55 protein-coding genes (2 of these 55 cut by a window edge) are annotated in these 54,781 nt (G+C 68.3%); 35 read left to right on the forward strand and 20 right to left on the reverse strand.

Translation table 11 applies throughout. The features are described from left to right. From rpsP to rplS, 4 genes are all read left to right on the forward strand, one after another. On the forward strand, positions 1-110 hold the 3' end of the coding sequence (rpsP, locus tag U742_RS0112775) for a 30S ribosomal protein S16 (RefSeq protein WP_029353577.1). The gene continues 250 nt to the left of window position 1, outside the view; only the last 110 of its 360 coding nucleotides appear in the window; its start codon lies off the left edge, out of view; it ends in the stop codon at positions 108-110. A gap of 216 nt (positions 111-326) precedes the next feature. Continuing rightward, entirely contained in the window at positions 327-869 is a 543-nt protein-coding gene (gene rimM, locus U742_RS0112780) for a ribosome maturation factor RimM (RefSeq protein ID WP_029353578.1), read from the forward strand. Positions 870-874: 5 nt separating this feature from the next. After that, positions 875-1,594 (forward strand): tRNA (guanosine(37)-N1)-methyltransferase TrmD, encoded by a 720-nt coding sequence (trmD, locus tag U742_RS0112785; RefSeq protein WP_029353580.1) that lies wholly within the window; start codon positions 875-877, stop codon positions 1,592-1,594. A 102-nt stretch (positions 1,595-1,696) separates the two neighbouring features. Further along, positions 1,697-2,092 carry a 50S ribosomal protein L19 gene (gene rplS, locus U742_RS0112790; RefSeq protein ID WP_029353582.1) on the forward strand — a complete coding sequence of 132 codons (396 nt, stop codon included), beginning with the start codon at positions 1,697-1,699 and terminating at the stop codon, positions 2,090-2,092. 118 nt (positions 2,093-2,210) lie between these two features. On the opposite strand, the gene U742_RS0112795 is transcribed toward rplS, so the two are convergent. After that, the gene (locus U742_RS0112795; RefSeq protein ID WP_248310350.1) at positions 2,211-2,459 is read right to left on the reverse strand and encodes a hypothetical protein; all 249 of its coding nucleotides are present in this window, start codon (positions 2,457-2,459) and stop codon (positions 2,211-2,213) included. Between the two features lie 269 nt (positions 2,460-2,728). Between U742_RS0112795 and U742_RS23715 the strand changes: the two genes are divergently transcribed. Both U742_RS23715 and leuC read left to right on the forward strand, forming a co-directional pair. Further along, positions 2,729-2,860, forward strand: coding sequence for a hypothetical protein (locus U742_RS23715; protein ID WP_282568322.1), 132 nt, complete (start codon positions 2,729-2,731; stop codon positions 2,858-2,860). 78 nt (positions 2,861-2,938) lie between these two features. Beyond that, positions 2,939-4,360: a 3-isopropylmalate dehydratase large subunit gene (gene leuC / locus U742_RS0112805; protein ID WP_029353586.1), complete on the forward strand. Its 1,422-nt coding sequence runs from the start codon at positions 2,939-2,941 to the stop codon at positions 4,358-4,360. A gap of 64 nt (positions 4,361-4,424) precedes the next feature. Here the strand turns inward: leuC and U742_RS0112810 are convergent, their stop codons facing one another. Both U742_RS0112810 and U742_RS22050 read right to left on the reverse strand, forming a co-directional pair. Continuing rightward, positions 4,425-4,670, reverse strand: coding sequence for a hypothetical protein (locus U742_RS0112810; RefSeq protein WP_029353591.1), 246 nt, complete (start codon positions 4,668-4,670; stop codon positions 4,425-4,427). A 219-nt stretch (positions 4,671-4,889) separates the two neighbouring features. Continuing rightward, positions 4,890-5,309 carry a hypothetical protein gene (locus U742_RS22050; RefSeq protein WP_051661131.1) on the reverse strand — a complete coding sequence of 140 codons (420 nt, stop codon included), beginning with the start codon at positions 5,307-5,309 and terminating at the stop codon, positions 4,890-4,892. Between the two features lie 258 nt (positions 5,310-5,567). Between U742_RS22050 and U742_RS23720 the strand changes: the two genes are divergently transcribed. From U742_RS23720 to leuB, 10 genes are all read left to right on the forward strand, one after another. After that, positions 5,568-5,702 carry a hypothetical protein gene (locus U742_RS23720; protein ID WP_282568323.1) on the forward strand — a complete coding sequence of 45 codons (135 nt, stop codon included), beginning with the start codon at positions 5,568-5,570 and terminating at the stop codon, positions 5,700-5,702. Between the two features lie 98 nt (positions 5,703-5,800). Continuing rightward, positions 5,801-6,154 (forward strand): metallopeptidase family protein, encoded by a 354-nt coding sequence (locus U742_RS0112830; protein WP_081852991.1) that lies wholly within the window; start codon positions 5,801-5,803, stop codon positions 6,152-6,154. Between the two features lie 65 nt (positions 6,155-6,219). After that, entirely contained in the window at positions 6,220-6,756 is a 537-nt protein-coding gene (locus U742_RS0112835; protein WP_051661135.1) for a cytochrome b, read from the forward strand. A gap of 140 nt (positions 6,757-6,896) precedes the next feature. After that, a complete protein-coding gene (leuD, locus tag U742_RS0112840; protein WP_029353597.1) occupies positions 6,897-7,502 on the forward strand; it encodes a 3-isopropylmalate dehydratase small subunit in 606 nt (201 codons plus the stop codon). A 14-nt stretch (positions 7,503-7,516) separates the two neighbouring features. Next, entirely contained in the window at positions 7,517-7,906 is a 390-nt protein-coding gene (locus U742_RS0112845; protein ID WP_029353599.1) for a RidA family protein, read from the forward strand. 81 nt (positions 7,907-7,987) lie between these two features. Next, the gene (locus U742_RS0112850) at positions 7,988-8,323 is read left to right on the forward strand and encodes a ribbon-helix-helix domain-containing protein (RefSeq protein ID WP_029353600.1); all 336 of its coding nucleotides are present in this window, start codon (positions 7,988-7,990) and stop codon (positions 8,321-8,323) included. Positions 8,324-8,442: 119 nt separating this feature from the next. Continuing rightward, on the forward strand, positions 8,443-8,838 hold the full coding sequence (locus tag U742_RS0112855) for a VOC family protein (protein ID WP_029353602.1): 396 nt from the start codon (positions 8,443-8,445) through the stop codon (positions 8,836-8,838). Positions 8,839-8,876: 38 nt separating this feature from the next. Continuing rightward, entirely contained in the window at positions 8,877-9,413 is a 537-nt protein-coding gene (locus tag U742_RS0112860) for a gluconate 2-dehydrogenase subunit 3 family protein (protein WP_029353603.1), read from the forward strand. Between the two features lie 14 nt (positions 9,414-9,427). Beyond that, positions 9,428-10,999 (forward strand): GMC family oxidoreductase, encoded by a 1,572-nt coding sequence (locus tag U742_RS0112865; protein ID WP_029353606.1) that lies wholly within the window; start codon positions 9,428-9,430, stop codon positions 10,997-10,999. A gap of 255 nt (positions 11,000-11,254) precedes the next feature. Then, on the forward strand, positions 11,255-12,364 hold the full coding sequence (gene leuB, locus U742_RS0112870) for a 3-isopropylmalate dehydrogenase (protein ID WP_029353608.1): 1,110 nt from the start codon (positions 11,255-11,257) through the stop codon (positions 12,362-12,364). A gap of 108 nt (positions 12,365-12,472) precedes the next feature. Here leuB and U742_RS0112875 read toward each other — a convergent pair whose 3' ends face one another. Then, positions 12,473-12,745: a hypothetical protein gene (locus U742_RS0112875; protein WP_029353611.1), complete on the reverse strand. Its 273-nt coding sequence runs from the start codon at positions 12,743-12,745 to the stop codon at positions 12,473-12,475. 92 nt (positions 12,746-12,837) lie between these two features. Then, on the reverse strand, positions 12,838-13,761 hold the full coding sequence (locus U742_RS0112880) for a farnesyl diphosphate synthase (protein WP_029353612.1): 924 nt from the start codon (positions 13,759-13,761) through the stop codon (positions 12,838-12,840). 132 nt (positions 13,762-13,893) lie between these two features. Between U742_RS0112880 and U742_RS0112885 the strand changes: the two genes are divergently transcribed. The 4 genes from U742_RS0112885 (at position 13,894) to U742_RS0112900 (ending at position 17,324) form a co-directional block, all read left to right on the forward strand. Next, positions 13,894-14,565, forward strand: a complete 672-nt coding sequence (locus U742_RS0112885; RefSeq protein WP_029353614.1) for a biosynthetic peptidoglycan transglycosylase — start codon at positions 13,894-13,896, stop codon at positions 14,563-14,565. 149 nt (positions 14,566-14,714) lie between these two features. Beyond that, entirely contained in the window at positions 14,715-14,900 is a 186-nt protein-coding gene (rpmF, locus tag U742_RS0112890) for a 50S ribosomal protein L32 (protein WP_029353616.1), read from the forward strand. 98 nt (positions 14,901-14,998) lie between these two features. Beyond that, the gene (locus U742_RS0112895) at positions 14,999-15,403 is read left to right on the forward strand and encodes a hypothetical protein (RefSeq protein WP_029353618.1); all 405 of its coding nucleotides are present in this window, start codon (positions 14,999-15,001) and stop codon (positions 15,401-15,403) included. A 178-nt stretch (positions 15,404-15,581) separates the two neighbouring features. Further along, the gene (locus tag U742_RS0112900; protein WP_051661137.1) at positions 15,582-17,324 is read left to right on the forward strand and encodes a bifunctional diguanylate cyclase/phosphodiesterase; all 1,743 of its coding nucleotides are present in this window, start codon (positions 15,582-15,584) and stop codon (positions 17,322-17,324) included. A gap of 88 nt (positions 17,325-17,412) precedes the next feature. Here the strand turns inward: U742_RS0112900 and phaR are convergent, their stop codons facing one another. Beyond that, positions 17,413-17,997 (reverse strand): polyhydroxyalkanoate synthesis repressor PhaR, encoded by a 585-nt coding sequence (gene phaR, locus U742_RS0112905; RefSeq protein WP_029353622.1) that lies wholly within the window; start codon positions 17,995-17,997, stop codon positions 17,413-17,415. A gap of 244 nt (positions 17,998-18,241) precedes the next feature. Here phaR and U742_RS0112910 point away from each other — a divergent pair, with 244 nt between their 5' ends. The 3 genes from U742_RS0112910 to U742_RS0112920 all read left to right on the forward strand — a co-directional run bounded on the left by U742_RS0112910 (position 18,242) and on the right by U742_RS0112920 (position 21,328). After that, complete coding sequence (locus U742_RS0112910; protein ID WP_029353624.1) at positions 18,242-19,420, forward strand: acetyl-CoA C-acetyltransferase; 1,179 nt, start codon at positions 18,242-18,244, stop codon at positions 19,418-19,420. A 140-nt stretch (positions 19,421-19,560) separates the two neighbouring features. After that, entirely contained in the window at positions 19,561-20,286 is a 726-nt protein-coding gene (locus tag U742_RS0112915) for a beta-ketoacyl-ACP reductase (RefSeq protein ID WP_029353626.1), read from the forward strand. 130 nt (positions 20,287-20,416) lie between these two features. Continuing rightward, a complete protein-coding gene (locus tag U742_RS0112920) occupies positions 20,417-21,328 on the forward strand; it encodes an aromatic amino acid exporter YddG (RefSeq protein ID WP_029353628.1) in 912 nt (303 codons plus the stop codon). Positions 21,329-21,341: 13 nt separating this feature from the next. On the opposite strand, the gene U742_RS0112925 is transcribed toward U742_RS0112920, so the two are convergent. The 3 genes from U742_RS0112925 to U742_RS0112935 are packed head-to-tail and all read right to left on the reverse strand — an operon-like array spanning position 21,342 to position 23,131. Then, complete coding sequence (locus tag U742_RS0112925; RefSeq protein WP_029353630.1) at positions 21,342-21,779, reverse strand: cupin domain-containing protein; 438 nt, start codon at positions 21,777-21,779, stop codon at positions 21,342-21,344. A gap of 5 nt (positions 21,780-21,784) precedes the next feature. After that, positions 21,785-22,558 carry a hydroxyacylglutathione hydrolase gene (gene gloB / locus U742_RS0112930; protein WP_029353632.1) on the reverse strand — a complete coding sequence of 258 codons (774 nt, stop codon included), beginning with the start codon at positions 22,556-22,558 and terminating at the stop codon, positions 21,785-21,787. Positions 22,559-22,612: 54 nt separating this feature from the next. Next, entirely contained in the window at positions 22,613-23,131 is a 519-nt protein-coding gene (locus U742_RS0112935) for an invasion associated locus B family protein (RefSeq protein WP_029353634.1), read from the reverse strand. 214 nt (positions 23,132-23,345) lie between these two features. Between U742_RS0112935 and U742_RS0112940 the strand changes: the two genes are divergently transcribed. Next, positions 23,346-24,341: an NADPH:quinone oxidoreductase family protein gene (locus U742_RS0112940; RefSeq protein ID WP_029353636.1), complete on the forward strand. Its 996-nt coding sequence runs from the start codon at positions 23,346-23,348 to the stop codon at positions 24,339-24,341. Here the strand turns inward: U742_RS0112940 and U742_RS0112945 are convergent. Further along, positions 24,328-24,699: a YkvA family protein gene (locus tag U742_RS0112945; RefSeq protein ID WP_051661153.1), complete on the reverse strand. Its 372-nt coding sequence runs from the start codon at positions 24,697-24,699 to the stop codon at positions 24,328-24,330. The two genes, U742_RS0112940 and U742_RS0112945, sit on opposite strands and share 14 nt — an antisense overlap. 76 nt (positions 24,700-24,775) lie before the next feature. Then, positions 24,776-25,309, reverse strand: a complete 534-nt coding sequence (thpR, locus tag U742_RS0112950) for an RNA 2',3'-cyclic phosphodiesterase (protein ID WP_029353641.1) — start codon at positions 25,307-25,309, stop codon at positions 24,776-24,778. Between the two features lie 133 nt (positions 25,310-25,442). On the opposite strand from thpR, the gene U742_RS0112955 reads away from it, so the two are divergent. Continuing rightward, on the forward strand, positions 25,443-26,273 hold the full coding sequence (locus U742_RS0112955) for an MOSC domain-containing protein (RefSeq protein WP_051661154.1): 831 nt from the start codon (positions 25,443-25,445) through the stop codon (positions 26,271-26,273). Positions 26,274-26,366: 93 nt separating this feature from the next. On the opposite strand, the gene U742_RS0112960 is transcribed toward U742_RS0112955, so the two are convergent. The 5 genes from U742_RS0112960 to U742_RS0112980 form a co-directional block, all read right to left on the reverse strand. After that, on the reverse strand, positions 26,367-27,332 hold the full coding sequence (locus U742_RS0112960) for a DUF4167 domain-containing protein (protein WP_029353644.1): 966 nt from the start codon (positions 27,330-27,332) through the stop codon (positions 26,367-26,369). A gap of 562 nt (positions 27,333-27,894) precedes the next feature. Beyond that, the gene (prmC, locus tag U742_RS0112965) at positions 27,895-28,785 is read right to left on the reverse strand and encodes a peptide chain release factor N(5)-glutamine methyltransferase (protein WP_029353647.1); all 891 of its coding nucleotides are present in this window, start codon (positions 28,783-28,785) and stop codon (positions 27,895-27,897) included. After that, a complete protein-coding gene (gene prfA / locus U742_RS0112970) occupies positions 28,782-29,873 on the reverse strand; it encodes a peptide chain release factor 1 (RefSeq protein WP_029353649.1) in 1,092 nt (363 codons plus the stop codon). Before prfA ends, prmC begins: the two co-directional genes overlap by 4 nt. Positions 29,874-29,877: 4 nt before the next feature. Beyond that, a complete protein-coding gene (gene ptsP / locus U742_RS0112975; protein ID WP_029353651.1) occupies positions 29,878-32,145 on the reverse strand; it encodes a phosphoenolpyruvate--protein phosphotransferase in 2,268 nt (755 codons plus the stop codon). Positions 32,146-32,230: 85 nt separating this feature from the next. After that, positions 32,231-33,484, reverse strand: coding sequence for an aspartate kinase (locus U742_RS0112980; protein ID WP_029353653.1), 1,254 nt, complete (start codon positions 33,482-33,484; stop codon positions 32,231-32,233). A gap of 162 nt (positions 33,485-33,646) precedes the next feature. Here U742_RS0112980 and ubiG point away from each other — a divergent pair, with 162 nt between their 5' ends. The 5 genes from ubiG to U742_RS0113005 all read left to right on the forward strand — a co-directional run bounded on the left by ubiG (position 33,647) and on the right by U742_RS0113005 (position 40,393). Continuing rightward, positions 33,647-34,411, forward strand: coding sequence for a bifunctional 2-polyprenyl-6-hydroxyphenol methylase/3-demethylubiquinol 3-O-methyltransferase UbiG (gene ubiG / locus U742_RS0112985; protein ID WP_029353655.1), 765 nt, complete (start codon positions 33,647-33,649; stop codon positions 34,409-34,411). Positions 34,412-34,599: 188 nt separating this feature from the next. Further along, complete coding sequence (clpB, locus tag U742_RS0112990; RefSeq protein WP_029353657.1) at positions 34,600-37,215, forward strand: ATP-dependent chaperone ClpB; 2,616 nt, start codon at positions 34,600-34,602, stop codon at positions 37,213-37,215. 153 nt (positions 37,216-37,368) lie between these two features. Further along, positions 37,369-38,337, forward strand: coding sequence for an SPFH domain-containing protein (locus tag U742_RS0112995; protein ID WP_029353659.1), 969 nt, complete (start codon positions 37,369-37,371; stop codon positions 38,335-38,337). Between the two features lie 11 nt (positions 38,338-38,348). Continuing rightward, positions 38,349-38,789 carry an NfeD family protein gene (locus U742_RS0113000; RefSeq protein ID WP_029353661.1) on the forward strand — a complete coding sequence of 147 codons (441 nt, stop codon included), beginning with the start codon at positions 38,349-38,351 and terminating at the stop codon, positions 38,787-38,789. 98 nt (positions 38,790-38,887) lie between these two features. Beyond that, positions 38,888-40,393, forward strand: a complete 1,506-nt coding sequence (locus U742_RS0113005; protein WP_051661139.1) for an outer membrane beta-barrel protein — start codon at positions 38,888-38,890, stop codon at positions 40,391-40,393. Between the two features lie 119 nt (positions 40,394-40,512). Here U742_RS0113005 and galU read toward each other — a convergent pair whose 3' ends face one another. Continuing rightward, entirely contained in the window at positions 40,513-41,403 is an 891-nt protein-coding gene (galU, locus tag U742_RS0113010; RefSeq protein ID WP_029353665.1) for a UTP--glucose-1-phosphate uridylyltransferase GalU, read from the reverse strand. Positions 41,404-41,608: 205 nt separating this feature from the next. On the opposite strand from galU, the gene galE reads away from it, so the two are divergent. From galE to U742_RS0113025, 3 genes are all read left to right on the forward strand, one after another. Continuing rightward, positions 41,609-42,598, forward strand: a complete 990-nt coding sequence (gene galE, locus U742_RS0113015) for a UDP-glucose 4-epimerase GalE (RefSeq protein WP_029353666.1) — start codon at positions 41,609-41,611, stop codon at positions 42,596-42,598. A gap of 87 nt (positions 42,599-42,685) precedes the next feature. Further along, positions 42,686-44,086, forward strand: a complete 1,401-nt coding sequence (locus U742_RS0113020; RefSeq protein ID WP_029353668.1) for a lytic murein transglycosylase — start codon at positions 42,686-42,688, stop codon at positions 44,084-44,086. Positions 44,087-44,178: 92 nt separating this feature from the next. Beyond that, complete coding sequence (locus U742_RS0113025) at positions 44,179-45,588, forward strand: DUF459 domain-containing protein (RefSeq protein WP_029353670.1); 1,410 nt, start codon at positions 44,179-44,181, stop codon at positions 45,586-45,588. Between the two features lie 63 nt (positions 45,589-45,651). On the opposite strand, the gene U742_RS0113030 is transcribed toward U742_RS0113025, so the two are convergent. Together U742_RS0113030 and gltB are read right to left on the reverse strand one after the other, a co-directional pair. Further along, on the reverse strand, positions 45,652-47,076 hold the full coding sequence (locus U742_RS0113030; protein WP_029353672.1) for a glutamate synthase subunit beta: 1,425 nt from the start codon (positions 47,074-47,076) through the stop codon (positions 45,652-45,654). Positions 47,077-47,261: 185 nt separating this feature from the next. Continuing rightward, complete coding sequence (gltB, locus tag U742_RS0113035) at positions 47,262-52,004, reverse strand: glutamate synthase large subunit (protein ID WP_029353675.1); 4,743 nt, start codon at positions 52,002-52,004, stop codon at positions 47,262-47,264. Positions 52,005-52,463: 459 nt separating this feature from the next. Between gltB and U742_RS22520 the strand changes: the two genes are divergently transcribed. Continuing rightward, on the forward strand, positions 52,464-53,609 hold the full coding sequence (locus tag U742_RS22520; RefSeq protein ID WP_051661141.1) for a hypothetical protein: 1,146 nt from the start codon (positions 52,464-52,466) through the stop codon (positions 53,607-53,609). A gap of 125 nt (positions 53,610-53,734) precedes the next feature. On the opposite strand, the gene U742_RS0113045 is transcribed toward U742_RS22520, so the two are convergent. Next, a complete protein-coding gene (locus U742_RS0113045; RefSeq protein WP_029353678.1) occupies positions 53,735-54,196 on the reverse strand; it encodes an Hsp20 family protein in 462 nt (153 codons plus the stop codon). A gap of 572 nt (positions 54,197-54,768) precedes the next feature. Here U742_RS0113045 and U742_RS0113050 point away from each other — a divergent pair. Continuing rightward, a protein-coding gene (locus tag U742_RS0113050; protein WP_051661142.1) for a hypothetical protein crosses the window boundary here: on the forward strand, positions 54,769-54,781 show its 5' end (the start). Its footprint extends 365 nt past the window's final position; the window shows 13 of its 378 coding nt (coding positions 1-13); the start codon lies at positions 54,769-54,771; its stop codon lies off the right edge, out of view.

Raw genomic sequence — 54,781 nt, forward strand, 5'->3', positions numbered from 1 at the left:
AGCGCGCCCCGCGCAACAACCCCGAGAAGGCCGTGCCCGGCAAGAAGGCGCAGGAGCGCGCCGCCGCTGCCGCCAAGGCCGCCGAAGCCGCCGCCGCTCCGACCGAGTGAGAGCTGGGCGCATCCCGCTGAACTCTCGACCTCTCCCTTACCAAGGGAGGGGCGAGTTGGACGGGCTGCCTGACGTACCCGCATCCTTCGAGGCTCGCTTCGCTCGCACCTCAGGAGGACGTGGCTCTGGGAGGAACGTCATCCTGAGGCGCTCGGGCATAGCCCGAGCCTCGAAGGATGGGCCTCGATAACGTTCGCCCACATCCGGAGCGACGCATGCCGACCGACCGCATCCTCATCGCCCGCATCGGCGCGCCGCATGGTGTGCGGGGCGAGGTGCGGCTGTTCGTGTTCGCCGGTGATCCGTCAGCTCTCGTCGCGTACGGGCCGCTGACCGACGAGACCGGCAAGCGCCGCTTCGAGCTGACCGCGCTGCGGCCGGCCAAGGAGCATTTCGTCGCCCGGCTCAAGGGCGTCGACACGCGCGAGGCGGCCGAGGCACTGACCAATGTCGGCCTCCACGTCGCGCGCGACCTGCTGCCGCCACCGGAGGACGAGGACGAGTTCTACCAGGCCGACCTGATCGGCCTCGCCGCGCAGACGGCCGAAGGCGAGGCCTTCGGCACGGTCGTCGCGGTGCATGATTTCGGCGCCGGCGACATCCTCGAGATCGCGCCGGCGGGCGGCGGCAAGACATTGATGCTGCCCTTCACCAAGGCGGTGGTGCCGGTGGTGGACATGAAGGGCGGGCGCCTCGTCGTCGATCCCGGCGAATGGGCGCGCGATGAGACGGCGCCGCCCGAGGCGGACAAGGGCTGACCGCCATGTGGCGCGCTTCCGTCGTCACCATCTTCCCCGAGATGTTTCCCGGCCCGCTCGGCGTGTCGCTCGCCGGGCGCGCGCTCGGCGCCGGCCAATGGGGCATCGAGACGGTCGATCCGCGCGATCACGCCACCGACCGCCACCGTTCGGTCGACGACACGCCGGCCGGCGGCGGGCCGGGCATGGTGATGCGGGTCGACGTGCTGGCCCGTGCCGTGGACGCGGCGGCGCCCCCTGGCGATTCCCGCCCGCGCCTCCTCATGACGCCGCGCGGGCGCCCGCTGACCCAGGCCCTGGTGCGCGAGCTCGCGGCCGGCGAGGGGGTGGTGGTGGTGTGCGGGCGCTTCGAGGGCGTCGACGAGCGTCTCGTTGCAGCGCGCGGCCTCACGGAAGTCTCGGTCGCCGATGTCGTGCTCTCGGGCGGGGAGATCGGCGCGCTGGTGCTGATCGACGCCTGCGTGCGGCTGCTGCCCGGCGTGATGGGGCATCCCGAATCCGGCACCGAGGAGAGCTTCTCGGCCGGGCTTCTGGAATATCCGCAATATACGCGCCCGCAGCATTTCGAAGGGCTCGGCATACCCGACGTGCTGACCTCCGGCGACCACGCCAGGGTCGCCGCGTGGCGGCATGCGCAGGCGGAAGTCGCAACGCGCGAGCGCCGGCCGGACCTCTGGGCGGCCTATCGCGCCGCGCATGACAGTTCCGCGACGGAAAAGGAATGACAAGCGGGGCGAGTTGGCGTATAGGGCGCGCCATCACTGTTCCAACTGAAAACAGCAAGATGCGGACGGCCGCATGCGGTGGCGTTCGCCAGAGGTGATCACATGGTCGATATCATTGCGCAGCTCGACTCCGAGCAGATCGAGAAACTCTCCGCCGCCAAGGCGATCCCGGATTTCCAGCCGGGCGACACCGTCATCGTCAATGTGAAGGTGAAGGAAGGCGAGCGCACCCGCGTTCAGGCCTATGAAGGCGTCGTGATCGCCCGCTCCGGCGGCGGTATCAACGAGAACTTCACCGTCCGCAAGATCTCCTACGGCGAGGGCGTCGAGCGCGTGTTCCCGCTCTACTCGCCGAACATCGACAGCCTGAAGGTCGTGCGCCGCGGCAAGGTGCGCCGCGCTAAGCTCTATTACCTGCGCGACCGTCGCGGTAAGTCGGCCCGTATCGCCGAGCGCCAGGAAAAGACCACCCCGAAGGCGCCCGTCGCCGCCGAGTGAGGCGTCGCCGACAGGCAGCACCGCCGCAGGGCGAAACATATGGCCGGGGTCTTTCCCGGCCATTTTCGTTTTCGAGAGGTTGGCCGGGGCTCTCCCCGGCCATTTCCTTTTCGAGGGGTCAGCAGTCCTTGATGTGCCGCACCCTGGTGCGGGTCTGCTGCTCGACCAGCAGCGTGCCGTCGCCGACGAAGGCGGCCTGCATCACGGTGGCGAATTCCGGCTTGCGCAGCGGGCAGGTGATCAGCGTCGATGTTTCGGTCTCGACGGCCGGCTCCGCGTGAATGTCGACGCGGTTGCGCTCCTCGATCGCCATGACCAGCGCCCCGGCGGCGGCGATGATGAGAGCAAGATCGGCTAGGCGCATCATGGCTTCTCCGGCTGGATGCCGGATCAACTCTAGCGAAGCGGTTTGTGCTTCGCCATATGTTATTTCTGCTACGTTATTCCGGGTGTGATATGCTGGAATACTTTATTACAACTGCGTCGTCCGCCGGTTCGCGCGGGCCGATGCTCGCAGCACCCGCCGCTCCGGCGCGCGGCGCGGTGCGGCAGATTGTTTCGCCGGCCGGGACTTGCTAGAAGCATTCCATGATCAGGCACTCCACACGGCATATTCCGTTCAGCGGAAGCCCGGGCGTGACGGCGCGGCCGGAAGCGCGCCGTCGCCTGCCGACGACCATCGGCTTTGCCGCCGTGCCGGACCATGTGCGCCTGCCGGCGCGGTTCTTCGGCCGTTTCACCGCCTGCGCGGTCGCGGGCCTTAGCTGAGCGCCGCCCGGGGCCGTTCGCCTCCCGGCTGCGCTACTGCTTCACCTTTTCCGCATTTTTCCTGGTGAGACGCCTGACATGAGCACGTCCGCTCCCCGCACCCTGTACGACAAGATTTTCGACGACCACGTCGTCGAGCGCCAGCCCGACGGCACCTGCCTGCTCTATATCGACCGCCACCTCGTCCATGAGGTTACCTCGCCGCAGGCCTTCGAGGGGCTGCGCGTCGCCGGCCGCAAGGTGCATGCGCCGACCAAGACGCTGGCCGTGGTCGATCACAACGTGCCGACCTCCGACCGGCGCTTCGGCATCGACGATCCCGAGAGCCGCACCCAGGTCGAGACGCTGGCCGAGAACGCCCGCGACTTCGGCATCGAATATTTCAACGAGCTCGACAAGCGTCAGGGCATCGTCCACGTGATCGGCCCGGAGCAGGGCTTCACCCTGCCGGGTACCACCATCGTGTGCGGCGACAGCCACACCTCGACGCATGGCGCCTTCGGCGCGCTCGCCCATGGCATCGGCACCTCGGAGGTCGAGCATGTGCTCGCCACCCAGACGCTGATCCAGAAGAAGAGCAAGAACATGCGCGTCACTGTCGACGGGAAGCTGCCCGAAGGCGTGACCGCGAAGGACGTGACACTCGCCATCATCGGCACCACCGGCACCGCCGGCGGCACCGGCTACGTCATCGAATATGCCGGCGAGGTGTTCCGCAACCTGACGATGGAAGGCCGCATGACGGTCTGCAACATGTCCATCGAGGGCGGCGCGCGCGCCGGCATGGTCGCGCCCGACGCGACCACCTACGCCTATGTGAAGGACCGTCCGCGCGCGCCGAAAGGCGCCGCCTGGGATGCGGCGCTGCGCTACTGGGACACGCTGCACACCGACGAGGGCGCCTTCTTCGACAAGGAAATCCGGCTCGATGGCGCCTCCCTGCCGCCGATCGTCTCCTGGGGCACCAGCCCGGAGGACGTCATCTCCGTCGAGGGGATGGTGCCCGATCCGGAGCTGATCGCGGACGAGGCCAAGCGCGAGGCGAAGAAGCGCGCGCTCGCCTATATGGGCCTGACCGCCGGCACGAAGATCACCGACATCGCCATCGACAAGGTGTTCATCGGCTCCTGCACCAATGCCCGCATCGAGGATCTGCGGGCGGCGGCGAAGATCATTGCCGGCCACAAGGTGCGCGAGGGCGTCTCCGGCATGGTCGTGCCGGGCTCGGGGCTGGTGAAGCTTCAGGCGGAAGCTGAGGGGCTGGACGCGATCTTCAAGGCCGCCGGCTTCGACTGGCGCGAGCCGGGCTGTTCCATGTGCCTCGCCATGAATGCCGATAAGCTCGGCCCGGAGGAGCGCTGCGCCTCCACCTCGAACCGCAATTTCGAGGGCCGGCAGGGCTATAAGGGCCGCACCCACCTCGTCTCGCCGGCGATGGCGGCGGCTGCGGCGATTGCCGGCCGCTTCGTCGACATCCGCCAGTGGCCGCGCGCGAGCTGAGCCGAGGCAACCCGACAACGAACAAGGCCGGCATCGCGAGGATGCCGGCCTTTTTCAATGCCTGTCACGAACACACGCTGCGCGTGACGTAGTGATAATGGCCGGGCGTTCCCTCACGAACCACCTGCTGCGTGCAGGAGGTGGGGTAGGGGTTGTCGAAGCCGCCATGACCGCCGGAGCGGCCTCCGCCGCTGCCGCCGCTCGGGCCCGCCGAGGCGGCGCCGACCGAGGCGGCGACAAGGGCAAGAGCCAGGGTTCCGGCCTTCAGGGGCGTGGCCAGGCGGGAAAAGCTGCCGTTCGGGATGAGCATGTCTGCCTCCTAGCATCTGGACATTCCGATGCATCGGAGGTGGTGCCGGCCGGCGGGCGCGGCATTCATACGGATGTATGGCTGCCGTTGAGACGCCTCGCGCGATCCGCTGCCGGGGAGCGGGCGCTCTAATCATACGGATGTATGGCGGCCTGCCACGACGTGGGGCGAAGCGTCCGGCGCGGGGCCGGGCGCTTCGCCCGTTCGCCTGCCGGCAGATCACCAGCAGCGATAGCGCTGCACCCAGACGCGATGGCCGTTCACCCAGCGCCGGACCGACACATAGCCGCAATTGCCGGCGTAGTAGGGGCCGGGCGCGTAGTAATAGGGCCTGGCAGCGAGAGCGCCGACGGTCGCGCCGGCCACGAACCCGGCGCCGGCCCATCCCGGACCGTACCAGCCGCGATAGCGCGGGCCCCAGTAGCCGTAGCGATAGCGCGGGCCCCAATAGCCGCCGCGATAGCCGTAGTAGCCCCAGCGTCCGCGCCAATAGACGTTGTCGACCTGACTACCGCCTGCGGCTGCGACCGCGGGCTGCATCATCATAGGGCCTGCGGGGGCGGCCTGCGCCGTCACCGGGACCACCGCGCTCACCGCCAGCAGGGCGGCGGCCGCACCAAGGCTGAGAAGAGACTTCATGGTCACGCACTCCTGAACGAGCCGCCCCCCGGCAGTTTCACCGAAGCAAGGCACGCAGCCGGAACAACGTCGTTGATCCATGTCGTGTTCCGGATCGGCGCGGCTGCCCGATCCCGCAACGGCGTCGGAGCTGACGCCGGCAAAAAGGCAGACGCCGAGTAATGTTAGGCCGTTTCGGCTGAACGCGGCTTGACGCCGCCGTTCACCCGGCGTTCACAGCGCGGGCTAGGGCCGCTAGAGTGCCCGCGAGGACGCACTATGCCGCTGGCGCCGAACGAGTTTCCACCTGACGACGACCCGATCGAGGTCTGGGGCCGGCGCATCGGCCGCGCGCTTGCCGTGGTTGCCTGCCTCGTGCTCGCCTACCATCTGTTCACCACCTATCTGCGTTGAGGCGGAGCGCGAGCGACGTGGCTTCCGATGGTCCGATCGGCGACGACATCCGCGCGCTGCGGCGGCTGAAGGCGCCATCGCTCGCCGCCTTCGAGGTGATGGCGGAGATCGCCTATGCGCGTCTCCCGCAGCGCTTCCGCGCGCTGTGCGGCAATCTCGTCATCCGCGTCGAGGACTTCCCGACCGACGAGGTGATGGACGAGATGGAGGCGGAGACGGCGTTCGACCTTCTCGGCCTGTTCCAGGGCGTCGGGCTGGCACAGCATTATGAGAGCGCGCCCTTCGCCATGCCCAACATGATCCACCTCTACCGGCGTCCGATCCTCGACTACTGGGCCGAGCACGACGAGACGCTGGGACGCATCGTCACCCATGTGCTGATCCACGAGATCGGGCACCATTTCGGGCTTTCCGACGACGACATGGAACGGCTGGAGGCGGAGGCCGGGTAGGTATCCGCCCCGATAGGCGGTATTGGCGCGCAAACATTAGACTTCTTCCAAAATGGAGGTTTGCGATGCCGTCGATCCGCTACAGTGCCACGCAGAAGTTCCTGCACTGGTTCATCTTTCTGCTCGTCGTGCTGGTGTATGGGCTGACCTATGCCGAGGGTCTTTTCGAGCGCGGGGATCCGGGACGCGACACGGTCTGGTGGCTGCATATGTCGTTCGGGCTGCTGCTCCTCGCCCTGGTCTTCGTCCGCGTCGCGGTGCGCGTCGGATCGGGGGCGCCCGAGGATGTCGCGGGAACCTCGTCCCTCGGGCACTGGGCCGCGCACGCCACCCACTTCGCGCTCTATGTCCTGCTCATCGCCATTCCGCTGAGCGGGATCGCACTCGCCGCGCTGCGCGACATGCCGCTCAGCTTCTTCGGCCTGTTCACCCTGCCGGCACCGCTCGCGCCCAATCGCGCGGCGGTGCCGTCGGTGCAGGAGGTGCATGAGCTTCTGGCCAACCTCATCCTCGTGGTCGCCGGCCTACATGCGCTGGCCGCGCTGTGGCACCATTATGTGCGTCACGACGAGGTGTTGCGGCGTATGATGCCGGAGCGTTGAACGGCGGCGCGTGTTTGCCTACATCGCAGGCGGGCCTGGTCTGCGCGGCGGTCTTTATGCGCCGCCCGCTTCCGGCTAAAAGGCATCCGAGACCGGGCCGGCGGGGAACCTCGGCCGCCGCCGCTGCGAAGGAGATCATGATGGACAAGTTCACGACCTTGACCGGCGTCGCCGCGCCGCTGCATCTCGTCAATGTCGATACCGACATGATCATCCCGAAGCAGTATCTCAAGACGATCAAGCGCACCGGGCTCGGCAAGGGCCTGTTCTCGGAGCTGCGCTACCGCGAGGACGGCTCGGACAATCCGGATTTCGTCCTCAACAAGCCGTCCTACAAAGGCGCCAACATCCTCGTCGCCGGCGACAATTTCGGCTGCGGGTCGAGCCGGGAGCATGCGCCCTGGGCGCTGCTCGACTTCGGCATACGCTGCGTGATCTCCACGTCCTTCGCCGACATTTTCTACAATAACTGCTTCAAGAACGGCATCCTGCCGATCAAGGTGACGCCCGAGCAGCTCGCCGCGCTGTTCGACGACGCCGAGCGCGGCGCCAATGCGCGCCTCACGGTGGACCTCGAAAGCCAGACCATCACCGGCCCGGACGGCGGCTCGATCACCTTCGAGATCGATCCGTTCCGCAAGCACTGCCTGCTGAACGGGCTCGACGACATCGGCCTCACCCAGGTGAAGGCGGAGAAGATCGACGCCTTCGAGGACATGCTCGCCGCCGAGCGGCCCTGGGCCTGAGAGGTTCGCCCGACATGTCCGGTGCACGGCGGCTCATTTCCTCCGGCTCGCCCTTCGAGACGGTGGCCGGCTATTCGCGCGCGGTGGTGGACGGGGACTTCATCTTTGTCTCCGGCACCACCGGCTATGACTATGCCGCCATGACGATGCCTTCGAGCGTCGAGGAGCAGGCGCATGGCTGCTTCCGCAACATCTCGGCGGTGCTCGCCGAGGCGGGCGCCTCGCTCGCCGACGTGGTGCGGGTGAACTACATCATCACCGATGCCGAGTACGCCGACGCCGTGTTCCCGATTTTCGGCTCCTATTTCCATGCGGTGCGGCCGGCGGCGACGCTGATCGTCGCCGGGCTGCTCAAGCCGGAGATGAAGATCGAGATCGAGGTGACCGCGCGCCGGCGCCTGTGATCTCTTTTTCCGGCTTTACATGTGGCGTCCGCCGGAGTGGAATCGTTCGAAATAATAATTCGGACGTTCCGGGAGACGCCCATGTGCCACATCTTTGCGGGTCAAGCACCCGAGACCTATGAAAGCCAGACGCGCTCCGTGCGCATCGGCGGCCATTCCACCTCGATTCGGCTGGAGGCGGCGTTCTGGACCATCCTCGAGGAGGTCGCGGCGCATCAGGGCATGAGTCTCGGCAAGTTCATCACCAAGCTGCATGACGAGGTGCTGGACCTGCATGGCGAGGTCGGCAATTTCGCCTCGCTGCTGCGCTGCTCCTGCCTGATCTATCTCGGCGAGGTGCGCGGGAAGACCGAGCCGCGGATCGCCGCGCGCCGGGCCTGCGCGGAGCATGTGCTGCACATGCAGGCGGCCGAATAGGGCGAGGCTTCGTCCGGGCGGCATCCGGCTTCCATGTGCTAGCGGTCTACCACCAACCGGCCCCGCATCGGCCTAGCATCCTCGCATGACGGCGAAGGGTTCGCCGAAGGAGGTGCCGGTTGGCCAAGGCCATTCATTCCATGATCCGCGTGCTCGACGAGGCGCGGTCCGTCGAGTTCTACGACAAGGCGTTCGGGCTGAAGATCGCCGACCGCTTCGGATTCGACGGTTTCACACTGGTCTATCTGCGCAACGACGAGGCCGATTTCGAGGTCGAGCTGACCATCAATCACGGCCGCACGGAGCCTTATGCGCTCGGCGACGGCTACGGCCACATCGCCTTCGCCGTGGATGATCTCGATGCCGAGCATGCGCGCTTCACGTCACTTGGCCTCAATCCCAACCCCGTGAAGGAGTTCTTCCGCGAAGGTGCGCTACTCGCGAAGTTCTTCTTCGTCACCGATCCCGACGGATACAAGATCGAGGTGCTGCAGAAGCACGGCCGCTACAAGTAATCACCTAAACAATACATAATAATACCTAGGAGGAAACGATGACCACCCTGATCGACGCGCGCGGCCCGTCCCGCCGCGCGCTGCTCGCCGGCATAGGCTCGGCCGGAGCGCTGATGATCGCCGGCGCGGCGGTTCTGAACCCGCGCGAGGCCTGGGGCCTCGAAGCCACCAATCTCAGCCCCGAGACCATGCGCACGCTGATCGTGCTGGCACGCGACATCTATCCGCACGACCGCATCCCCGATCGCAACTACGCCATCGCGATGAAGGTCTACGAGGTCGGCGCCGGCAAGGATCCCGCGATCAAGGCGCTGGTCACCGACGGCGTCGCCACCCTCGATACCATGGCCAAGGGCAAATACGGCGTCGCCTATGCCGATGTCGGCTGGGAGGAGCAGCGCGTCGCCCTGCTGCGCCAGATCGAGGACAGCGCCTTCTTCCAGAAGGTGCGCGGCGGGCTGGTGGTGAGCCTCTACAACCAGGAGGAGGTGTGGCCGATCTTCGGCTATGAGGGCGCCTCCGCCGACAAGGGCGGCTACATCGACCGCGGCTTCAACGACATCAGTTGGCTCTGAGGGAGGACGCGGACATGGCTGCACCCTTCGATCTGAACGACGATTCGCTGGTGGTCATCATCGGCTCGGGCGCCGGCGGCGGCACGCTCGGCACCGAGCTCGCGCTCAAGGGCGTCAAGGTGGTCATCCTCGAGGCCGGCAAGCGCCACAACATGGAGGACTTCGTCAACAACGAGTGGGACAGCTTCGCCCAGCTCGCCTGGACGGACATGCGCACCACCTCCGGTTCCTGGCGCGTGCATAAGAATTTCCCGAACCTGCCGGCCTGGATCGTCAAATCGGTCGGCGGATCGAGCGTGCACTGGGCGGGCGCCTCGCTGCGCTTCCAGGAGCACGAGTTCAAGATCAAGTCGGCCTATGGCGATATCCCCGGCGCCAACCTGCTCGACTGGCCGATCAGCCTCGCGGAGATGGAGCCCTGGTACGCAAAGGCCGAGGACCGCATGGGCGTGACCCGCACCAACGGCATTCCCGGCCTGCCGGGCAACAACAACTTCAAGGTGTTCGAGGCCGGTGCGAAGAAGGTCGGCTACAAGGAGGTCTCGACCGGCCGCATGGCGATCAACAGCGAGCCGCGCCACGATCGCGGCTCCTGCCAGCAGATCGGCTTCTGCTTCCAGGGCTGCAAGTCGGGCGCCAAATGGTCGACGCTGATCGCCGAGATCCCGCGCGGCGAGGCGACCGGCAATCTGGAAGTGCGCCCCGAATGCATGGTGGTGCGCATCGAGCACGACGCCGCGGGCAAGGTGAACGGCGTCGTCTATGTCGACAAGGACGGCAAGACGCAGCGCCAGAAGGCGCGCATCGTGGCGGTGGCCGGCAACTCGATCGAGAGCCCGCGCCTGTTGCTGAACTCGGCGTCGAGCATGTTCCCGGACGGCCTCGCCAACTCCTCCGGCCAGGTCGGGCGCAACTACATGCGCCACATGACGGGATCGGTGTACGGCATCTTCGAGAAGCCGGTGCACATGTATCGCGGCACCACCATGGCCGGCATCGTGCGCGACGAGGCGATCAACGATCCCAAGCGCGGCTTCGTCGGAGGCTACGAGTTCGAGACGCTCTCGCTGGGCATCCCCTTCATGGCCGCCTTCCTCGATCCCGGCGGCTGGGGGCGTTCCTTCACCTCCGCCATGGACGGCTATGTGAACACCGCCGGCATGTGGATCGTCGGCGAGGACATGCCGCAGGAGACCAACCGCGTCACGCTGAACAGCGACGTGAAGGACAAGTTCGGCCTGCCGGTCGCCAACGTGCATTTCGACGACCATCCGAACGACATCGCGATGCGCAACCATGCCTACAAGCAGGGCGCGGCGATCTACGACGCGGTGGGCGCGACGCGCACCCTACCGACGCCGCCCTATCCCTCGACGCATAATCTCGGCACCAACCGGATGAGCGAGAAGCCGCGGGACGGCGTGGTGAACAAGCACGGGCAGACGCACGACATCCCGAACCTGTTCATCGCCGACGGCAGCCAGTTCACCACCGGCGGCGCCGAGAACCCGACCCTGACCATCGTCGCCCTGGCGCTGCGTCAGGCCGACTACATCGCCGGCGAGATGTCGCGCAAGACGATCTGACGACGCAAAGCGATCCCGGCGCAGCCGGGATCGCGGCCGATCTCCAGCCTCCCTCCCGCCGCCGGCCCGATCCGGGCCGGCGGTCTTTCTTTGCGGCAGCGCGGCTTCGGCCCGATCCGAGCCGGCGGCCTTTCTTTGCGGCGGCGCGGCTTCATTGCGATCCGCTATCGAGCGCCCCGCTTGCCAGCCGCGACGCCAGCGATTAGCACTCGCGCGCCCAATAATTCAGCCGACAGGCGTATCAGCGAGGTTCCCATGGCCGTCCACAAGCTCCTGCTTCTTCCCGGTGACGGCATCGGCGTCGAGGTCATGGCGCAGGTCAAGCGCGTGGTGAAATGGCTCGACACGCAGGGGCTCGCCTCCTTCGCCATTGAGGAGGACCTCGTCGGCGGCGCGGCCTACGACGATTGCGGCGCGCCGATCTCCGAGGAGGCGATGACGCGCGCCGCCGAGGCGGACGCGATCCTGCTCGGCGCGGTGGGTGGTCCGAAGTGGGACGGCGTTCCCTATGCGCTGCGCCCGGAGGCCGGGCTGCTGCGGCTGCGCAAGGACCTGCACCTCTTCGCCAATCTGCGCCCGGCCATCTGCTATCCGGCGCTGGCCGACGCTTCCAGCCTCAAGCGCGAGCTGGTCGAGGGCCTCGACGTGCTGATCGTGCGCGAGCTGACCGGCGGCGTCTATTTCGGCGAGCCCAAGACGATCACCAATCTCAGCGACGGGCAGAAGCGGGCGGTCGACACGCAGGTCTACGAATCCTACGAGATCGAGCGCATCGCCCGGGTCGCCTTCGATCTCGCCCGCACCCGCCGCAACTCGGTAGTCTCCTCCGAGAAGCACAATGTGATGATGTCGGGGGTGCTTTGGAAGGAAGTGGTGAGCTCGGTGCACGGCGCCGACTATCCGGACGTGCAACTGCGCCACCAACTCGCCGATTCCTGCGCCATGCAACTGGTGCGCGCGCCCAAGCAGTTCGACGTCATCGTCACCGACAACCTGTTCGGCGACATCCTCTCCGACGTCGCCGCGATGCTGACCGGTTCGCTCGGCATGCTGCCCTCCGCTTCGCTCGGCCCGATGGAGGAGGTGAGCGGCAAGCGCAGCGCGCTCTACGAGCCGGTGCACGGCGCCGCGCCGGACATCGCCGGCAAGGAGCTCGCCAACCCGATCGCCATGATCGGCTCGCTCGGCATGGCGCTGCGCTATTCCTTCGGCCTCGGCGAGATCGCCGACCGCATCGACGCGGCGGTGGCCGGCGCGCTGGCCAAGGGCTACCGCACCGGCGACATCAATGCCGAGGGCATGACGCTGGTCGGCACGCAGGGAATGGGCGACGCTATCCTGGCGGAGCTCGAGCGGGTCAACTGACCGCCGCTCCATCCGCACCGATAAAAGAAAACCCCGCTCGCCGGACGGCGCAGCGGGGTTTCTCATATCCGGCGGGCCGCCATCGGAGCGGCCACGGCTTCGGGCGGGTCAGCGGCCCGGCAGGTAATACTGGTCGGGCAGCGGATAGCGCCCGCCATTGGCGATGTTGCTGGCCGGGCCGTAGCTTGGATAGTTCATCTGCGCGGCGCCGACATAATTGGTGTAGCGCCCGGTGCCCGGCTTCATGACCGTGCCGGGATCGAGATAGGACTTCGGCGCCGGCTTCTGGATGATGATGCGGGCCGGCGAGTCCTGCGCCTGGGCGGGGACGATTGCGGCCGACGCGATGAACGCGGCGAGGGCGAGCGGAACGTGACGCATGATGACCTCCAGCGACGCTACCGCCGCACCGCGACGCTTACGTCACCTCCAAGATGGAGACAAGTCATCGTCGCGTCGAGAGGGGAACATCACTAATTCCGGCGTTCGGCGATGAAACGCGCCGCTTCGGCGAGGAGTGTTGCACGCGTGCCGAAGGGCCGAAGCGCCGATTCGGCCGCCCCGATCAGGCGGGCGAGCTCGGCGCGGGCGCCGGCGATGCCGAGGAGGCCGACGAAGGTGGCCTTGCCGGCGGCCGCGTCCTTGCCGACCGCCTTGCCGACCGCTTCCGCCTCGCCTTCGACGTCGAGCAGGTCGTCGGCGATCTGGAAGGCGCGGCCGATCGCCGAAGCATAGGCGTCGAGCGCCGCGCGTTCGGCGGCGCTTGCACCACCGAGCCGGGCGCCGCCCTCGCAGGCGAAGCGCAGCAGCGCGCCGGTCTTCAGCGCCTGCAGCTCGGCGATGGCGGCGGCGTCCCGCTCCGTCCGCCCCTCGGCGTCGAAGCGGCCCTCGGCGGCGAGGTCGAGCATCTGTCCGCCGACCATGCCGGATGCGCCGGAAGCGCGGGCGAGGCCGGCGACGAGCGCCACCCGGACCGCCGGGTCGGGATGCGCCTCGGGGCGGGCGAGGAGATCGAAGGCGAGGGTGAGCAGCGCGTCGCCGGCGAGGATGGCGGTCGCCTCGTCGAAGGCGCGATGCACCGTCGGCTGGCCACGGCGCAGATCGTCGTCGTCCATCGCCGGCAGGTCGTCATGCACCAGCGAATAGCAGTGCACGCATTCGAGCGCCGCCGCCGCCGGCAGCGCCTCCTCCATCGCGACGCCGAACAGCGCCGCGCTCTCCACCAGCAGGAAGGGGCGCAGCCTTTTGCCGCCTCCGAGCGTGGCATGGCGCATCGCCGCCGCGAGCCGGGCGCTGGGCAGCCGGCTCTCCTCGATCGCCCGGTCCATATAGGCGGCGACCGCATCGGCGGTGCGCGCCAGCGCGGCGAGGAGGGCGGTTTCGGAACTCTGCTGCATGATCGGCCCGTGAAAGCCGGTTCCGTGCCCGAGCCGGGGCGCGCGGTCAAGCGGATGTGAGCGCCGGTGCTTGGCCGCGAGGGCGTTCTGCCGTTAGGTAGGGGCCGGTCGGCAACGGGGCGAGGGGACAGGGTGATACGGCGCATCGCGACGGCGCTTCTTATCCTCGCGCTGCTGCCGCTGGTGCTGGGCGTCATCTACAATTTCGTCCCACCGGTCTCGACGCTGATGCTGGCGCGCTGGGCCACGCTGCGGCCGGTCGAGCGCGACTGGGTGCCGCTCGATCGCATATCGCCGGCGCTGGTGCGCAGCGTGCTCGCTTCCGAGGATGCGCGCTTCTGCCAGCATTTCGGCGTCGATCTCGTCGAGCTGAACAACGTGATCGACGATTCCGACGGGCTCGACGCGCCGCGCGGGGCGTCGACCATCACCATGCAGCTCGCCAAGAACCTGTTCCTGTGGAACGGGCGCAGCATCATCCGCAAGGGCCTCGAATTCCCGCTGGCGCTCTATCTCGACCGCGTGCTCACCAAGAGGCGGCAGATCGAGATCTATCTCAACATCGCGGAATGGGGCCCGGGCGGGCAGTTCGGCGCCGAGGCGGCCGCGCGCCGCGCCTTCGGCAAGAGCGCGGCCGCGCTCGGGCCCCGCGAGGCGGCGCTGCTGGCGGTGATGCTGCCCAACCCGTATCGCCGGGACGCGGCACGCCCCGGAGCGGGGATGTCACGCCTCGCCGCGAGGCTGCTCGCGCGCCTGCCGAGGGAGGGGGGCGAGCTCACCGCCTGCCTCGGTCCGCTCGGCTGAGCCGCCGGGGCAAAACGGCGTGCAAAAGCTTGCGCCGCGCCTCTTTCGTTCCGTGACGCGAGCCTGTATAAGCCCGCATTCCGAACATTGGGATATCCGGCAGCGGTCCGCCTTTCGGGCGGTGAACCCGGCCGGCAGGAGTTGATACCATGGCCGTTCCGAAGAAGAAGACCAGCCCGTCGCGCCGCGGCATGCGCCGTTCCGCCGACGCCCTGAAGCAGCCGACCTATATCGAGGACAAGGATTCGGGCGAGCTGCGCCGTCCGCACCACCTCGACCTCAAGACCGGCATGTATCGCGGCCGTCAGGTCCTGAAGGTGAAGGCCGAGGCCTGATCCCGTCCAGCGAAGACCATCCCGGGTGAGGCGATGCGCCCATCCGGGAGACCAGTTGCGGACCTTTCCTCGTTGCCGGACAGCCTTTCGGGGGACCGATGATCGCGACCGTTCCGCTGCTGATCATTCCGCTGGTCATCTACAACATGCTCGCCTTCCTCACACCCGGACTCGGGTGGGAGGCGGTGCTGATCAGCATACCGATGGTCTCCAGCGCGCGGCTGGACGTGACCATTGGCGACGTCTTCGTGCTGATGTCGCTGGTCTTCCTGTTCCTCGAGATCGTCAAGGCGACGAGCGCGTCCACGCGCTCGATCATCGATCACATGCTCTCCACGCTGGTGTTCGTGGCGGCGCTGGTCGAGTTCATCCTGGTGGACGTCGCCGCCACCTCGACCTTCCTCATCCTGATCGCGCTGATGCTGCTCGACATCGTCGCCGGCTATTCCGTGTCGATCCGGGTGGCGCGGCGGGACTTCGCCATCGAGCCCCGCGCCGACTGAACCTGCCGGGCGGGCTCGGACGCATGGCTGCCGAGGCATCGACACGCTTGTGCAGAACTTAACAACAAATTAATCTCATTTTATTACCAATTCAGTGCCGCCGCCGGACTGCGTTGCGCAGGTGGCGGCGTTTTTCGATTCTCTCTCTCTCCTTTTCATTCTCGCTCGCGGTATCCGCATGACCGTCACGCGCCTTCCCGATTCGACTCCAGCCGAGGGTGCGCAGCTTTCCGCCGCCAGGCTGGCGCGCATCGTCGCCGGCATTGGCGGCACCGCCTATGAGTGGACGATCGAGGATGACGGCCTCGTCTGGGACGCTGAAGCGGGAGCCGTGCTCGGCCTGTCCGACGTGAGCGGCATCGCCACCGGCAAGGGCTATGCGGCGCTGGTCGACGGCGCCTCGGGAAAATCGCGCTACGACGCCATCATGGATGGCGGGCGGCAGGAGGACGAGCGGCAGGACGACGGGCGGGGCGTGATCTTCGAGACCGTCTACCGGCTGCGCCGCGACGAGGATCCCTCCACCGCGATCTGGATCGAGGACCGGGGCGTGTGGTTCGCCGACGAGACCGGCAAGCCCAGCCGTGCCTGCGGCATCGTCCGCGTGCTGAGCGAGCAGGAGGCCATGCGCCGGGAGGCCGAGCGCACGGGCAAGGTCGATCCGCTGATGCGCCCGATCAACCGCCAGCATCTCGCCCAGGCGATCGAGGAGCGGCTCGCCGACGCGGTGCGCTACCGCAGCCAGTTCGGCTTCCTGCTCATCAACATCGATCATCTCGGCCGGCTGAACGACGCCTATGGGTTCGAGGTCACCGACGAGGTGATCGAGATGGTGCTTCAGCGGCTGCGGGCGCGCATGCGCGGGCATGACGAGATCGGCCGCTTCTCCGGCAACAAGTTCGGCATCGTGCTGCGTGACTGCTCGCCCGACGACATGGCGGTGGCGGCGCAGCGCTTCATCAGCGCCATCGAGGGCGACGCGCTGCAGACGCGCGGCGGCTCGCTCGCTGTCGCGGTCACGGCCGGCGGCGTCATCGCGCCGCGCCATGCCCGCACCGTGCCGGAGATTTTCGCGCGGGCGCAGGACGCGCTGGAGCGCGCCAAGGTGCATGCCCGGGGCGGCTATCTGCCCTACCAGCCGAGCCCGGAGCGCGAGATTTCCCGGCGCAACAATCTGCGGCTCACCGACGAGATCGTCTCGGCGCTGTCGGAGCAGCGGGTCACACTGGCGTTCCAGCCGATCGCCGATGCGGCGACGCGCAAGGTGCGTCTGTACGAGTGCCTCGTGCGCATCTACGCCACCGACGGCACCGTCATGGACGGCGGCGCGATCGTGCCGATCGCCGAGAAGTTCGGCCTGATGCGCCTGCTCGACTGCCGCGTACTGGAACTCGCGCTCGATGCCCTGGAGGCGGATCCCGATATCCGGCTGTCGGTCAACGTATCCCCGAGCACGGTGAACGACCGTTCCTGGCTGGCGGCGCTGGAGCGGCGCGGACGTCGCGGGCTCGCCTCGCGCCTGCTGGTGGAGATCACCGAGACGGCGGCGATCAACGACGTCGAGGTCACGCGCCGCTTCGTGCACCGGCTGCACGACGTCGGCTGCAAGGTGGCGATGGACGATTTCGGCGCCGGCTACACGTCGTTCCGCAACCTGCGCCGGCTCGGCGTCGACATGCTGAAGCTCGACGGCAGCTTCATCAGCCCGCTGATGGAATCGGAGGACGATCGCTTCTTCGTGCGCACGCTATTGTCGCTCGCCCGCTTCATGGGCCTTGCGACCGTGGCCGAATGGGTGCCGGACGAGAAGACCGCGGCGTTGCTGGTGGAGTGGGGCTGCGACTATCTGCAGGGCGAGGCGATCGGCCTCGCGCGCGATACGCCCACCGTCGCCAGGATGCCATCCTCCGAGAAGGTCTGACCGGCGCCGCTGCGCCTGCGCGCGGCGGCCATGCCAAGGCGGCAGGGACGGCGCCGATCGCTCGCGCCGCCCGCATCCGCGCGGAAGATCAGCTCTTCTTCTCGTCCTTCTCGCCGAGGCGGTCGAGCCGCTTCTGCATCTCGGCGACCTGACGCTTGAGATCGTCGAGATCGTCGGGCCGCTCCGGCACGGTGGGCGGCGCGTCGGCGCGCCCGTTCGGCAGGAACATTTTGAAGGTGCGGTCGAAAATCTCCATGTTCCGCCGCACCTGCTCCTCCATCGCGCCGAAGCCGCCGACGCCGAAACCGCCGACCCCGAAGGTCTTGGCGATCTGGTCGCGGAACTTCTCCTGATCGCGGGAGAAGTTCTCGATGGAGATATCGAGGTAACGAGGAACCAGCATTTGCATGCTGTCCCCGTAGAAGCGGATGATCTGGCGCAGGAAGTTGATCGGCAGGAGACTCTGCCCTTTTCCTTCCTGCTCGAAGATGATCTGCGTCAATACGGAATGGGTGATGTCTTCACCGCTCTTTGCGTCGTAGACGACAAAGTCTTCGCCGCTTTTCACCATCAATGCGAGGTCTTCGAGCGTTACATAAGTGCTCGTGCCGGTGTTGTAGAGCCGCCGGTTCGCATATTTCTTGATGGTGACGGGTTCCGTGGATTTTGCCATGTGATCCGGTCGCCTTGGTCGTTTCCCCTTGGAAACTGTAGAGCGTTTCCAGCCCGCCTGCTACTGGATTGTGCATTGCGGCGCCCAGGATTGCTGCACCCCTTTTGCGCGAAAGAAATGCCGACCCTAAACGTCGGTCGCATTGACATGTGTCACTTGCGCCCAACACCATTGCGGCACAATTACAAGCCGGACGGCGCGCTGCAGTGCGCCAGCACGGTTCGGAACCGGGAGGATGAGACCTATGAAAGACGGCATCGTTATCGTCAGCGCCGTGCGCACGCCCGTCGGCGCCTTCAACGGGGCGCTCTCGTCCCTGCCGGCGCACGAGCTCGGCAAGGCGGCGATCAAGGCGGCGCTTGAGCGCGCGGGCGTGGCGCCCGACGAGGTGTCCGAGACCATCATGGGCCAGGTCCTCACCGCCGGCGCCGGGCAGAATCCGGCGCGGCAGGCCTCGGTGGCGGCCGGCATTCCGGTGGAGAGCCCCGCCTGGGTCGTGAACCAGCTCTGCGGCTCCGGCCTGCGCGCGGTGGCGCTCGGCTATCAGGCGATCCTCAACGGCGACAGCGACATTGTGGTCGCCGGCGGCCAGGAATCGATGAGCCAGGCGCCGCACTGCGCGCATCTGCGCAACGGCACCAAGATGGGCAGCCTCGAGATGGTCGACACCATGATCAAGGACGGCCTCTGGGACGCCTTCAATGGCTACCACATGGGCACCACCGCCGAGAACGTCGCCCGCCAGTGGCAGATCACCCGCGAGCAGCAGGACGAGTTCGCCGTCGGCTCGCAGAACAAGGCCGAGGCGGCGCAGAAGGCCGGCCGCTTCAAGGAGGAGATCGTCCCCATCACCATCACGACCCGCAAGGGGGACGTGGTGGTCGCCGACGACGAGTATCCGCGCCACGGCGCCACGCTCGACTCCATGGCCAAGCTGCGCCCGGCCTTCTCCAAGGACGGCACGGTGACGGCGGGCAACGCCTCGGGTATCAATGACGGCGCCGCCGCCGTGGTGCTGATGAGCGCGTCCAAGGCCGCGAGCGCCGGCAAGACGCCGATCGCGCGCATCGTCTCCTGGGCGCAGGCGGGCGTCGATCCGGCGATCATGGGCTCCGGCCCCATCCCGGCCTCGCGCCGCGCGCTGGAGAAGGCTGGCTGGACGGTCGCCGATCTCGACCTCGTCGAAGCCAACGAGGCCTTCGCCGCCCAGGCCTGCGCGGTGAACAAGGATCTCGGCTGGGATCCCGCCAAGGTGAACGTGAACGGCGGCGCCATCGCCCTCGGTCACCCGATCGGCGCGTCCGGCGCGCGCGTGCTCACCACGCTGCTCTACGAGATGCAGAAGCGGGACGCCAAGAAGGCCCTCGCCACGCTCTGCATCGGCGGCGGCATGGGCATCGCCATGTGCGTCGAGCGCGACTGATCTCATCGCCTATTTGCTGACTTCCACAGCTTGACCTAACGCAACATACGACCGGCGAGACGTCGCTACGTCTCGTCGTTCGTGTCGGCGTAACAAAGGCTGGCATTTTGCCGGCGATAAACGTTCAGGAGGGAATGGAAATGCCCCGCGTCGCATTGGTCACGGGCGGCACCCGTGGAATAGGTGCCGCCGTCTGCAAGGCGCTCAAGCAGGCCGGCTATTCGGTCGCCGCCAATTATGCCGGCAATGCCGAGGCTGCGGCCAAGTTCACCGAGGAGACCGGCATCCCGGCCTTCAAGTGGGACGTCTCGGACTTCGCCGCCTGCAAGGCGGGCGTCGCCGAGGTCGAGGCGGCGCTGGGGCCGGTCGACGTGCTGGTGAACAATGCCGGCATCACCCGCGACGGCATGCTACACAAGATGACGCCCGAGCAGTGGTACGCGGTCATCAACACCAACCTGAACTCGGTGTTCAACATGTGCCGGCAGGTGATCGAGGGCATGCGCGATCGCAATTTCGGGCGCATCGTCACCATCTCCTCGATCAACGGCCAGAAGGGCCAGATGGGGCAGACTAACTATTCCGCGGCCAAGGCCGGCGAGATCGGCTTCACCAAGGCGCTGGCGCAGGAGAACGCGCGCAAGGGCATCACCGTGAACGCCATCTGCCCGGGCTATATCGGCACCGAGATGGTCCGCGCCGTGCCTCAGGAAGTGCTGGACAAGCAGATCCTTCCGAACATCCCGGTCGGCCGCCTCGGCGAGCCGGAGGAGATCGCGCGTTGCGTCGCCTTCCTGGTGGCGGACGACGCTGGCTTCATCACCGGCGCCACGCTCACCGCCAATGGCGGCCAGTACATGGCGTAAGCCGCCGGCGGCCAATATCGGCGCGCATCGGATTCGGCATGAGCGCGGCGGGGAAAATCTCCGCCGCGCTTGGCTTTTGGGCCGTGCCGGGGCGATAAGGGCGCAGCTTCCTTCAACCCCTGCTCGGTTCATGTCGCGCATCACCGCTACCCTCGTCGGCTGCACGGCGATTCTCCTGTGGTCGACGCTCGCCCTCGCCACCTCGGCGACGGGGGCTGTGCCGCCGTTCCTGCTCACCGCGCTGACCTTCTCGATCGGCGGCGCCGTGGGCCTTGCCGCCGCGGTGCTGCGCGGCGTGCCGCTCGGTGTGCTGCGCCAGCCCTGGCCGGTCTGGCTGCACGGGGTCGGCGGGCTGTTCGGCTACCACTTCTTCTATTTCTCCGCGCTCAAGCTGGCGCCGCCGGCCGAGGCGGGGCTGATCGCCTATCTCTGGCCGCTGCTCATCGTGCTGATGTCGTCGCTGCTGCCCGGCGAAAAGCTGAAATCCGTCCATGTGATCGGCGCGCTGATGGGCCTTGCCGGAACGGTGGTGCTGCTCGGCGGGCGCGCCGGCGGGCTCGGCTTCTCGCCGGCCTATCTGCCCGGCTATGGCGCGGCTCTGCTCTGCGCCTTCATCTGGTCGGGCTATTCGGTGCTGTCGCGCCGTTTCCAGTCGGTGCCGACCGACGTGGTGGCCGGCTTCTGCCTCGCCACCGCGGCGCTTTCGGCGCTGTGCCACCTCGCCTTCGAGCCGCATATATGGCCGTCGGGCACCGGCGAGTGGCTGGCGGTGGCGGCGCTCGGCGCCGGACCGGTCGGGCTCGCCTTCTACACCTGGGACATCGGCATGAAGCGCGGCGACATAAAGCTGCTCGGCATTGCCTCCTATGCCGCGCCGGTGCTCTCCACCCTGCTGCTGGTCGCGGCCGGCTATGCCGCGGCCTCGTGGAGCCTTGCCGTCGCCTGCGGGCTCATCGTCGGCGGAGCGCTGGTGGCGACGGTGCTGGCGCGGAAGCAGCCAGCGGAATCGCGCAGGTCTCTGTCGCAAAGCTCTTCAACTTAGAACCTGCGCCGTTTTAGCCCGGCGACCAGCCGGGCGCGGCGAGCTCGAAGCCGGCGAACTCGAAGCCCGGCGCCACCGTGCAGCCAACCAGCGTCCAGTCGCCGAGGCTCTCGGCAGATTGCCACCAGCCGCGCGGCACCGCGATCTGCGGCGCGGCGCCGGAATCGAAATCGGGACCGAGGACGCGGCGCTCGACCGGGCCGCGGTCGCCGGGCGCCAGCAGCAGGGCAAGCGGCGCCCCCGCGTGCCAGTGCCAAACCTCGGCGGCATCCACGCGGTGCCAGTGCGAGCGCTCGCCGGCGGCCAGCAGGAAATAGATCGCGGTCGACGCCGCGCGCCCGTCCGATGTGCGGTGGGGATCGCGGAAGGTCTCGCGGAAGTGACCGCCCTCCGGATGCGGGGTCAGTCCCAGCCGGGCAATGACCTCAGCAGCGGTGAGCGCGGTCGCCATGCCGGTCAGCCCCGGAAGCTGTTCTTCAGCGACCTGAGCTCGGTGAAGACCGCCCCCGGCGTCGCGCCGCCAAGGCCGAGCCGCTCGGCGAGGGCAGGATCGTCCGCCCGCAGGAAGGGGTTGGTCTCCTTCTCGGCGCCGATGGTGGTCGGCAGCGTCGGGCGATTTGCGGCGCGCACCGCCTCCACCTCCGCCAGCCGAGCGACGAGCCCTTCATTGTCGGGGTCGACGCTGAGCGCGAAGCGCGCATTGGAGAGCGTATACTCGTGGCCGCAATAGACGAGGATGTCGTCGGGGAGGGCGCGCAGCCTGAGCAGCGATTCCCACAGCACCGGAGGATCGCATTCGAAGGGGCGCCCGCATCCCATTACGAACAGCGTGTCGCCGCTGAACAGAAGACGCTCGTCCTCGAACAGGAAGACGATGTGCCCCTTGGTGTGGCCCGGCGTCTCCAGCACCCGGCCGACCAGCGAGCCGACCGCCACCGGATCGCCGTCCACCACGGCGAAGTCGAGGCCGGGTATGGTCTCGCGCTCGGCCTTGGGGCCGATCACCGTGGCGCCGAAGCGCTCCTTCAGCGCCAGCACGCCGGCGATGTGGTCGGTGTGGTGGTGGGTGACGAGGATGTGGGTGAGATTCCACCCCTCCCGGTCCAGCGCCGCGAGAATGGGCGCCACCTCGGGAGCGTCGACCACCGCCGTCGCCTCGGTCGCCGGATCGTGCAGCAGCACCGCGTAATTATCGGCGAGGCAAGGTATCAGGCGGAGCTCGGCCGGCATCGGCACCTCGTTTCAGGAGGGATTCGTCAGCGGCATCGTCCTCAGCGGCACGTCCTAGCGGCATTCCTGCGCGGCCCGGTCGATCGCGGAGGATACGCCGTTCAGCGAGTAGGTGTCGGTCGTGACGTTGCCACGGCGCGAGGTGCCCTTGACCACGACGTCCTTGCCCTTGCGCAGCGCGTCGACGAGGCGGGCCTCCTCCGCGACGTTGCGGACCCAGGCGCCGCTCTCGCGCGTGTAGAGCGCGAAATTGTTGGTACCGATGGTCAGCGTCGCGTCCGAGCCCTCCTTCAGCGGGAAGCCCATGATCACGCTGATCTCGTTCTTCACGTTCTCGGCCGTGCGGGTGCTGATGAAGAAATAGGCCGGATCGCGGTTCAGCCCCTCGGGCACCCGCGTCTTCGGCTGGGACAGGGCGTAACAAGTCTTGCCCGAGCCGCTCTGGTCCATATACACGCCCCAGTCGCCCGACTGGGCGACCAGCTTCGGCGCACCCTGCGCATGGCTTGCGGTTGCGCCGAGCACCATGATGGCGAGGCCGGCGAGTGCCGCATGCCCGAAGTGGCGTGCCATTCTGGATCTCCCCCGAATACCCTCCGGCATGGCGCCGGTTCCCACGATTCTCATTAGCCCCAAAGGGATAACCGGCAGCATCGTCGCTGTGAACCCTTGTGAAGATTTTGCCGTTCAAATGCCCCTGTTCTAGGGCTATTCAGCGAGCACGCCAAAAAAATGGCGTGGAAAAACAGCTTCGAACGGCCCGGGTGGCGCTGGAGGAAACAATCGCGTGAAAGCCGTGCTGAGCATGGAGAAAGGGCCGGCGGACAGCCTGGTCGTCGCCGATCTGCCCGAACCGGTTGCCGGGCCTGGCGAGGTCGTGGTGGACGTCGCCGCCGTGGGCCTGAATTTCTTCGACACACTGATCATTGAGGACCGCTACCAGCATAAGCCGCCGCGTCCGTTCTCGCCGGGCGGCGAGTTTGCCGGCGCCGTGCGCGCGCTCGGCGAGGGGGTATCGGATTTTTCGGTCGCAGACCGGGTCTGCGGCAATGTGCGCAGCGGCGCGGCGCGCGAGCGCCTCGTCGTCCCGGTCGGCCGGCTCGCCAGGGTGCCGGACGGCGTGCCGCTCACCAAGGCGGCGGCGGTGCTGATCAGCTACGGCACGACGCTGCATGCCCTGCGCGACCGCGGCGAGCTGAAGAGCGGCGAGACGCTCGTCGTGCTCGGCGCCTCCGGCGGGGTCGGGCTCGCGGCGGTGGAAATCGGCAAGGCGATGGGGGCGAGGGTGATCGCCTGCGCTTCCTCGGCCGAAAAGCTCGCGCTGGCGGCGCGGCACGGCGCGGACGAGCTGGTCGACTACGCGACGGAGGATTTGCGCGGGCGATTGCGTCAGCTCACCGGCGGCAAGGGGGTCGACGTGGTCTATGATCCCGTCGGCGGCGACTTCGCCGAGCCCGTCGTCCGCTCGCTGGCGTGGCTGGGGCGCTATCTGGTGATCGGCTTCGCCGCCGGGGACATCCCGCGCATTCCGCTCAACCTTCTGCTGCTGAAAGGCTGCGACCTGCGCGGCGTCACCCTCGGCGGCGCGCTCGAGCACGATCCCGGCCTGCTGCGGCGCCATGCCGACGAGATCCTCGCCCTCCTCGCGCAGGGTGCGATTGCCGCGCATGTCAGCGCCACCTATCCGCTCGAGGACTGCGCCAAGGCGATCGCCGACATCGCCGGCCGCAAGGCGCAGGGCAAGATCGTGCTGCTCACCGAGGTGGGCGTCAGCGCCCGCTGAGCCGGTCAAGTGCCTCGCGCGCCGCGACCCGATGTTCGGGGCGCAGATGGCCAGCAAGCAGATTGAGCGCCGCGGCGATCACCGCCGCGTCGTCGGTGAAACCGAGCACCGGCAGGAAATCCGGCACGCTGTCGGCCGGCAGGACGAAATAGGCGAGGGCGCCGAACAGCATGGCGCGCACCCGCACCGGCGTCGCGCTGTCGAGCGCGCAGTAATAGGCCGCCGTCACATCCTCCGCGAAGGGGATGCGCGCGAGGCTGCCGCGCAGCTTCTTCCAGAACTGGCTGCGAACCTTCTTCTCGTCATCCGCCGTCCCGAAGAACCGGCGCGAGAAAAACTGCTGCGAAGCGGCGAACATGCTGTCCTCCTGACCGCCCATCGAAATGGCCCCGGGTTCCCGCTTTCGCAAGATATTCCGGGAGTGATTTCGGGCCTCACATCAGCGGATAGGAGGCCTCGACCCGGTAGGGGCCGCCGCCGACGGAATCGCGCGAGGAGAACAGCACGAAGCGCGGCACCTCGAAGGTCGGCGAGCGGTAATAGCCGCGGATCGAAAGATACTCGGCCACCTGCCGTGGCGGGGTGTCGCGCAGGCGGGCCAGGGTGACGTGCGGGCGGAAGTTCCGCCCCTCCGGCGGCAGGCCGACCCGCTTCATCAGGCGCTCCTGCTCGGCCTGCAGCTCGATCAGCTCGCGATTGGCCTTGACCGTCGCGAAGATCGCGCGCGGCTTGTTGTTGCCGAACTGGTCGACGCCATCGAGCGTCAGCTCGAAGCCGAAGCGCTCGACCTCGTCCAGCGCGGCGGCGACGTCACGGGCCACGGCATAGTCCACGTCACCGATGAAGCGCAGGGTCACGTGGTAGAATTCGGGGCTTATCCAGCGCGCGCCGGGAATGCCACCACGAAGCATGGCGAGCGTGCCGGCGATGTCGGCGGGGATTTCGAGGGCGGTGAACAGCCGCGGCATGATCGGCCTCCGTCGATTCTCCCTAGCAGGAGAAGATGGCGCGAATTGATACGGATTCGCGGCGCCAAGGAAAGCCCGGATCAATGTCCGGGCGCGGCTGACGCGCTCCGGCGAAGCCTATATGGTCACCCGCATGAGCGAATCGACCGACGACATCACCACCGAGGCGGCCGGCGAGGAGACATACCTCACCGAGGCCTTCGCCAGCATCGCCTCGATCTACCGCTACCCGGTGAAGGGGCTGACGCCCGAGCGGCTCGATCTCGTCGAGCTGGCGGCGGGCGCGTTCTTTCCCGGCGACAGGCTCTACGCCATCGAGAACGGAACCTCCGGCTTCGACCCGCTGGCGCCGGAATTCCAGCCGAAGATCAAGTTCCTGATGCTGATGCGCAACGAGCGCCTCGCCGCGCTCGACGCGAAGTATGACGACGCGGCGACGACGCTGCGCATCCATCAGGACGGCGAGGAGGTCGTGAGCGGCGACCTGTCCACGGAAGCCGGGCGCGAGGCGATCGAGGGCTTCTTCCAGCGCTACATGCGCTACGAGCTGCGTGGCGCGCCGCGCGTGCTGACCGCCCCGGACGCCTTCCGCTTCGTCGATTCGCCGCGCGGATTCGTCTCGCTCATCAACCTCGCGAGCTGCCGGGCGCTGGGGGAGGAGCTGGGCGTGCCGGTCGATCCGCTGCGCTTCCGCGGCAATCTCATGCTCGACGGGCTGGAGCCGTGGGAGGAGTTCGACCTCGTTGGCCACACCATCGCGATCGGCAACACCGCCCGGCTGAAGGTCTCCTCACGGATCTTCCGCTGCGCGGCGACCAATGTCGACCCGACCACGGCCAAGCGGAACCTCGACATTCCCGGCACGCTGATGCGCAGCTACGGCCACACCGACTGCGGCATCTATGCCGAGGTGGTGACCGGTGGGCTGATCGCCGAGGGCGACCAGGTGCGGCTGATGCGCTGAGGCGCATGCAATTGATCTGCAAACGAAAACGGCCCGGTCGCGAGACCGGGCCGTTTCGTTTTGCCACGTGTAAAGCGCTATTCGTGTGCGGCGCTATTCGCCAGCTTCAGCCGGCGCCGCGGAGCCGGCGCCGCTCTCCGCATCGCCGGCGGTCTCGCTGCGGCGATAGCGGCGGCGGCGCGGGCGCGGCGCGGGAGCCGCCTCCTCGGTGGCCGCCTCGACGGCGACCGGCTCGACGGCCGGTTCGGCAGCCGGCGGCGGCGCGAGGTTCAGCGACGGCTGCGCCGGCGCAGCGGCGGCGGGGGCGCCGCCCTGGGTGATGAAGGCGGGAAGGCCGATCTCAGCCTCGACGCCGGGGCCGAGGTCGGGCTGCGGCTGGCTGCCGGGATCGCGATAGGGCGCTTCAGCCGCTTCGCGCGGGGCCTCGCGGGGCTGCTGGTCGCGATACTCGCGCGGCCCACGCTCGCCGCGCGACTGCCAGCGGTTCTCGCGCTCGTTGCGGAACTCGCGCGGCTGGTTGTCGCCGCCCTCGCGTCCCTCGCGCGGGCCGCGATCGCGGTCACGGTCCCGATCGCGATTGTCGCGGCGATGCTGGTTGTTGCCGTCGCGGTAATTGTCGCGCGGCTGGAATTCGCGCTGACCGCCCTCGCGCGGCTGGAAATCCCGCTGGCTGCTCTCGCGCTGACCGCCCTCGCGCTGGCCGCCCTGGAAGGGCTGGCCGCCCTCGAAGCTCTGCGCGTTCTCCTCGCCGTCGAAATCCTCGTCGTCGTCGTCCTGACGCTGGAAGGACTGGCCCTGAACGCCGAACTGCGCCTGGGCGGCGGCAATGATGCGGTAATAGTGCTCGGCGTGCTGCAGGTAGTTCTCGGCGCTCACATAGTCGCCGGAAGCCTGCGCGTCGCGCGCGAGCTGCTGATATTTCTCGGCGATGTGATGAGCGGTGCCGCGCACCTTCACGTCTGGGCCGTTCGATTCATAAACGCGCGTAAGTGGATTCTGGCTGCGACGGTTGTTGTTGCGGCCACGCATACGCTTCTGCTGCTGATTGTTATTTCGCATCGAGCTGTCTCTGGGGCCGCTATCCGCCGGGTCGAACCCTGGCCCGGATCGGAATACGGCGCATCAATCCGCCTCTTGGTCCTCGTCCGCCCGCCATGCGCCGAAGCGACAGGAGGCGCGTGAGATGCCCTAACCGGCGGCAAAGTCGTCCTCGCGGCGCCCGAGAGAGCCGTCCGGAACGCCGGCTGCCGCCGACATCGGGCCTCTTGCCATGGGAGTGCATCGTCCGATGCATCGCGATCGGTGCCTTCGTGCGCGGCAAAGGCCGGTCGAAGTCGGGCCGATCGAAGATTCGGCCAGCGCGCAAAATCGCACGGCAGCCTAACCCCATGCTTCGTCGTGCAACCGTCACGTCGCACAGACAAACCGGTGAAGCATTCGTCCTGTTCAGACTCCCGGTGCACCTACGCCTTCGGTGCGGCTGCCACGCTTCAACCTTGACCACTCACTTCTGAGCCGTCACTGGTCACATCCAATATGGCAGATGGTGTCTCAGGTCGATTCCTAATCCGACACTAATCGGTTCGTTCCCTTGTTCCAAGCCTTTTTTTGCCGCAGGGCATCATGGAATGAAGGGGGCGGTCACAATCGCGCGGGCGATTCCGGCAAGGTCCCGGCGAGCGGGTCCGTCGGGTGGAATTCCGCACACCGACAGGATCTCCGCGACGTCCGTCTCCTGTCCGGCACCAAGCTCGAGGACGGCTCGTCCACCCGGAGCCAGAAGGCCGGCAAGCTGCCGTGCGATCGCGCGATAGGCATCAAGGCCATCCGCGCCGCCATCCAGTGCGAGATGGGGATCGTGGTCTCGAACGTCCAGAGGCAGGCCGCTCACATCGCCGCTGGCGATGTAGGGCGGGTTGGAGACCACGAGGTCGAAGCGGCCGGAAAGCGCGGCGCCCCAGCGGCCGACGAGAACGGCGCTGCGCGCGCCGAGGCCGAGCCGCACGAGGTTGTCGCGCGCGGTCCGGGCCGCATCCTCGGACAGATCGACGCCGACGCCGAAAGCCGCCGGGCGCTCGGAGAGGATCGCGGCGAGGATGGCGCCGGTGCCGGTGCCGAGATCGAGCACGTGCAGCGCCGCCCCGGCATCCGGGAAGGCGGCGAGCACAGCCTCGACCAGCGTCTCGGTCTCCGGGCGGGGCACCAGCGTTCCGGCCGAGAGGGTGAAGTCGAGGCTCCAGAACTCCCGGCGCCCGGCGAGGCGGGCGAGCGGCTCGCCCTGCGCGCGGCGGGCGGCGAGCGCGTCGAGACGTACCGTTTCCTCGGGCGTCAGCGGGATGTCCGCGCGGGTGACGAGATCGAGCTCCGACAGGCCGAGCGCGAGGCGCACCAGAAGCCGGGCCTCGCGCTCCGGCGCTTCGATGCCGGCGGTGGCGAGCCGTCCAGCCACGGCGCGCGACGCCTCGGCGCGGGTCGTGACGCGGCTGGCCTCGCCCGCGCCGCTCCGGCTCATGGCTGGCCCCAGCCGGTATCCTCGGCCTCGGCCAGCAGGGCCGCCTGATGTTCGGTGGTGAGCGCGTCGACGAGTTCGCCCAGCGCCTCGCCGGAGAGGATTTCCGGCAGCTTGTGCAGCGTCAGGCCGATGCGGTGGTCGGTCACGCGCCCCTGCGGGAAATTATAGGTGCGGATGCGCTCGGAGCGGTCGCCGGAGCCGACCTGCAGCCTGCGGTCGGCGGCGCGGGCGGTGTCGCGCTTCTCGCGCTCGGCGTCGTAGAGCCGGGCGCGCAGCAGCGACATGGCGCGGGCCTTGTTCTTGTGCTGCGAGCGCTCGTCCTGCACCGCCACCACGACGCCGCTGGGCAGATGGGTGATGCGCACCGCGCTCTCGGTCTTGTTGACGTGCTGGCCGCCGGCGCCGGACGCCCGGAAGACGTCGATGCGCAGGTCGCCCTCGTCGATGGCGATGTCGACCTCCTCCACCTCCGGCAGCACCGCGACGGTGGCGGCGGAGGTGTGGATGCGACCGGACCCCTCGGTTTCCGGCACGCGCTGCACGCGGTGCACGCCGGATTCGAATTTCAGCTTCGCATAGGCGCCGCGGCCATGGATGGCGGCGGCGATTTCCTTGTAGCCGCCGGCCGTGCCCTCGCTGAGCGACAGCACCTCGACCGACCAGCCGTTCAGCGCCGCGAAGCGCTCGTACATGCGGAACAGGTCGCCGGCGAACAGCGCCGCCTCGTCACCGCCGGTGCCGGCGCGCACCTCGAGGATGACGCCGCGCTCGTCCATGGCGTCCTTCGGGAGGAGGGCGAGCCGCACCTCATGGGCGAGCGTCTCCACCTGGCCTTCGAGCGAGGCGGCCTCCTCCTCGGCGAGGGCGGCCATTTCCCGGTCGGTCGAGGGATCGGTGGCGAGCGTGCGGGCCTCGTCGAGCTCGCGCTCGGCGGCGCGCAGCGCCTTGATCCGCTCGATCAGTGGCGAGAGGTCGGAGAATTCGCGGGACAGCCGCACATAGGCGTCGGCATCCGGTCCGGCGGTGAGCGCGTGCTCGATTTCCGCGTGGCGGGCGAGAAGCTGATCAAGGCGGGCGTCGGGCAGCATGGCTCTAAAGGGGCAGTCCGGCCGCCTCGGCGAAGGCGCCAAGGCGGGCGCGGATGGACGCGAGGCTGGCAGGCTCGGCGATCAGCGGGGCGACGAAGGCGCTGGCGGCCGCGAGGTCGAGCTCCAGCAGCATCGCCTTCACCGGCCCGAAGGAGGCCGGCGAGACGGAGAGCTTCCGGTAGCCGATCGCCGCGAGCGCCAGCGCCTCCAGCGGATGCGAGGCGAGTTCGCCGCACAGCGTCACCGGCTTGCCGAACCGCTCGGCGGCGTCGGCGACCGACTTCAGCGCGCGCAGCGCGGCGGGCGAGAGCGCGTCGAATCGGTCCGCCACGCGCGGATTGCCGCGATCGGCGGCGAACAGGAACTGCACGAGGTCGTTCGAGCCGACCGAGGCGAAGTCGATGCGGCTGAACAGCTCGTCGAGCTGGAACAGCAGCGCCGGCACCTCAAGCATCACGCCGACCAGCACGCGTTCGGGCAGATCGTGCCCGTGGCGGCGCAGATGGGTGAGCTCGCGCTCCAGTATGTTGCGGGCGCGGTCGAACTCCTCGACCGCCGAGACCATCGGGAAGATGAGCCGCAGCTCGCGCCCGGTGGCGGCGCGCAGCAGCGCGCGGATCTGGCTGCGCAGCAGACCCGGCCGGTCGAGGCCGAGGCGGATGGCGCGCCAGCCGAGCGCCGGGTTCTCCTCCTCGATCGCCCGCATATAGGGCAGCACCTTGTCGCCGCCGATGTCGAGCGTGCGGAAGACGACCGGCCGCTCGCCGGCGGCGTCGAGCACGGAGCGGTAGAGCTTTAGCTGCTCGTTGGTCCGCGGGAAGGCGGAGGCGATCATGAACTGCAGCTCGGTGCGGAACAGGCCGATGCCGGAGGCGCCGGTCTCGGCGATGTGCGGCAGGTCGACCAGCAGGCCGGCATTGAGATGCAGGTCGATGGCGACGCCGTCCCGGGTCACGGTCGGCCGGTCGCGCAAGGCGGCGTACCGCTCCAGCCGCTTGGCCCGGAAGCGCACCTTCTCGGCATAGGCGGCCTCGACATCGGCCGGCGGGCGCACATGCACCTCGCCGCTGATGCCGTCGACGATGATCGGGTCGCCCGGATCGACTATGCCGACCATGTTCTCCAGATGGCCGACGGCGGCGATGTTCAGCGCTCGGGCGACGATGGTGAGGTGGCTCGTCGCCGCGCCTTCCTCCAGCACGAGGCCGCGAATGCGGGAGCGGTCATAGTCGAGCAGCGCCGCCGGGCTCATGTTGCGGGCGACGATGATCGCATTGTCCGGGAGCTGGATCTGGTCCGGCCCGCCGGCCCGCCCGGTGAGCTGGCGCAGCAGCCGGTTGGCGAGGTCGTCGAGATCGTGCATCCGCTCGCGCAGGTACGGGTCGGTCATGCGCAGCATGCGGGCGCGGGTGTCCGACTGCACGCGCTCCACCGCGCCCTCGGCGGTGAGGCCGGTCATCACCGCCTCGCGCATGCGGGTGATCCAGCCGCGGTCATGCGCGAACATGCGGTAGGCCTCGAGGATCTCGCGGTGCTCGCCGACGCGGGCGACGCCCTCGTCCTCCAGCATCGTGTCGATCGAGGCGCGCAGCGTGTCGACCGCCTCGTCGAGGCGTCCCAGCTCGCGCGGCACGTCGTCGGCGATGACCTTGGTCACCTCGATGCGCGGCTCGTGCAGCACCACATGGCCGAGGCCGATGCCCTCCGCGAGCGCCAGCCCCTTGACGTGCAGTGGACGGTGCGCGGCTGGCTCGGCGCCGGGCTTGGCGAGCGCGGTGAGCTCGCCCGAGGCGATGATCTCGGCGAGCACCATCGCGGTGGTCTGCAGCGCTTCGACCTCCTCCTCGGTATAGGTGCGGTGGGCGCGGTTCTGCACCACCAGCACGCCGAGCGTGTTGCCGGCCCGCAGGATCGGCACGCCGAGGAAGGAATGGTAGATCTCCTCGCCCGTCTCCGGCCGGTAGGAGAAGGCGGGGTGGGCCTGCGCGTTGGACAGGCTGATGGCCTCCGCCTCGCGCGCGACAGTGCCGACGAGGCCCTCGTCGATCCGCATCACCGTGAGGTGGACGGCGGATCGGTTCAGACCTTCGGTCGCATAGAGCTCGAGCGTGCCGTCGACGCGCAACACGTAGACCGAGCACACCTCGGCCACCATGTTGGCGGCGATCAGCACCACGATCTTGTCGAGACGGTCCTGCGCGCTGACCGGCTCCGCCATGACCTCGCGGAGCCGCCTGAGAAGCACGCGCGGGCCGCCGAGCGCGCCTCGCATCGGCCGTCCTCGATTTCCGGGAGCCGCACACCCCGGATGGTGACGCTGTGGCGCGATTCCCGCCTCGCGCCGGTTCAGGACGCCGTCAGGCGTCCAGCCCGTATACCGAATGCAGCGTTCGAACCGCAAGTTCGGTATATGCCGCATCGATGAGCACCGAGATCTTGATCTCGGAGGTCGAAATCGCGCGGATGTTGATGCCGCGCTCCGACAGGGCCTTGAAGGCCTTGGCGGCGACGCCGGCGTGGGAGCGCATGCCGATGCCGATGATCGAGATCTTCACGACGTCGGTGGCGCCCTCGATGGTCTTGAAGCCGATGCTGTCCTGCGCGTCGGCGAGGGCCGCCTTGGCGCGCTCGAAGTCGGCGGTCGGCACGGTGAAGGTGATGTCGGTGAAGCCTTCCGCCGAGATGTTCTGGACGATCATGTCGACATTGATGTTCGCTTCGGCGAGCGGCACGAACACGCCGGCCGCGATGCCCGGCTTGTCCGGCACGTGGCGGATGCTGACCTGGGCCTCGTCCCGCGCGAAGGCGATGCCGGTGACGACTTCACTCTCCACGATTTCCTCCTCGTCGCAAATCAGGGTTCCCGGCGGATCGCCGTTGACGCGCAGCTCCGGCGCGTCCGGATCGGTGAAGCTGGAGCGCACGAAGGTGCGCACCTTGTGGACCATGGCGAGCTCGACCGAGCGAACCTGCAGCACCTTGGCGCCGAGCGAGGCCATTTCCAGCATTTCCTCGAAGGCGACCTTATCGAGCCGCCGCGCCTTGGGCACGATGCGCGGATCGGTCGTGTAGACGCCGTCGACGTCGGTGTAGATGTCACAGCGGTCCGCCTTGATGCCGGCGGCGACCGCCACCGCGCTGGTGTCCGAGCCGCCGCGCCCCAGCGTGGTGATGCGCCCGCTCGGCAGATTGATGCCCTGGAAGCCGGCGATCACCGCCACCTCGTTGCCGTTCTCGAAGCGGCGGACGATCTCCTCGCCGTTGACGTCGAGGATTCGCGCCGAGCCGTGGGCGTCGTCGGTGGAGATGGGCAATTGCCAGCCCTGCCAGGAACGGGCGGGGATGCCCATCTCCTGCAGCGCGATGGCGAGAAGGCCGGACGTCACCTGCTCGCCGGAGGCGACGATCGCGTCATATTCGCGGGCGTCGTGCAGCACGGCGGTCTCGCGGCACCAGGCGACCAGCTCGTTGGTCTTGCCGGACATGGCGGAGACCACAACGGCGACCTGGTGACCGGCCTCGATCTCGCGTTTGACGTGCCGCGCGACGTTGCGAATGCGCTCGACGTTCGCGACGGACGTGCCGCCGAACTTCATCACCAGACGTGCCATGGGGAAACCGTACCGCGTGTTCTTTATCTTTAAGGACCGGCGGGGCAGGGAGGCCCCCGGTCAAAAAGGCGCGTATACATATCGACGTCGCGCCTCGCCCGCAACGGCGCCGCGCGAGCCTGGAAGCATTCGCGATTCTGAGCCGAACCGGAGCCTGCCCCCATGCCGCAGACCGCCGAGACCACCGTCGATCCGCGCGAGGTCGCCCAATTCGCCGCGCTGGCCGCCGAATGGTGGAATCCGCGCGGAAAGATGAGCGTGCTGCATCGGTTCAACCCGGTGCGGCTCGCCTATCTGCGCGAGAAGCTCATCGCCCATTTCGGGCGCGACGCGCGCGCCATCCGCCCGCTGGAGGGGCTGCGCCTCATCGACATCGGCTGCGGCGGTGGGCTGCTGAGCGAGCCGCTGGCGCGGATGGGAGCCGAGGTCGTCGGCATCGATCCGGCCGAGCGCAATGTCGGCGTTGCGCGCACCCATGCCGAGCAGTCGGGCGTCGAGATCGACTACCGCGCCACCACTGCCGAGGCGATGGCGGATGCCGGCGAGCGCTTCGACGTGGTGCTCGCCATGGAGGTGGTCGAGCACGTCGCCGATGTCGGGCTGTTCATCCGCCGGGCGGCGGAGATGGTGAAGCCGGGCGGGCTGATGTGCGCGGCGACGCTGAACCGCACCGGGCGCTCCTTCGCGCTCGCCATCGTCGGCGCCGAATATGTGCTCGGCTGGCTGCCGCGCGGCACGCATGACTGGAACAAATTCGTCACCCCCGAGGAGCTTCAGGGCGCGCTGGAGGCCGGCGGCCTTAACATCGTCGACCGGGCCGGCGTCGTCTTCAATCCGCTCACCGGGGAGTGGCGGCAGGCGGAGGATCTCTCGGTCAACTATATGATGCTGGCCGGGCGGGCCGCGCTCCCGCCCCCGGCCTCGTGACGATCGGGCGGCGCGCGGAAATTCGCCTGTTGATCCGCCTCAAGGCCCTTCCGTTGCCAATCCGCAACACTACATGAGGGCGAGCGGATCGCCTTGGAGGGGTCCGCCGCGGTGGCCGGGATACGGGCGCCGCCATCCCAGTTCCGTCCGTGCCTTTCAAGGGCGGACGGGGGGCAAGGAGGGAGACGATGAATTTCGATATCTACACCGAGCGCTCGCGCGGTTTCGTGCAGTCGGCGCAGGCGCTTGCGCTGCGCGAGGGGCACCAGCAGTTCACCCCCGAGCACCTTCTCAAGGTGCTGCTCGACGATCCGGAAGGCCTGTGCGCAGGTCTGATCCAGCGGGCCGGCGGCGATCCGCGCCTCGTGCTCGCGGAGACCGAGACGGCGCTGAAGAAGCTGCCGAAGGTCGAGGGCTCGGGTGCCGGGCAGGTCTATCTCGCGCCGGCGACCGCGCGCGTGTTCGACGCCGCCGAGAAGGCGGCGAAGAAGGCCGGCGACGGCTACGTCACCGTCGAGCGGCTGCTGCTCGCGCTCGCCATGGAGAAGGACAGCGAGGCCGGCAAGATCCTCAACCGCGCCGGTGCCACGCCGCAGAAGATCAATGCGGCGATCGAGGCGTTGCGCCAGGGCCGGACCGCCGACAGCGCGACCGCCGAGAACGCCTATGACGCGCTGAAGAAATACGCGCGGGACCTCACGGCCGCGGCGCGCGAGGGCAAGCTCGATCCGGTGATCGGCCGCGACGAGGAGATCCGCCGCACCATCCAGGTGCTGTCGCGCCGGACCAAGAACAACCCGGTTCTCATCGGCGAGCCTGGCGTCGGCAAGACCGCCATCGTCGAGGGCCTCGCGCTGCGCATCGTCGACGGCGACGTGCCGGAGAGCCTGAAGGACAAGAAGCTGCTCGCGCTCGACATGGGCGCGCTGATCGCCGGCGCGAAATATCGCGGCGAGTTCGAGGAGCGGCTGAAGTCCGTGCTGCAGGAGGTCACCTCCGCCGAGGGCGGAATCATCCTGTTCATCGACGAGATGCATACGTTGGTCGGCGCCGGGAAGGCGGACGGGGCGATGGATGCCTCGAACCTGCTCAAGCCCGCTCTGGCGCGCGGCGAGCTGCACTGCGTCGGCGCGACCACGCTCGACGAGTACCGCAAGCATGTCGAGAAGGACCCGGCGCTCGCCCGGCGCTTCCAGCCGGTCTTCGTCTCCGAGCCGACGGTCGAGGACACCATCTCGATCCTGCGCGGCATCAAGGAGAAGTACGAGCTGCACCACGGCGTGCGCATCACCGATTCCGCGCTGGTGTCGGCGGCGACGCTGTCGAACCGCTACATCACCGACCGCTTCCTGCCCGACAAGGCGATCGACCTGGTCGACGAGGCGGCGGCGCGCCTGCGCATGCAGGTCGATTCCAAGCCCGAGGAGCTCGACAGCATCGATCGCGAGATCGTGCGCCTGCGCATCGAGCAGGAGGCGCTGAAGAAGGAGAGCGACGCTGGCTCCAAGGACCGGCTGAAGAAGCTGGAGAAGGAGCTCGCCGATCTGGAGGAGCAGTCGTCCGCGCTCACCTCCCGCTGGAAGGCGGAGAAGGAGAAGCTCGGCGACGCCCAGAAGATCAAGAGCGATCTGGAAAAGGCCCGGGCCGATCTCGCCAGCGCCCAGCGCAACGGCGAGTACCAGAAGGCGGGCGAGCTGGCCTACGGCACCATTCCGGCGCTGGAGAAGAAGCTCGCCGAGCTGGAGAAGAACGAGCTCGCCAATGAGGTGAAGGCCGGCGGCATGGTCGAGGAGGCGGTGACGCCCGACCATGTGGCGCAGGTCGTCTCGCGCTGGACCGGGGTTCCGGTCGACAAGATGCTGGAAGGCGAGAAGGAGAAGCTGCTCCGCATGGAGGAGGATCTCGCCAAGCGCGTCATCGGCCAGAAGGAGGCGGTGGAAGCCGTCTCGACGGCGGTGCGCCGCGCCCGCGCCGGGCTGCAGGACCCGAACCGGCCGATCGGCTCGTTCATGTTCCTCGGCCCCACCGGCGTCGGCAAGACCGAGCTGACCAAGGCGCTGGCGGCGTTCCTGTTCGACGACGACACCGCGCTCGTGCGCATCGACATGTCGGAATACATGGAGAAGCACGCGGTCGCCCGGCTGATCGGCGCGCCTCCCGGCTATGTCGGCTACGAGGAGGGCGGTGCGCTCACCGAGGCGGTGCGGCGCCGGCCTTATCAGGTCGTGCTGTTCGACGAGATCGAGAAGGCGCATCCGGACGTGTTCAACGTCCTCCTGCAGGTGCTCGACGACGGGCGGCTGACGGACGGGCAGGGCCGGACGGTCGACTTCCGCAACACGCTGATCATCATGACCTCGAACCTCGGTTCCGAGTTCCTGGTGAACCAGCCGGACGGGCAGGACACCGAGGCGGTGCGCGACGAGGTTATGGCGGTGGTGCGCTCGCACTTCCGGCCCGAATTCCTCAACCGCGTCGACGAGATCGTGCTGTTCCACCGGCTGCGGCGCGAGCAGATGGGTGCCATCGTCGACATCCAGGCGAAGCGGCTGCAGAAGCTGCTCGATGAGCGGAAGATCGTCCTGGAGCTGACCCCCGAGGCGCGGGATTTCCTCGCCGAGAAGGGTTACGACCCGGCCTATGGCGCTCGTCCGCTGAAGCGGGTGATGCAGAAGCTGCTTCAGGACCCGCTCGCCGGCCGCATCCTCGCCGGCACGGTGAAGGACGGCGACGTGGTGCGGATCGAGCGCGGCGCGGGCGAACTGTTGTTCGACACCCGCCCGGCCGTCGAGGAGGCGGCGTGAGCCGACCCTACTTTCGCTATGCAAAGGCCGGGCTTCCAAGCCCGGCCTTTTTCTTGGCCGGTGCTACGGCGGTGTCGCAACCTCACCGTGCGTAATTTTCATGCACCGTTCAAAGGCCGGGTGCACACTGGCAAATCTCTGGGAGATTCGCGCATGCTGCCCTTCGGCCTTGATCTTTTCGCGATCGTCATCCTCGTCCTGGTCGTCGGCACCATCTTCGCCGGCGTGAAGACGGTGCCGCAGGGCTACCAGTACACGGTCGAGCGCTTCGGCCGCTACACGCGCAGCCTGTCGCCGGGCCTCAACATCATCGTTCCCTTCATCGACCGCGTCGGCAACAAGGTGAACATGATGGAGCAGGTGCTCGACGTGCCGACGCAGGAGGTGATCACCAAGGACAACGCCACGGTGGCGGTCGACGGTGTCGCCTTCTTCCAGGTGTTCGATGCGCCGCGGGCCAGCTATGAGGTCGCCCGTCTCGACGCCGCGATCCTGGCGCTCACCACCACCAATATCCGCACGGTGATGGGCTCGATGGACCTCGACCAACTGCTCTCGCACCGCGACGAGATCAATGAGCGGCTGCTGCGCGTGGTCGACGCCGCGGCCTCGCCGTGGGGCGTGAAGATCACCCGCATCGAGATCAAGGACATCGTGCCGCCCGCCGATCTCGTCTCCGCCATGGCGCGGCAGATGAAGGCGGAGCGCGAGAAGCGCGCCGTGGTGCTCGAAGCCGAGGGCCAGCGCCAGTCCGAGATCCTGCGCGCCGAGGGCGAGAAGCAGAGCCAGATCCTCGAGGCCGAGGGTCGGCGTGAGGCCGCCTTTCGCGACGCCGAAGCACGCGAGCGCCTCGCCGAAGCCGACGCCAAGGCCACCCAGATGCTTTCGGCCGCGGTGGCGAGCGGCGAACCGGCGGCGCTCAACTACTACATCGCGGAAAAATACGTGAAGGCGCTGGAGGGCATCGTCACCTCGCCGAACCAGAAGCTGCTGATGCTGCCCTATGAGGCGACGGCGATCATCGGCTCGCTCGCCGGCATCGCCGAGATCGCCAAGGGCGCCTTCGGCCCGGATGCGCCGAAGGGCGGCGCGCGCCGGCCGACCGGGCCGGGCACGTTCTGAGGGCTGGACCCATGTCGATCATCGAGACGCTCGGGCCGTGGAGCTGGTTCATCCTCGCCGGTCTTCTGATGATCGGGGAGCTCGCGGCGCCGGGCGCCTATCTGCTCTGGCTCGGCCTCGCGGCGGCGGCCTGCGGTGCCGTCGGCTTCCTTGTCGACCTGCCGTGGCAGGCCGAGATCCTGCTGTTCGCGGTGCTCGCGCTCGCCATGGTCGCGCTTGGACGATGGGTGACGCCGCGGCCGAGCGAAGGCAGCGACCGGCCCTTCCTGAACCGCCGCGCCGAGGGCTATGTCGGCCGCTCCTTCGTGCTCGACGAACCCATCGTCGGCGGTGTCGGGCGGGTGCGCATCGACGATACGGTCTGGCGCATCGTCGGCGCCGATCAGCCGGCCGGGAGCCGCGTGGTGGTGCAGCGCGTCGACGGCGCGACGCTGGTGGTCGCCGCCGCCTGAGATTTACCGCCAAAAGCCGCCTGGAAACGGTGCGTTAACCATAAACGCGCAGGTTCGGAACCGTATCGGGCCACAAGGCAATCGGCGGATTCGGGTTCTTGACGCGCATCGTCCTCGTACTGGGCGTCCTTGCGCTCGGCGTCACGCTCGGCGTGGCGGCGGGGCCGGCGCATGCGCAGAGCGACGAGGCCGCCGACAGCGGTCTGCGCGGCGCCATCACGCAGACGCCGAGCAGCAGCGCCCTGCGCGGCACGGTCGACGCCAATGCCGCGGTCGATACCGTCGCGCCCTCCCGCCCGGCCGATCTCCTGCCGACCCTGCGCCCCTCGGTGGGGGTGGAGGACGACAGCATCGCGCGGGAGGACGTGCTGCCCGATCCCGAGGCGGCGCTCGACACGCTCGCCTTGCCGGACAATTCGCTCAACCTGCCGCCGCTGCGCACGCCGCGCCGCCGGACCAATCCGGAGGTCGATCCCTTCGAGCCGGTTGGCGTCAAGGTCGGCAGCTTCGTGGTGACGCCCTATGCCGAGCTGCGCGAGGGCTATGACAGCAACGCGCTGCGCGTGCGCAACGGGCCCGGTTCGGCCTTCACGGTGATCGGCGGCGGCTTCGCCTCGCGCTCGGACTGGTCGCGCCATGCGCTCGATGTCCAGTTGCGCGGCGGCTATACGAGCTACGACAACGTCACCGCCAACAACCGGCCGGAAGCCGAGGCGCTCGTGCGCGGCCGGCTCGACGTCAACTCGCAGACCCGGATCGACGCCATCGTGCGCGGCACCATCACCACCGACGCGGCCGGTTCGGTGGATGCCGTGCAGGGCGCGACGGAGCCGCCGCTCATCTACACGACCAGCCTTGATCTCGGCGTCACCCGGCGCTTCAACCGCCTCGAGCTCGGCGCTGCCGGGCTGATCGTGCGCGAGGACCATGCCGCCGCCGCGCTGGTGGGCGGGGGCCATGAGAACCTCGCCGACCGCAACGTGACCGGCTACGGCGTGAGGCTGCGCGGCGGCTATGAGATGATGCCGGGGGTCAAGCCGTTCGTGCAGCTTCTCGCCGACCATCGCGAATACGACATCGTGCCGGACGCCTCCGGCTATGACCGCAATTCGCACGGCATCACCGCGACGGTCGGCTCCGAGTTCCGTCTGAGCGACCTGCTCACCGGCACAGCGTCGGCAGGCTATACGTGGCGCTATTACGTCGATCCGGCGCTGCAGGACATTGACGGGCTGGTCGCCGACGCCTCGCTGCGCTGGGAGGCGACGGGGCTCACCACCGTCATCCTCGGGGCGCGCAGCGGCGTCGAGGAAACCTCGCAGGCGGGCGCCTCCGGCAATTTCGTGCATCAGGCGCGCGTCGAGGTCGAGCACGCCTTCCGGCGCTGGCTGATCGGCGAGGCCTCGGTCGCCTATCGGATCAACGACTATGTCGGCTCGGACCTCGAGGAGCGCACGCTCGAATTCGGTGCCGGGCTGACCTACAAGCTCGGCCGGTGGGCGGAGCTGACGGCGCAGGCGAGCCACCTCAGGCTCGATTCCTCGGTGCCGGGCTCGGACTACACCGCCAATGTCGTGCAGGTGGGGCTGCGGCTGCAGCGTTAGAGCATTTTCCGCGAAGTTGCCCGACTTTCGCGGACAGAAAATGCTCCTGTTGAATCGAAAGCATTCTCCGATCGGGCGGTTCCGCCCGATCGGCACGAAAGCGCCCGGCCGCGGCCGCGTCAGTTCGACGCCAGCAGCGCCTCGATCTCGTCGCGGAACGGGCCGGCGATGTCCGCCCGCGCCAGCGCATAGGCGACGTTGGCCATGAGGAAGCCGAGCTTCGAGCCGCAGTCATAGATCGAGCCGTCGAAGGTGACGCTGTAGAAGTCCTGCTTCTTGGCGAGCTTCAGCATGGAATCGGTGAGCTGGATCTCGCCGCCGGCGCCGCGCTCCTGGGTCTCGAGCAGGTCGAAGATCTCGGGCTGCAGGATGTAGCGGCCGGAAATGGCGAGGTTGGAGGGCGCGACCTCCTTCTTCGGCTTCTCGACCATCTTCTGGATCTTGTGCACGCCGTCGGCGACGCTCTCGCCGTTTCCGACGATGCCGTACTGGTCGGTCTGGTCCATCGGCACCTCATAGACCGCGATGTGGTTGCCGCCGCCGGTCTTCTCATAGGCGGAGACCATCTGGGCGAGGCAGCTCTTGCCGTTGCGCGGCTTGTGCAGCATGTCCGGCAGCAGCAGCGCGAAGGGCTCGTCGCCGATGATGTCGCGGGCGCACCACACGGCATGGCCGAGGCCGAGGGGGAGCTGCTGGCGGGTGAAGCTGGTCTTGCCGGGGCCGAGGGTCTCGGCGCGCAGCGTGTCCAGCAACTGATGCTTGCCGCGCTCGGCGAGCGTCGCCTCCAGCTCGTACTGGCGGTCGAAATGATCCTCGATCACGCCCTTGTTGCGCCCGGTAACGAAGACGATGTGCTCGATCCCCGCCGCGCGCGCCTCGTCGACGACATGCTGCACCACCGGGCGGTCGACCACGGTGAGCATCTCTTTCGGAACGGCCTTGGTGGCGGGAAGGAATCGCGTGCCGAGACCGGCGACGGGCAGGATCGCTTTGCGGATAGGGCTGGGCATGTTCGGTTGACGCCACGTTTCTGAATGAAGGGAAGTGCGTGCGAGCGCCGGCCTATCCGACGCGCAAGCATAGACTTAGGTGCGGGACGTTGACAAAGCCTCTACGGCCGATCCGTTCCGCCGATTATCGACCTCCATGTTGACGCATTGTTTGGTCTTCCCTGTTATGCGGACCATGCAATTGGGGCGATGTAGGGGAGATGACGTGGCGGTACTGGTAACGGGCGGCGCCGGCTATATCGGCAGCCATATGGTTCTTGCTCTGATCGATGCCGGCTTCGAGACGGTGGTGCTCGACGACCTGTCGACCGGCTTCGACTGGGCCGTGCATCCCGACGCCCGGCTGGTACGCGGCGACGTCTCCGACGGGGCGCTGGTGCAGCGCACTGTCAAGGAACACAAGATCGACGCGGTGGTGCACTTCGCCGCGCGCATCGTGGTGCCGGAATCGGTCGCCGACCCGCTGGGCTACTACTTCGCCAACACGGTGAAGTCGCGGGCGCTGATCGAGGCGCTGGTCGCCGCCGGCGTGCCGCATCTGATCTTCTCCTCGACCGCCGCGGTCTACGGCATGGTCGGCAACGATCCGGTGGCCGAGGACGCGCTGCTGGCGCCGATCTCGCCCTATGGCCGCTCCAAGCTGATGACGGAATGGATGCTCGCCGACACGGCGGTGGCGCATCCCTTCCATTATGTCGCGCTGCGCTATTTCAACGTCGCCGGCGCCGATCCCGCCGGGCGTTCCGGCCAGTCGACGCGTGGCGCCACCCATCTCATCAAGGTCGCCGCCGAGACCGCGCTCGGCAAGCGCACGGGGATGGACGTCTACGGCACCGACTATCCGACCCCGGACGGCACCTGCCTGCGCGACTACATCCACGTCACCGACCTCGCCAACGCCCATCTCGACGCGCTGCGTTATCTCAAGGCCGGCGGGGCGAGCACGGTGCTGAACTGCGGCTATGGCCAGGGCTATTCGGTGCTGGAGGTGATCGATACGGTCAAGCGCGTGTCGGGCATCGACTTTCCGGTGCGCGTCTCCGATCGCCGGCCGGGCGATCCGGCGGCGATCGTCGCCAAGGCGGAACGCATCCGCACCGAGCTCGGCTGGACGCCGAAGCTCGCCGATCTCGACACCATCGTCGCCCAGGCGCTGGCCTGGGAGCGCAAGCTCGGCGAGCGAAACCGCATCTAGTTTCGTGCGGATTTCTGCTTTCCGTTAAGTCCGCTTCAACCATGACGCGGCTCCAATCGGCGGATGTATCGCGTTGGAGTAGGCGTCATGGGTCTGGGGACAGGTGCGTGGGACGGAGCGGGGCCCGCGCAGGCAGCAAGGCTCGCGGCCGTCCTCGCCATGGCGCTCGGCCTCGCGGCCTGCGGTTCCACCGGTGACGTGACCGGCGCGCTCGGCGCGCCGCCGGCCGGGATGTCCGCTTCGACGAGCCCGGCTGCCGCCGCGCCGCGCGCCTATGCCCCCGCCCCCGCCCCCGCCCCCTCAGCCGCTCCGCGCAGCGGCGGCCATCCCGACATGCGGCCCGAGGCGCTGGCGGCCGACGAGAGGAACTTTGCCCGCTGCATCGCCGCGCTGGAGCCCGCCGCGCGGCAGCGGGGCGTCTCCGCCGCCGGCTGGCGCAGCTACACGGCGGGGCTGACGCCGGACATGTCGATCATGGAGAAGCTCGACACCCAGCCCGAATTCACCCGGTCGACGGGTGACTATGTCGACATGCTGGTGTCCGAGAAGCGCATCGCGCGCGGCCGCGAGATGCTGGCGGAGAACAAGGTGGTGTTCGACGCGGTGGAGCGCACCTACGGCGTCGACCGGCACATCGTGGCGGCGATCTGGGGCATCGAGACCAATTACGGCAATGCACGCGGCTCTTACCAGGTGCTGGCCGCGACGGCGACGCTCGCCTGTGTCGGGCGGCGCAAGGCCTATTTCAAGGACGAGTTCGTGGCGGCGCTGCAGATCGTCGATCGCGGCGACATCCCCGAATCGCACCTCAAGGGTTCCTGGGCCGGCGCCTTCGGCCTCACGCAGTTCATGCCCACCGCCTTCCAGCGCGACGCGGTCGATTTCGACGGCGACGGGCATCGCAACGTGGTCGATTCCGTCGCCGACGCGATGGGCTCGACCGCCGCCAAGCTGAAGCGCGGCGGATGGGTGGCAGGGCGGAGCTGGGGCTACGAGGTGACCCTGCCGCGCGGCTTCAACTATCTGCTCGCCGACAAGACGACGCAGAAGCCGCTGCGCGAATGGGCCGCGCTCGGCGTGAAGCGCGTGGCCGGCCGCGGCTTCACCAATGGCGAGGAGACCGCCTATCTGCTGCTTCCGGCCGGCGCCAAGGGACCCGCCTTCCTGGTCAACGGCAACTTCAAGGCGCTGCTGAGCTACAACCCGGCCGACGCCTATGCGCTCGCTATCGGCCATCTTGCCGACCGGTTGCGCGGGGGCGATGCCTTCGTGCAGGCCTGGCCGGCCGACGCCAAACCGCTCAGCCGCTCGGAGCGGGTCGAGCTGCAGCAGCGGCTTTCGGCACGAGGCTACGACATCGGCGTGCCGGACGGCGTGCTCGGGCACAAGACGCGGGTCGCCGTGCGCGACTATCAGGTGCGCGTCGGCATGCTTCCGGACGGCATGGCGAGCGGCGAGGTTCTCGCGCATATGCGCCAGGGATCGTAGGCTGCGGAACGTCGGCCGCTGGGGAAGGGGCCTTGAAACGGCCGCGATAATCGTTCACCGCTGAAGCGTGGAATCCTGGTGAGGCGTGGGCGATGCGGCAGTCGGGCTCCGTGCGCGCGGCGGTGAGGGTGCTGGCGGTGGCCGGCGCCGTCATGGTTGCCTGCCCGGCGGCGCAGGCGCAGCAAGACTGGTTCCGCCCGCCCGGCAGTGTCGGCCAGCCGTCGCGTGCCGCGCCGCAGCAGCAGGTGCGCCCGAGCCAGCAGCGCCAGCAGGCGCGCCCGCAGCAGGTGCGCCCGGCTCCGCCGCCGCAGCAGCAGGGCTGGAATCCGCTGTTCCCGCTGTTCGAGATCTTCCGCTCGCCGGCGCCGCCGCAGCAGCGTTATGCGGCGCCCCCGCCGATGCCGGAGACCGAGCAGAAGCCGCGCAAGGCGGTGCAGATCGAGCAGCCCGCCGAGCCGCGCGGCACCGTGTTCGCGTCGGTCGAGGACGCACGGAAAAACGTCGAGAAGCCCCCGACCGACGTGGTGCTGGTCATCGGCGACGAATTCGCGGCGCCGCTCGCCCAGGGGCTGGCCGATGCCTTCGCGCCGGAGCGCGCGGGCATCGCCGTCGTCGGCAAGGGCGAGAGCGGCACCGGCCTCGCGCCGGACGGCAAGTATGACTGGGTGGTCAAGGGGCCGGAGCTGGCCAACGCCAACGCGGTCAACGCCATCGTCATCTTCATGGGCGGCAACGACCTGCATCCGATCGAGGATGCCACCGGCAAGCTGCCGCTGTTCGACGAGAAGTGGATCGAGATCTACGGACGCCGGCTGGACGAGCTGTTCGCCGGGCTGAAGATGGTGGGCCGGCCCGTCGTGGTCGTCGGGCTGCCGCCGGTCGACGACATCCGCGCGAGCGACCGCAACGCCAAGCTCAACGAGCTCGTGCGGGAGCATGTCGAGCGCGCCGGGCTGATCTATGTCGACATCTGGGACGGCTTCGTCGACGAGAACGGCAAGTTCTTCATGTCCGGGCCCGCGGTCGACGGCCAGCGCCGGCGTCTGCGCACGTCGGACGGGGTCGGCTTCACCCGCGCGGGTGGCCGCAAGCTCGCCTTCTTCGTCGACCGCGTCCTGGGCAAGCTGCTGAACGGCCAGCCCAGCGCGCCGGTGCCCGACGCGGGAACCGGAACGCCCGCGGCAAGCGGGCCGCCTTCGCTGATCCAGCTAACCGGCGCGGCGACGGGCGGGCGGGCGCTGGCGGGGGCGAAGCCGGTGGAATCGGCACGGCTCTCCGGCACGGAAAGCCACGCGAATGGCGAAGGGCTCGCCACGCGCGTTCTGGTCGGCGGCGAGACGCTCAGCGCGACCGAGGGGCGGGTGGACGATTTCCGCTGGCGCCCGCCGGGAGCGGAGACGCCGCCGGCAACGCCGGCCTCGGCGCCCGGCGCGACACCGGGCGCGGACACGACGGGAGCACCGGCATCGTCACCGGCGACCGGCAGCACCGCCACGCCCTGAGCAGTCGGCGCCAGCGTCGCTCGAAGACGCCCGAGCCCGGATAGTCCCGGTGGCGCGAGGAGGTCAGCGGGGAAGGACGGACGAACCCATCAGGAATTCGTCGATCGACCGCGCCGCCTGACGGCCCTCGCGGATCGCCCACACCACCAGCGACTGGCCGCGCCGCATGTCGCCGGCGGCGAACAGCTTCGGCACGCTGGTGGCGTAATCCGTGTCGTCCGCCGCGACATTGCCGCGTCCGTCATAGGAGACGCCGGACTGATGCAACATCCCCTCATGCAGGGGATGGGAGAAACCGAGCGCGATGAAGACGAGATCCGCCTTCAGCACGAACTCGGTGCCGGGTATGGGCTGGCGCTTGGCGTCGACGCGGGCGCAGCGCACGCCGATGACGCGGCCCTTCTTGCCCTCGATGCCGAGCGTGGCGGCGGCGAATTCGCGCTCGGCGCCCTCGGCCTGGCTGGAAGAGGTGCGGAACTTGGTCGGCCAATAGGGCCACACCGCCAGCTTGTCCTCCTTGATCGGAGGCACCGGGCGGATGTCGAGCTGGTGCACCGACAGCGCGCCCTGCCGGAAGGCGGTACCGACGCAGTCGGAGGCGGTGTCGCCGCCGCCGATCACCACCACGTGCCGGCCGGCGGCGAGGATGGGCTGCTCGCGGCTGACGTCCTCGTGACCAATGCGGCGATTCTGCTGCACCAGATAGGGCATGGCGTAATGCACGCCTTCGAGCTCCTGGCCCGGCAGGCGCGGATCGCGCGGAGCCTCGGAGCCGCCGCACATCAGCGTCGCGTCGAAGGCCGCGGTGATGTCCTCGATCGAGCGGGTGACGCCGACATTCACGCCGTAATGGAAGGTGACGCCCTCCGCCTCCATCTGCGCGACGCGGCGGTCGATATAATGCTTCTCCATCTTGAAGTCGGGGATGCCGTAGCGCAGCAGGCCGCCCGCCTTCGGCTCGCGCTCGAAGACATGCACGTCGTGCCCAGCGCGGGCGAGCTGCTGGGCGGCGGCGAGGCCGGCCGGGCCGGAGCCGATGACCGCGACCTTCCGGCCGGTCTTGTGGGCCGGCGGCTCGGGCTTCACCCAGCCCATCTTCCACGCCTTGTCGGCGATCGCCTGCTCGACCGTCTTGATGGTGACCGGCACGTCCTCGAGGTTCAGCGTGCAGGCCTCCTCGCAGGGCGCGGGGCAGATGCGGCCGGTGAATTCGGGGAAGTTGTTGGTGGAGTGGAGGTTGCGCGTCGCCTCCTCCCAGTTCCCGTTATAGACGAGGTCGTTCCAGTCCGGGATCTGGTTGTGGATCGGGCAGCCGTTCGGCCCGTGGCAGAACGGGATACCGCAATCCATGCAGCGCGAGGCCTGGTTGGCCACCTCGCTGTCGGGCAAAGGCAGGGTGAACTCACGGAAGTGGCGAATGCGGTCGGAGGCCGGCTGGTACTTCGCTTCGCGCCGATCGATCTCGAGAAAACCGGTTACCTTACCCATTGCGCCCTCTTTCGCGGAGCACCGCCACCCTGGAGGCGTTCCACCTCAGGTGCAGATACATCAATCATGCCAGTCGGGGAAATATGGCGCGGCACACCGCCGCGCGCTTTTCGCGTCCGCCCGCCGTCATCCCGGCCCGGCCCTGCGGCCGTCCGGGACGACGATGGGGGATGCGGCCGCCGTGCCTATTCGGCGGCCTGCAGCGTGCGCGCTTTTTCCATCTCACGCAGCGCCCGCTGGTACTCGACCGGCATCACCTTGACGAACTTGCCGCGATAGTCCGGCCAGTTGTCGAGGATGGTCTGCGCCCGGCTGGAGCCGGTGTAGTGCAGGTGCTTGGCGATGAGCTGGTGCAGGCGCTCCTCGTCGCCATGGCCCATGTCGGCCATGATGTCGATGCGGCCCTTGAACTCCAGATCACCGCCATGATGGTGGAGGCGCTCCAGGAGGTCTTCCTCCTCCTCGACCGGCTCCAGATCGACCATGGACAGGTTGCAGCGCTTCTTGAACGAGTTGTCCTCGTCCAGAACATAGGCGACGCCGCCGGACATGCCGGCCGCGAAGTTGCGCCCGGTCGGCCCGATGACGACCACCACGCCGCCGGTCATGTATTCGCAGCCATGGTCGCCGGTGCCCTCGACCACGGCGATGGCGCCGGAGTTGCGCACGGCGAAGCGTTCGCCGGCGACGCCGCGGAAGTAGCACTCGCCCGCGGTGGCGCCGTAGAGCACGGTGTTACCGACGATGATCGAGCGTTCCGGCACGATGCCGGTGTGCTCCGGCGGACGGACCACGATGCGCCCGCCCGACAGGCCCTTGCCGACATAGTCGTTGGCCTCGCCGACCAGCGTCATCGAGACGCCGGCGGCCAGGAAGGCGCCGAAGGCCTGCCCGGCGGTGCCGGTCAGGTTGATCTCGATGGTGTCGTCCGGCAGCCCGGTCTCGCCGTGGCGCTTGGCCACCTCGCCGGAGAGCATGGCGCCCGCCGAACGGTCGATGCTCTTGATCGGCAGGTCGATCACGACCTTGTCGCCGTTCTCGAGCGCCGGCATGGCCGCCTCGATCAGCTTGCGGTCGAGCACATGCTGGATCGGGTGGTTCTGCCGCTCCTTATGATAGACCGCCACCTCGGGGCCGACCTGCGGCTTGGCGAAGATGCGGGTGAAATCCAGCCCCTTCGCCTTCCAGTGGTCGATCGCGGCCTGCTTGTCGAGCCATTCGGAGTGGCCGATCAGCTCGTTCACCGTGGTCACGCCGAGCGCGGCCATGATCTCGCGCACCTCTTCCGCGACGAAGAAGAAGTAGTTGATCACGTGCTCGGGCGTGCCCTTGAAGCGCTTGCGCAGCACCGGGTCCTGCGTCGCGACGCCGACCGGGCAGGTGTTGAGGTGGCACTTGCGCATCATGATGCAGCCCGCCGCGATGAGCGGAGCGGTGGAGAAGGCGAAGTCGTCCGCCCCCAGCATGGCGCCGATCACCACGTCGCGCCCGGTGCGCAGGCCGCCGTCGACCTGCAGGGCGATGCGCCCGCGCAGGTTGTTCAGCACCAGCGTCTGGTGCGCCTCGGCGAGGCCGATCTCCCACGGGCTGCCGGCATGCTTGATGGCGGTGAGCGGGGAGGCGCCGGTGCCGCCCTCGAAGCCCGACACGGTGATGTGGTCGGCGCGGGCCTTGGCGACGCCGGCCGCTACCGTGCCGACGCCCACCTCGGACACCAGCTTCACCGAGATGTCGGCTCCCGGATTGACGTTCTTCAGGTCGAAGATGAGCTGCGCCAAGTCCTCGATCGAATAGATGTCGTGGTGCGGCGGCGGCGAGATGAGGCCGACGCCGGGGGTGGAATGGCGCACCTTGGCGATCACCGCGTCGACCTTGTGGCCGGGCAATTGGCCGCCTTCGCCGGGCTTGGCACCCTGCGCCATCTTGATCTGGATCATGTCGGCGTTGACGAGATAGTCCGCCGTCACGCCGAAGCGTCCGGAAGCCACCTGCTTGATCGCCGAGCGCATGGAATCGCCGTTCGGCAGCGGCTTGAAGCGCGAGGATTCCTCGCCGCCCTCACCGGTGTTCGACTTGCCGCCGATGCGGTTCATCGCGATGGCGAGGGTGGTGTGCGCCTCGCGCGAGATGGAGCCGAACGACATGGCGCCGGTGACGAAGCGCTTCACGATCTCCGCCGGCGGCTCGACCTGATCGAGCGGAACCGGCGTGCGGCCGATCTCCGCCGCCTCGCGGATGCGGAACAGCGAGCGGATGTTCAGCGTCTTGTCGCCGGTCTCGTTCACCAGCTTGGCGAAGGCGCGGTACTTGTCCTGCGCGTTGCCGCGCACGGCGTGCTGCAGGGTCGCCACCGTCTCGGGATCCCAGGCGTGCTCCTCGCCGCGCAGGCGGAAGGCGTATTCGCCGCCGACATCGAGCGAAGTGCGATAGACCGGCGCGTCGCCGAAGGCGTCGCGGTGGCGCATCGCGGTCTCCTCGGCGATCTCGGCGAGGCCGACGCCGCCGATCGAGGAGGCGGTGCCGGTGAAGTACTTCGCCACCAGCTCGGAGGAGAGCCCGACCGCGTCGAAGATCTGCGCGCCGCAATAGGACTGGTAGGTCGAGATGCCCATCTTGGACATGACCTTGAGCAGGCCCTTATCGACCGACTTGATGAAGCGCTTGACGATCTCGTCCTCGGAGACCTCCTCCGGGAACTCGCCCTTCATGTCGAGCAGGGTCTCGAAGGCGAGATAGGGGTTGATCGCCTCCGCGCCGTAGCCGGCGAGGCAGGCGAAATGGTGCACCTCGCGCGCCTCGCCCGTCTCCACCACGAGGCCGGCGGCGGTGCGCAGGCCCTTGCGGATCAGGTGATGGTGCACGCTCGCGGTCGCCAGCAGCGAGGGGATCGGAATCCGGTCCGGCCCGGTCAGCCGGTCGGACAGGATGATGATGTTGTAGCCGCCATGGACGGCCGCCTCGGCGCGCTCGCACAGCCGCTCGACGGCATCGGCCATGCCGGCCGCGCCCTTGTCGGCCGGATAGGTGATGTCGAGCGTGCGGGTGTCGAACCGCTCCTCCATGAAGCCGATCGAGCGGATCTTCTCCAGATCGACATTGGTGAGGATCGGCTGGCGCACCTCGAGCCGCTTGCGGCGGGCATTGCCCTCCAGATCGAAGATGTTCGGCCGCGGCCCGATGAACGAGACGAGGCTCATCACCAGCTCTTCGCGGATCGGGTCGATCGGCGGGTTGGTCACCTGCGCGAAGTTCTGCTTGAAATAGGTGAACAGCGGCTTCGACTTCTTCGACAGCGGCGAGATCGGCGTGTCGGTGCCCATGGAGCCGACCGCCTCCTGACCGGTGGTCGCCATTGGCGCCATCAGAAGCTTGAGGTCCTCCTGGGAGTAGCCGAAGGCCTGCTGGCGATCGAGCAGCGACACGTCGGTGCGCACCTCGCGCGCCTCGACGGGGCGCAGGTCCTCCAGCACGAGCTGGGTGCGGTTCAGCCACTCCTTGTAGGGATGCGCGCGGGCGAGCTCGGTCTTGATCTCCTCGTCGGGGACGAGGCGACCTTCCACCATGTCGACGAGCAGCATCTTGCCCGGCTGGAGGCGCCACTTGGTGACGATCTTCTCCTCGGGGAAGGTGAGCACGCCCATCTCCGAGGCGAGCACGATGGTGTCGTCGGAGGTGACGAGATAGCGCGCCGGACGCAGGCCGTTGCGGTCCAGCGTGGCGACGATCTGGCGCCCGTCGGTGGCGACGATGGCCGCCGGCCCGTCCCACGGCTCCATCAGCGAGGCGTGGTACTCGTAGAAGGCGCGGCGCTCCTCGTCCATCAGCGGATTGCCCGCCCAGGCTTCCGGCACCAGCATCATCGCGGCATGGGCGAGGCCGTAGCCGCCCTGGGTGAGGAACTCCAGCGCGTTGTCGAAGCAGGCGGTGTCCGACTGGCCTTCATAGGAGATCGGCCAGAGCTTCGAGATGTCGTTGCCGAACAGCTCACTGTCGACGGAAGCCTGGCGGGCCGCCATCCAGTTCACATTGCCGCGCAGCGTGTTGATCTCGCCGTTATGCGCCACCATCCGGTAGGGATGGGCGAGCGACCACGCCGGGAAGGTGTTGGTCGAGAAGCGCTGATGCACCAGCGCGACCGCGCTCTCGAAGTCGGGGTCGTGCAGGTCGGCATAATAGGCGCCGAGCTGGTCGGCGTTGAACATGCCCTTGTAGACGATGGTGCGGCACGACAGCGACACCGGGTAGTAGCCCTTGGTGCGCGGGTCGGCGGCATTGTAGATCGCGTTGGAGATCACCTTGCGCAGGATGAACAGCCGGCGCTCGAAGGACTCCTCGTCCGCCGTGCGCTCGCCGCGCGCGATGAAAACCTGGGCGTGCTGAGGCTCGGTCGGCAGCACGGTGTGGCCGAGCAAGGAGTTGTCGGTCGGCACGTCGCGCCAGCCGAGGAGGACAAGGCCCTCATCGGCGGTCGCCTTCTCATAGGTGGCGCGCACGATGTCGCGGCCTTCCGCGTCGCGCGGCATGAAGACGTGCCCGACGGCATAATGGCCGGGCTCCGGCAGGGCGAAGCCGAGCCGCGCCGCTTCCTTGGCGAAGAACTTGTGCGGAATCTGCACCAGCATGCCGGCGCCGTCGCCGGCGCGCGGGTCGGCGCCCACGGCGCCGCGATGCTCGAGGTTGAGCAGGATCTGCAGCCCGTCCTGGACGATCTTGTGCGACTTGCGGCCCTTGATGTCGGCGATGAAGCCGACGCCGCAGGAATCCTTCTCGTTGCGCGGGTCGTAAAGACCCGTCGCCGCCGGGAAGGACGGATCGGTGTGGCTCAGCACGGAGGGCGCGGCTTTGACGGCCGCGCGGTCCGTGGCGGACGGACGAACCGCTCCTTCCCCGACCATACCCGCGACGCTGCCGCCGAGTTCCTCGCTCATCCCGCTCTCCCTAAGATGTGCCTTGACTGAGGCTCGCCCGAGCCCGCTTCCGGCGCCAGATGGACGGCGCCGTCTACTGCCGGACCATGATAGGACAGCATGACTGCCCTATCAATCGCGAACATGCCAGAATTGACCCGCGCGCACAAGCACCCCCGGCATGCCGGCGGCGCGGAAACTTCACGCTTGTTGCGGCGGCGAGGGGCCGCACGCAATGAACGGTAAGGCGTGCCGCAGCGCAGCGCAACGCCATTGCGGAAGCCGCATGCCCGCAATGCACCGCGACGTACGATCCGGGCAGGTGCGGCATCCGTGACCAGGTCGGAGCACCTGCCTTTATGCATGCCGTTCACCTAGTGCTCCGCTTCCGGCGGCATTTCCGCAACGTCTCATCGGTGCCTCATTCGCGCGCCTTAACTGTAATCGGGCAACGCCTTGTCACCGCGAGACACAGATCAGATGCCGATTCCGCTTCCGTCCGTTTCTCTCCGCGCACCCGCCCGCGCGCGCGGCAGGTTCCTGCGTGCTCCGGTGCTCGCCGGGCTCGCCCTCCTGATCGCCCTGCCGCTGGTGTCCGGACTGGCCGCGACGACCGCTCAGGCGCAGTATTACTCGCCCTATTACGGCGCGCCGCCGGTCTACCCCGACTATTATTACGCGCCGCGCGTCTACCGTGCCCCCGCGCCGCCGCCGGCCCTGCCGCCGGAAGATGTGCGGCCGATGCTGCGCTCCATGGGCTTCTCGGCGATCAGCCCGACGCGCTTCGTCGCCGGAGCCTATGTTGCCGACGCCACCGATGCGGACGGCACGCGGGTGCGCGTACGCATCAACCGCTACACCGGCCGGGTGGTTGCAATCCGCCCGATCGGTACCGCCCGCGTCGAGCCGGTGCCGCGTCCGCCCAAGTCGGTGGCGCGCCCGAATGCGGTTCCGCAGCCGAGGACGGCCGCCCTGCCGCCGGCCGCGCCGCTGCCGCCGCCCGCGCCGGCTGTCCCGCCGGTGAACGACGCCGCGCCGGCTGCGGGCGCCGAGAAGCCGCTCGACACGCCCGCCGGGGCCAGCCCCGCCGAATCGGCGCCGCCGGTGGCAGCGGTTCCGCCGGCGAGCGAGAAGCCCGAGCCTGCCGACGCCAAGCCTGCCGACACAAGGCCTGGCGACGCGAAGCCGGTGGAGGAGGCCAAGCCGTCGGTGCCGCCCGCCGATGCCAAGCCGGCGCCGGCGGTGGCCGCCGTGCCGCCCGCGGACACGAAGCCGGACGTGAAGCCGGCCGACGCCAAGCCTGCCGCCGCCGCGCCCGCCAAGGAAGCAGCGGTCAAGCCGGATGCGCCTGCCGCCCAGCCGCAGGACGCCGCGCCGGTGCGGGTGATACCGGGCGTGGCGCCTCCCGCCCTGACGCCGCCGACCCCGGCTCCCGCGGAGCCGGCCGCCGCCGCGCCGCCGCCGCCCGCGCCTCCCGTCGTCGCCAATCCGAAGAACGGGACCGGCACCGGCACCGGCACGCCGGGCGATGCGATCTCGGCCGGATCGGCCTCGGTGCTGTCGCGCGATCCCGCGAAGGCGCCGGGCGAGACGCCGAAGGGCAAGAAGAAGGCGTCGAGCAACTAGCTCACTACGCCTCCCTGGCCGTCAAAACAAAAGGCGCTCCGGCGGATGCCGGGGCGCCCTGATTTTTCCGGCCGCCGCGACCCGAACGGTCAGATCGCCGGGCGGCAGCCTTCACGCCTGAGCCGTCACGCGGCAGCCTTGGCCTCGATCACCTTGGCGCTGCCATTGGTGATCGGGATGGTGCGGGGCTTCATGGCCTCGGGGATCTCGCGAACGAGCTCGACATGGAGCAGGCCGTTCTCGAGACGCGCGCCGCGAATCTCGACATGGTCAGCGAGCTGGAAGCGCCGCTCGAAAGCCCGCGCCGCAATGCCCTGATAGAGCACATTGGACGACTTGCTCTCCTCGGTCTCCTGCTTCTCGCCGCGGATGGTGAGGGTGTTCTCCTTCACCTCGATGCCGAGTTCCTTCTCGGTGAAGCCCGCTACCGCCACGGTGATGCGGTAGGCGTTTTCACCCGTCCGCTCGATGTTGTAGGGCGGATAGGTGGTGCCGCTCTCCACGCCGCCGACCTGGTCGAGCAGCGAGAACAGCCGGTCGAAGCCGACGGTCGAACGGTAGAGCGGGGAAAAGTCGAACGTACGCATGGCATATCCTCCTTTGAAGCGACATGCGAAGGACCCTCTCGCCTGAGCCGGGTCCGGTTGATGCACCGCCATCTGGCCGGTGCAAATTGGAAATAGGGGCCGTTTCCGATCCCGCAAGGGGGGCGCTGGCGGCCGCGATCCTGCGCGTGCGGCCGGTAATCCGATGCGTCATTTCGGCACGCATGCGGCCATCCACAGCTTTCCGGCGGCCGCCTTGCGTCGCCGCCCGGACATGCCGGGGCCGCGCGGGCGCCACTGCCCCGCCACGGCCGGGCCATGTGCATGAATGCGTGATGAAGCCTCGCTTCTGCCGCGGTTCAGGCGATGCCGGCTAAGGTCCCCACAATCCTGGGCCAGCCGTAACCGTGCCGTCCCTATTTTCACTCCCGCGCACAGCTTGTGCCTCAGAATGAACGGCCGATGAATGGCCGCTTCGGTCCATGTTCATCCGCTCGACGACCTTATTCCGCTCACTGGGCCCTGCCTCGACCGTGCGATTCCGTGCACGGCGCGGAGCGGGCGATCATCCAGGGGGTATCCTGACGGTGGTGGCGCGAGTATCGGCCGGAATAGTGGCGGTCGCGC

The sequence above is a fragment of the Allobosea sp. 117 genome (genome assembly GCF_000702305.1).
In the GTDB taxonomy this organism is placed as follows: domain Bacteria; phylum Pseudomonadota; class Alphaproteobacteria; order Rhizobiales; family Xanthobacteraceae; genus Ancylobacter.

What these genes read in the sequence shown, in the direction of transcription:
- rimM (WP_029353578.1), top strand. Translation starts at nt 327, where the DNA reads ATGCCGACCGACCGCATCCTCATCGCCCGCATCGGCGCGCCGCATGGT.
- trmD (WP_029353580.1), top strand. Translation starts at nt 875, where the DNA reads ATGTGGCGCGCTTCCGTCGTCACCATCTTCCCCGAGATGTTTCCCGGC.
- rplS (WP_029353582.1), top strand. Translation starts at nt 1,697, where the DNA reads ATGGTCGATATCATTGCGCAGCTCGACTCCGAGCAGATCGAGAAACTC.
- U742_RS0112795 (WP_248310350.1), bottom strand. Translation starts at nt 2,459, where the DNA reads ATGATGCGCCTAGCCGATCTTGCTCTCATCATCGCCGCCGCCGGGGCG.
- leuC (WP_029353586.1), top strand. Translation starts at nt 2,939, where the DNA reads ATGAGCACGTCCGCTCCCCGCACCCTGTACGACAAGATTTTCGACGAC.
- U742_RS0112810 (WP_029353591.1), bottom strand. Translation starts at nt 4,670, where the DNA reads ATGCTCATCCCGAACGGCAGCTTTTCCCGCCTGGCCACGCCCCTGAAG.
- U742_RS22050 (WP_051661131.1), bottom strand. Translation starts at nt 5,309, where the DNA reads ATGAAGTCTCTTCTCAGCCTTGGTGCGGCCGCCGCCCTGCTGGCGGTG.
- U742_RS23720 (WP_282568323.1), top strand. Translation starts at nt 5,568, where the DNA reads ATGCCGCTGGCGCCGAACGAGTTTCCACCTGACGACGACCCGATCGAG.
- U742_RS0112830 (WP_081852991.1), top strand. Translation starts at nt 5,801, where the DNA reads ATGGCGGAGATCGCCTATGCGCGTCTCCCGCAGCGCTTCCGCGCGCTG.
- U742_RS0112835 (WP_051661135.1), top strand. Translation starts at nt 6,220, where the DNA reads ATGCCGTCGATCCGCTACAGTGCCACGCAGAAGTTCCTGCACTGGTTC.
- leuD (WP_029353597.1), top strand. Translation starts at nt 6,897, where the DNA reads ATGGACAAGTTCACGACCTTGACCGGCGTCGCCGCGCCGCTGCATCTC.
- U742_RS0112845 (WP_029353599.1), top strand. Translation starts at nt 7,517, where the DNA reads ATGTCCGGTGCACGGCGGCTCATTTCCTCCGGCTCGCCCTTCGAGACG.
- U742_RS0112850 (WP_029353600.1), top strand. Translation starts at nt 7,988, where the DNA reads ATGTGCCACATCTTTGCGGGTCAAGCACCCGAGACCTATGAAAGCCAG.
- U742_RS0112860 (WP_029353603.1), top strand. Translation starts at nt 8,877, where the DNA reads ATGACCACCCTGATCGACGCGCGCGGCCCGTCCCGCCGCGCGCTGCTC.
- U742_RS0112865 (WP_029353606.1), top strand. Translation starts at nt 9,428, where the DNA reads ATGGCTGCACCCTTCGATCTGAACGACGATTCGCTGGTGGTCATCATC.
- leuB (WP_029353608.1), top strand. Translation starts at nt 11,255, where the DNA reads ATGGCCGTCCACAAGCTCCTGCTTCTTCCCGGTGACGGCATCGGCGTC.
- U742_RS0112875 (WP_029353611.1), bottom strand. Translation starts at nt 12,745, where the DNA reads ATGCGTCACGTTCCGCTCGCCCTCGCCGCGTTCATCGCGTCGGCCGCA.
- U742_RS0112880 (WP_029353612.1), bottom strand. Translation starts at nt 13,761, where the DNA reads ATGCAGCAGAGTTCCGAAACCGCCCTCCTCGCCGCGCTGGCGCGCACC.
- rpmF (WP_029353616.1), top strand. Translation starts at nt 14,715, where the DNA reads ATGGCCGTTCCGAAGAAGAAGACCAGCCCGTCGCGCCGCGGCATGCGC.
- U742_RS0112895 (WP_029353618.1), top strand. Translation starts at nt 14,999, where the DNA reads ATGATCGCGACCGTTCCGCTGCTGATCATTCCGCTGGTCATCTACAAC.
- U742_RS0112900 (WP_051661137.1), top strand. Translation starts at nt 15,582, where the DNA reads ATGACCGTCACGCGCCTTCCCGATTCGACTCCAGCCGAGGGTGCGCAG.
- phaR (WP_029353622.1), bottom strand. Translation starts at nt 17,997, where the DNA reads ATGGCAAAATCCACGGAACCCGTCACCATCAAGAAATATGCGAACCGG.
- U742_RS0112910 (WP_029353624.1), top strand. Translation starts at nt 18,242, where the DNA reads ATGAAAGACGGCATCGTTATCGTCAGCGCCGTGCGCACGCCCGTCGGC.
- U742_RS0112915 (WP_029353626.1), top strand. Translation starts at nt 19,561, where the DNA reads ATGCCCCGCGTCGCATTGGTCACGGGCGGCACCCGTGGAATAGGTGCC.
- U742_RS0112920 (WP_029353628.1), top strand. Translation starts at nt 20,417, where the DNA reads ATGTCGCGCATCACCGCTACCCTCGTCGGCTGCACGGCGATTCTCCTG.
- U742_RS0112925 (WP_029353630.1), bottom strand. Translation starts at nt 21,779, where the DNA reads ATGGCGACCGCGCTCACCGCTGCTGAGGTCATTGCCCGGCTGGGACTG.
- gloB (WP_029353632.1), bottom strand. Translation starts at nt 22,558, where the DNA reads ATGCCGGCCGAGCTCCGCCTGATACCTTGCCTCGCCGATAATTACGCG.
- U742_RS0112935 (WP_029353634.1), bottom strand. Translation starts at nt 23,131, where the DNA reads ATGGCACGCCACTTCGGGCATGCGGCACTCGCCGGCCTCGCCATCATG.
- U742_RS0112945 (WP_051661153.1), bottom strand. Translation starts at nt 24,699, where the DNA reads ATGTTCGCCGCTTCGCAGCAGTTTTTCTCGCGCCGGTTCTTCGGGACG.
- thpR (WP_029353641.1), bottom strand. Translation starts at nt 25,309, where the DNA reads ATGCCGCGGCTGTTCACCGCCCTCGAAATCCCCGCCGACATCGCCGGC.
- U742_RS0112955 (WP_051661154.1), top strand. Translation starts at nt 25,443, where the DNA reads ATGAGCGAATCGACCGACGACATCACCACCGAGGCGGCCGGCGAGGAG.
- U742_RS0112960 (WP_029353644.1), bottom strand. Translation starts at nt 27,332, where the DNA reads ATGCGAAATAACAATCAGCAGCAGAAGCGTATGCGTGGCCGCAACAAC.
- prmC (WP_029353647.1), bottom strand. Translation starts at nt 28,785, where the DNA reads ATGAGCCGGAGCGGCGCGGGCGAGGCCAGCCGCGTCACGACCCGCGCC.
- prfA (WP_029353649.1), bottom strand. Translation starts at nt 29,873, where the DNA reads ATGCTGCCCGACGCCCGCCTTGATCAGCTTCTCGCCCGCCACGCGGAA.
- ptsP (WP_029353651.1), bottom strand. Translation starts at nt 32,145, where the DNA reads ATGCGAGGCGCGCTCGGCGGCCCGCGCGTGCTTCTCAGGCGGCTCCGC.
- U742_RS0112980 (WP_029353653.1), bottom strand. Translation starts at nt 33,484, where the DNA reads ATGGCACGTCTGGTGATGAAGTTCGGCGGCACGTCCGTCGCGAACGTC.
- ubiG (WP_029353655.1), top strand. Translation starts at nt 33,647, where the DNA reads ATGCCGCAGACCGCCGAGACCACCGTCGATCCGCGCGAGGTCGCCCAA.
- clpB (WP_029353657.1), top strand. Translation starts at nt 34,600, where the DNA reads ATGAATTTCGATATCTACACCGAGCGCTCGCGCGGTTTCGTGCAGTCG.
- U742_RS0112995 (WP_029353659.1), top strand. Translation starts at nt 37,369, where the DNA reads ATGCTGCCCTTCGGCCTTGATCTTTTCGCGATCGTCATCCTCGTCCTG.
- U742_RS0113000 (WP_029353661.1), top strand. Translation starts at nt 38,349, where the DNA reads ATGTCGATCATCGAGACGCTCGGGCCGTGGAGCTGGTTCATCCTCGCC.
- galU (WP_029353665.1), bottom strand. Translation starts at nt 41,403, where the DNA reads ATGCCCAGCCCTATCCGCAAAGCGATCCTGCCCGTCGCCGGTCTCGGC.
- U742_RS0113020 (WP_029353668.1), top strand. Translation starts at nt 42,686, where the DNA reads ATGGGTCTGGGGACAGGTGCGTGGGACGGAGCGGGGCCCGCGCAGGCA.
- U742_RS0113025 (WP_029353670.1), top strand. Translation starts at nt 44,179, where the DNA reads ATGCGGCAGTCGGGCTCCGTGCGCGCGGCGGTGAGGGTGCTGGCGGTG.
- U742_RS0113030 (WP_029353672.1), bottom strand. Translation starts at nt 47,076, where the DNA reads ATGGGTAAGGTAACCGGTTTTCTCGAGATCGATCGGCGCGAAGCGAAG.
- gltB (WP_029353675.1), bottom strand. Translation starts at nt 52,004, where the DNA reads ATGAGCGAGGAACTCGGCGGCAGCGTCGCGGGTATGGTCGGGGAAGGA.
- U742_RS22520 (WP_051661141.1), top strand. Translation starts at nt 52,464, where the DNA reads ATGCCGATTCCGCTTCCGTCCGTTTCTCTCCGCGCACCCGCCCGCGCG.
- U742_RS0113045 (WP_029353678.1), bottom strand. Translation starts at nt 54,196, where the DNA reads ATGCGTACGTTCGACTTTTCCCCGCTCTACCGTTCGACCGTCGGCTTC.